This is a genomic window from Rothia sp. HMSC061C12 (assembly GCF_001815755.1).
GTDB lineage: Bacteria > Actinomycetota > Actinomycetes > Actinomycetales > Micrococcaceae > Rothia > Rothia mucilaginosa.
The window spans coordinates 79,622-137,292 of the sequence record NZ_KV821872.1 but is presented as its reverse complement, the minus strand read 5'-3'; the positions used below and the strand labels follow the sequence as shown (position 1 = coordinate 137,292).

The 57,671-nt window shown below is 57.7% G+C and carries 49 protein-coding genes and 2 tRNA genes (1 of these 51 cut by a window edge); 39 read left to right on the top strand and 12 right to left on the bottom strand.

Annotated features, from left to right (window positions below; translation table 11 throughout):
• The 6 genes from HMPREF3055_RS06780 to ilvA form a co-directional block, all read left to right on the top strand.
• Positions 1 to 1,204: the 3' portion of an NAD(P)/FAD-dependent oxidoreductase gene (locus HMPREF3055_RS06780; protein ID WP_049341518.1), read on the top strand. 182 nt of this gene lie to the left of the window's left edge; only the last 1,204 of its 1,386 coding nucleotides appear in the window; its start codon lies off the left edge, out of view; it ends in the stop codon at positions 1,202 to 1,204.
• A gap of 260 nt (positions 1,205 to 1,464) precedes the next feature.
• A tRNA-Leu gene (locus tag HMPREF3055_RS06775) sits at positions 1,465 to 1,538 on the top strand.
• Positions 1,539 to 2,143: 605 nt separating this feature from the next.
• On the top strand, positions 2,144 to 3,028 hold the full coding sequence (locus HMPREF3055_RS06770; protein WP_070738662.1) for a Cof-type HAD-IIB family hydrolase: 885 nt from the start codon (positions 2,144 to 2,146) through the stop codon (positions 3,026 to 3,028).
• Positions 3,029 to 3,225: 197 nt separating this feature from the next.
• Positions 3,226 to 4,254 (top strand): Bax inhibitor-1/YccA family protein, encoded by a 1,029-nt coding sequence (locus tag HMPREF3055_RS06765; RefSeq protein ID WP_070738660.1) that lies wholly within the window; start codon positions 3,226 to 3,228, stop codon positions 4,252 to 4,254.
• Between the two features lie 172 nt (positions 4,255 to 4,426).
• On the top strand, positions 4,427 to 5,701 hold the full coding sequence (locus HMPREF3055_RS06760) for an AI-2E family transporter (protein ID WP_070738657.1): 1,275 nt from the start codon (positions 4,427 to 4,429) through the stop codon (positions 5,699 to 5,701).
• A gap of 233 nt (positions 5,702 to 5,934) precedes the next feature.
• Positions 5,935 to 7,188 (top strand): threonine ammonia-lyase, encoded by a 1,254-nt coding sequence (gene ilvA / locus HMPREF3055_RS06755; protein ID WP_070667094.1) that lies wholly within the window; start codon positions 5,935 to 5,937, stop codon positions 7,186 to 7,188.
• Positions 7,189 to 7,359: 171 nt separating this feature from the next.
• On the opposite strand, the gene greA is transcribed toward ilvA, so the two are convergent.
• Complete coding sequence (gene greA, locus HMPREF3055_RS06750) at positions 7,360 to 7,857, bottom strand: transcription elongation factor GreA (RefSeq protein WP_049346797.1); 498 nt, start codon at positions 7,855 to 7,857, stop codon at positions 7,360 to 7,362.
• 415 nt (positions 7,858 to 8,272) lie between these two features.
• Between greA and mca the strand changes: the two genes are divergently transcribed.
• The 5 genes from mca (at position 8,273) to HMPREF3055_RS06725 (ending at position 13,298) form a co-directional block, all read left to right on the top strand.
• On the top strand, positions 8,273 to 9,244 hold the full coding sequence (gene mca, locus HMPREF3055_RS06745) for a mycothiol conjugate amidase Mca (protein WP_070738655.1): 972 nt from the start codon (positions 8,273 to 8,275) through the stop codon (positions 9,242 to 9,244).
• A 280-nt stretch (positions 9,245 to 9,524) separates the two neighbouring features.
• Entirely contained in the window at positions 9,525 to 10,334 is an 810-nt protein-coding gene (gene uppS / locus HMPREF3055_RS06740; protein WP_070738653.1) for a polyprenyl diphosphate synthase, read from the top strand.
• Positions 10,335 to 10,447: 113 nt separating this feature from the next.
• Complete coding sequence (locus HMPREF3055_RS06735; RefSeq protein WP_049346792.1) at positions 10,448 to 10,975, top strand: prepilin peptidase; 528 nt, start codon at positions 10,448 to 10,450, stop codon at positions 10,973 to 10,975.
• A gap of 127 nt (positions 10,976 to 11,102) precedes the next feature.
• A complete protein-coding gene (locus HMPREF3055_RS06730; RefSeq protein ID WP_070614673.1) occupies positions 11,103 to 11,609 on the top strand; it encodes an NUDIX hydrolase in 507 nt (168 codons plus the stop codon).
• Between the two features lie 417 nt (positions 11,610 to 12,026).
• Positions 12,027 to 13,298 carry an MFS transporter gene (locus tag HMPREF3055_RS06725; RefSeq protein ID WP_246824612.1) on the top strand — a complete coding sequence of 424 codons (1,272 nt, stop codon included), beginning with the start codon at positions 12,027 to 12,029 and terminating at the stop codon, positions 13,296 to 13,298.
• A 132-nt stretch (positions 13,299 to 13,430) separates the two neighbouring features.
• Here HMPREF3055_RS06725 and HMPREF3055_RS06720 read toward each other — a convergent pair whose 3' ends face one another.
• Both HMPREF3055_RS06720 and HMPREF3055_RS06715 read right to left on the bottom strand, forming a co-directional pair.
• The gene (locus HMPREF3055_RS06720; RefSeq protein ID WP_049338717.1) at positions 13,431 to 14,837 is read right to left on the bottom strand and encodes a class II fumarate hydratase; all 1,407 of its coding nucleotides are present in this window, start codon (positions 14,835 to 14,837) and stop codon (positions 13,431 to 13,433) included.
• Between the two features lie 224 nt (positions 14,838 to 15,061).
• Entirely contained in the window at positions 15,062 to 15,781 is a 720-nt protein-coding gene (locus tag HMPREF3055_RS06715) for a carbonic anhydrase (protein ID WP_070688354.1), read from the bottom strand.
• Between the two features lie 419 nt (positions 15,782 to 16,200).
• Here HMPREF3055_RS06715 and glpX point away from each other — a divergent pair, with 419 nt between their 5' ends.
• Positions 16,201 to 17,208 carry a class II fructose-bisphosphatase gene (gene glpX / locus HMPREF3055_RS06710; RefSeq protein ID WP_049352101.1) on the top strand — a complete coding sequence of 336 codons (1,008 nt, stop codon included), beginning with the start codon at positions 16,201 to 16,203 and terminating at the stop codon, positions 17,206 to 17,208.
• A gap of 164 nt (positions 17,209 to 17,372) precedes the next feature.
• Here the strand turns inward: glpX and HMPREF3055_RS06705 are convergent, their stop codons facing one another.
• The 3 genes from HMPREF3055_RS06705 to HMPREF3055_RS06695 form a co-directional block, all read right to left on the bottom strand.
• A complete protein-coding gene (locus HMPREF3055_RS06705; protein WP_049346785.1) occupies positions 17,373 to 18,374 on the bottom strand; it encodes a lipid II:glycine glycyltransferase FemX in 1,002 nt (333 codons plus the stop codon).
• A gap of 19 nt (positions 18,375 to 18,393) precedes the next feature.
• The gene (gene purE / locus HMPREF3055_RS06700; protein ID WP_049346784.1) at positions 18,394 to 19,032 is read right to left on the bottom strand and encodes a 5-(carboxyamino)imidazole ribonucleotide mutase; all 639 of its coding nucleotides are present in this window, start codon (positions 19,030 to 19,032) and stop codon (positions 18,394 to 18,396) included.
• Positions 19,033 to 19,131: 99 nt separating this feature from the next.
• Complete coding sequence (locus HMPREF3055_RS06695) at positions 19,132 to 20,322, bottom strand: 5-(carboxyamino)imidazole ribonucleotide synthase (RefSeq protein WP_070738651.1); 1,191 nt, start codon at positions 20,320 to 20,322, stop codon at positions 19,132 to 19,134.
• Between the two features lie 339 nt (positions 20,323 to 20,661).
• Between HMPREF3055_RS06695 and HMPREF3055_RS06690 the strand changes: the two genes are divergently transcribed.
• Positions 20,662 to 21,279 carry a GtrA family protein gene (locus tag HMPREF3055_RS06690; RefSeq protein ID WP_049350052.1) on the top strand — a complete coding sequence of 206 codons (618 nt, stop codon included), beginning with the start codon at positions 20,662 to 20,664 and terminating at the stop codon, positions 21,277 to 21,279.
• A 178-nt stretch (positions 21,280 to 21,457) separates the two neighbouring features.
• Here HMPREF3055_RS06690 and HMPREF3055_RS06685 read toward each other — a convergent pair whose 3' ends face one another.
• Positions 21,458 to 22,258, bottom strand: coding sequence for a TIGR03089 family protein (locus tag HMPREF3055_RS06685; RefSeq protein ID WP_070691461.1), 801 nt, complete (start codon positions 22,256 to 22,258; stop codon positions 21,458 to 21,460).
• Between the two features lie 655 nt (positions 22,259 to 22,913).
• Here HMPREF3055_RS06685 and HMPREF3055_RS06680 point away from each other — a divergent pair.
• The 3 genes from HMPREF3055_RS06680 to HMPREF3055_RS06670 all read left to right on the top strand — a co-directional run bounded on the left by HMPREF3055_RS06680 (position 22,914) and on the right by HMPREF3055_RS06670 (position 25,053).
• Complete coding sequence (locus HMPREF3055_RS06680; protein ID WP_049350054.1) at positions 22,914 to 23,330, top strand: WhiB family transcriptional regulator; 417 nt, start codon at positions 22,914 to 22,916, stop codon at positions 23,328 to 23,330.
• A gap of 20 nt (positions 23,331 to 23,350) precedes the next feature.
• Positions 23,351 to 23,572, top strand: a complete 222-nt coding sequence (locus tag HMPREF3055_RS06675) for a DUF3499 family protein (protein WP_049350055.1) — start codon at positions 23,351 to 23,353, stop codon at positions 23,570 to 23,572.
• Positions 23,573 to 23,718: 146 nt separating this feature from the next.
• Positions 23,719 to 25,053: a DUF1461 domain-containing protein gene (locus tag HMPREF3055_RS06670; protein WP_070738649.1), complete on the top strand. Its 1,335-nt coding sequence runs from the start codon at positions 23,719 to 23,721 to the stop codon at positions 25,051 to 25,053.
• 171 nt (positions 25,054 to 25,224) lie between these two features.
• Here HMPREF3055_RS06670 and HMPREF3055_RS06665 read toward each other — a convergent pair whose 3' ends face one another.
• On the bottom strand, positions 25,225 to 26,871 hold the full coding sequence (locus HMPREF3055_RS06665) for a dolichyl-phosphate-mannose--protein mannosyltransferase (RefSeq protein ID WP_070688350.1): 1,647 nt from the start codon (positions 26,869 to 26,871) through the stop codon (positions 25,225 to 25,227).
• Positions 26,872 to 27,056: 185 nt separating this feature from the next.
• Here HMPREF3055_RS06665 and rsmI point away from each other — a divergent pair, with 185 nt between their 5' ends.
• From rsmI to HMPREF3055_RS06630, 7 genes are all read left to right on the top strand, one after another.
• Positions 27,057 to 27,995: a 16S rRNA (cytidine(1402)-2'-O)-methyltransferase gene (gene rsmI / locus HMPREF3055_RS06660; RefSeq protein WP_070688349.1), complete on the top strand. Its 939-nt coding sequence runs from the start codon at positions 27,057 to 27,059 to the stop codon at positions 27,993 to 27,995.
• Positions 27,996 to 28,047: 52 nt separating this feature from the next.
• Positions 28,048 to 29,121 carry a TatD family hydrolase gene (locus HMPREF3055_RS06655; protein ID WP_070688348.1) on the top strand — a complete coding sequence of 358 codons (1,074 nt, stop codon included), beginning with the start codon at positions 28,048 to 28,050 and terminating at the stop codon, positions 29,119 to 29,121.
• A gap of 151 nt (positions 29,122 to 29,272) precedes the next feature.
• Entirely contained in the window at positions 29,273 to 29,536 is a 264-nt protein-coding gene (locus tag HMPREF3055_RS06650; protein WP_246824337.1) for a hypothetical protein, read from the top strand.
• 276 nt (positions 29,537 to 29,812) lie between these two features.
• On the top strand, positions 29,813 to 30,691 hold the full coding sequence (locus HMPREF3055_RS06645; RefSeq protein ID WP_246826911.1) for a glycosyltransferase family 25 protein: 879 nt from the start codon (positions 29,813 to 29,815) through the stop codon (positions 30,689 to 30,691).
• A 396-nt stretch (positions 30,692 to 31,087) separates the two neighbouring features.
• The gene (locus HMPREF3055_RS06640; protein ID WP_070738647.1) at positions 31,088 to 31,909 is read left to right on the top strand and encodes a glycosyltransferase family 25 protein; all 822 of its coding nucleotides are present in this window, start codon (positions 31,088 to 31,090) and stop codon (positions 31,907 to 31,909) included.
• Between the two features lie 45 nt (positions 31,910 to 31,954).
• Positions 31,955 to 32,827, top strand: a complete 873-nt coding sequence (gene rsmA / locus HMPREF3055_RS06635) for a 16S rRNA (adenine(1518)-N(6)/adenine(1519)-N(6))-dimethyltransferase RsmA (protein WP_049341563.1) — start codon at positions 31,955 to 31,957, stop codon at positions 32,825 to 32,827.
• 68 nt (positions 32,828 to 32,895) lie between these two features.
• The gene (locus HMPREF3055_RS06630) at positions 32,896 to 33,900 is read left to right on the top strand and encodes a GHMP family kinase ATP-binding protein (RefSeq protein ID WP_070738645.1); all 1,005 of its coding nucleotides are present in this window, start codon (positions 32,896 to 32,898) and stop codon (positions 33,898 to 33,900) included.
• An 85-nt stretch (positions 33,901 to 33,985) separates the two neighbouring features.
• On the opposite strand, the gene HMPREF3055_RS06625 is transcribed toward HMPREF3055_RS06630, so the two are convergent.
• The gene (locus HMPREF3055_RS06625; protein ID WP_070738643.1) at positions 33,986 to 35,815 is read right to left on the bottom strand and encodes an ABC-F family ATP-binding cassette domain-containing protein; all 1,830 of its coding nucleotides are present in this window, start codon (positions 35,813 to 35,815) and stop codon (positions 33,986 to 33,988) included.
• 235 nt (positions 35,816 to 36,050) lie between these two features.
• On the opposite strand from HMPREF3055_RS06625, the gene HMPREF3055_RS06620 reads away from it, so the two are divergent.
• From HMPREF3055_RS06620 to HMPREF3055_RS06610, 3 genes are all read left to right on the top strand, one after another.
• Positions 36,051 to 36,121 (top strand) — tRNA-Gln (locus HMPREF3055_RS06620).
• Between the two features lie 87 nt (positions 36,122 to 36,208).
• Positions 36,209 to 37,663 (top strand): bifunctional UDP-N-acetylglucosamine diphosphorylase/glucosamine-1-phosphate N-acetyltransferase GlmU, encoded by a 1,455-nt coding sequence (glmU, locus tag HMPREF3055_RS06615; protein ID WP_070738641.1) that lies wholly within the window; start codon positions 36,209 to 36,211, stop codon positions 37,661 to 37,663.
• Between the two features lie 20 nt (positions 37,664 to 37,683).
• Positions 37,684 to 38,664 carry a ribose-phosphate diphosphokinase gene (locus tag HMPREF3055_RS06610; protein ID WP_049346763.1) on the top strand — a complete coding sequence of 327 codons (981 nt, stop codon included), beginning with the start codon at positions 37,684 to 37,686 and terminating at the stop codon, positions 38,662 to 38,664.
• 161 nt (positions 38,665 to 38,825) lie between these two features.
• Here HMPREF3055_RS06610 and HMPREF3055_RS06605 read toward each other — a convergent pair whose 3' ends face one another.
• On the bottom strand, positions 38,826 to 39,953 hold the full coding sequence (locus HMPREF3055_RS06605; protein ID WP_070738639.1) for an arsenate reductase/protein-tyrosine-phosphatase family protein: 1,128 nt from the start codon (positions 39,951 to 39,953) through the stop codon (positions 38,826 to 38,828).
• 721 nt (positions 39,954 to 40,674) lie between these two features.
• On the opposite strand from HMPREF3055_RS06605, the gene HMPREF3055_RS06600 reads away from it, so the two are divergent.
• On the top strand, positions 40,675 to 42,483 hold the full coding sequence (locus HMPREF3055_RS06600; protein ID WP_246826915.1) for an ABC transporter ATP-binding protein: 1,809 nt from the start codon (positions 40,675 to 40,677) through the stop codon (positions 42,481 to 42,483).
• Between the two features lie 79 nt (positions 42,484 to 42,562).
• Here the strand turns inward: HMPREF3055_RS06600 and HMPREF3055_RS09430 are convergent, their stop codons facing one another.
• On the bottom strand, positions 42,563 to 42,916 hold the full coding sequence (locus HMPREF3055_RS09430; RefSeq protein WP_070738634.1) for a glycosyltransferase family 2 protein: 354 nt from the start codon (positions 42,914 to 42,916) through the stop codon (positions 42,563 to 42,565).
• 2 nt (positions 42,917 to 42,918) lie between these two features.
• The gene (locus HMPREF3055_RS06590) at positions 42,919 to 43,875 is read right to left on the bottom strand and encodes an alpha-1,2-fucosyltransferase (protein WP_070691429.1); all 957 of its coding nucleotides are present in this window, start codon (positions 43,873 to 43,875) and stop codon (positions 42,919 to 42,921) included.
• Between the two features lie 181 nt (positions 43,876 to 44,056).
• On the opposite strand from HMPREF3055_RS06590, the gene HMPREF3055_RS06585 reads away from it, so the two are divergent.
• The 12 genes from HMPREF3055_RS06585 (at position 44,057) to HMPREF3055_RS06530 (ending at position 57,639) form a co-directional block, all read left to right on the top strand.
• The gene (locus HMPREF3055_RS06585; protein ID WP_070691426.1) at positions 44,057 to 44,977 is read left to right on the top strand and encodes a glycosyltransferase family 2 protein; all 921 of its coding nucleotides are present in this window, start codon (positions 44,057 to 44,059) and stop codon (positions 44,975 to 44,977) included.
• 258 nt (positions 44,978 to 45,235) lie between these two features.
• Entirely contained in the window at positions 45,236 to 46,234 is a 999-nt protein-coding gene (locus tag HMPREF3055_RS06580; RefSeq protein ID WP_005506928.1) for a CgeB family protein, read from the top strand.
• On the top strand, positions 46,225 to 46,791 hold the full coding sequence (locus tag HMPREF3055_RS09305) for an acyltransferase (protein WP_012904026.1): 567 nt from the start codon (positions 46,225 to 46,227) through the stop codon (positions 46,789 to 46,791). Before HMPREF3055_RS06580 ends, HMPREF3055_RS09305 begins: the two co-directional genes overlap by 10 nt.
• Complete coding sequence (locus HMPREF3055_RS06570) at positions 46,784 to 47,878, top strand: RNA-binding protein (RefSeq protein ID WP_070688340.1); 1,095 nt, start codon at positions 46,784 to 46,786, stop codon at positions 47,876 to 47,878. Before HMPREF3055_RS09305 ends, HMPREF3055_RS06570 begins: the two co-directional genes overlap by 8 nt.
• Positions 47,878 to 48,606, top strand: coding sequence for an acylneuraminate cytidylyltransferase family protein (locus HMPREF3055_RS06565; protein ID WP_049346748.1), 729 nt, complete (start codon positions 47,878 to 47,880; stop codon positions 48,604 to 48,606). Before HMPREF3055_RS06570 ends, HMPREF3055_RS06565 begins: the two co-directional genes overlap by 1 nt.
• A 90-nt stretch (positions 48,607 to 48,696) precedes the next feature.
• The gene (locus tag HMPREF3055_RS06560; protein WP_005506934.1) at positions 48,697 to 50,940 is read left to right on the top strand and encodes an N-acetylneuraminate synthase family protein; all 2,244 of its coding nucleotides are present in this window, start codon (positions 48,697 to 48,699) and stop codon (positions 50,938 to 50,940) included.
• Positions 50,941 to 50,957: 17 nt separating this feature from the next.
• Positions 50,958 to 52,082, top strand: a complete 1,125-nt coding sequence (locus HMPREF3055_RS06555) for a glycosyltransferase family 4 protein (protein WP_070688339.1) — start codon at positions 50,958 to 50,960, stop codon at positions 52,080 to 52,082.
• Positions 52,082 to 53,410 (top strand): hypothetical protein, encoded by a 1,329-nt coding sequence (locus HMPREF3055_RS06550; RefSeq protein WP_246826910.1) that lies wholly within the window; start codon positions 52,082 to 52,084, stop codon positions 53,408 to 53,410. The genes HMPREF3055_RS06555 and HMPREF3055_RS06550 overlap by 1 nt, the downstream gene beginning before the upstream one ends.
• Positions 53,403 to 54,311, top strand: coding sequence for a glycosyltransferase family 2 protein (locus HMPREF3055_RS06545; RefSeq protein ID WP_070688337.1), 909 nt, complete (start codon positions 53,403 to 53,405; stop codon positions 54,309 to 54,311). Before HMPREF3055_RS06550 ends, HMPREF3055_RS06545 begins: the two co-directional genes overlap by 8 nt.
• A 4-nt stretch (positions 54,312 to 54,315) precedes the next feature.
• Entirely contained in the window at positions 54,316 to 55,359 is a 1,044-nt protein-coding gene (locus HMPREF3055_RS06540) for a glycosyltransferase family 4 protein (RefSeq protein ID WP_070688336.1), read from the top strand.
• Between the two features lie 66 nt (positions 55,360 to 55,425).
• Positions 55,426 to 56,379: a glycosyltransferase family 2 protein gene (locus tag HMPREF3055_RS06535; protein WP_049327945.1), complete on the top strand. Its 954-nt coding sequence runs from the start codon at positions 55,426 to 55,428 to the stop codon at positions 56,377 to 56,379.
• Positions 56,380 to 56,391: 12 nt separating this feature from the next.
• Positions 56,392 to 57,639, top strand: a complete 1,248-nt coding sequence (locus tag HMPREF3055_RS06530) for a glycosyltransferase (RefSeq protein WP_049346733.1) — start codon at positions 56,392 to 56,394, stop codon at positions 57,637 to 57,639.
• Positions 57,640 to 57,671: the final 32 nt, after the last annotated feature.

Genomic DNA, 57,671 nt, shown 5'->3' with positions numbered 1-57,671 from the left:
TTCCATGGAAGGCCGTAACGCAACTGTGCCGCTGCGCCAGCACCTGCGCGACACCGAGCTGATTCCCGGCCGCGTTGTCTCCATCGACCACGCAAACCGCACCGCTGTTGTTGAGCCTACCGACAACGGTGAGCCCTTCGAGCTGAAGTACGACGAGATCGTCCTCGGCGCAGGCGCTGTGACCCGTGCATTCCCGATTCCGGGTCTGGCAGAGGTTGCTATCGGTCTGAAGACCATTGAAGAGGCAGTCTCCGTTCGTAACTGGGTTCTGGACCGCATCGAGGTTGCATCCATGCTGTCCGACGCTGAGGCACGCCGCCGCGCCCTGACCTTCGTTGTTGTTGGTGGTGGCTTCGCTGGTGTTGAGACCATCTCCGAGCTCGAGGACATGGCACGCGTTGCTGTGGAGCGCAACGAGCGTCTCTCCGTTTCCGACCTGCACTTCGTCATGGTTGAGGCTGCACCGCGCATCATGCCCGAGGTTCCCGCAGACCGTGCAGAGAAGGTTGTTGCAGAGCTGCGTGCACGCGGCATCGAGATTCTGCTGAACACCTCCCTCTCCGACGCAACCGACGGCAACCTGCAGCTGATCAACATGGCTGACAAGTCCCCCGCAGGCGAGATCAAGACCGACACCCTGATTTGGACCGCAGGTGTGGCAGCATCCCCGATGCTGAAGAACACCGACTTCCCGATTGACGAGCGTGGCCGCGTTCGCGTGGGTGCAGACCTGCGCGTCACCGGCGACGACGGCGTGGTCGAGGGTGCTTGGGCTGCAGGCGACAATGCGGCTGTTCCGGATCTCTCCGGTGGCGGCGTGGGCGGCTTCTGCGTTCCCAACGCTCAGCATGCTTCCCGCCAGGCTGTTGTTCTGGCTAAGAACCTGCTGGCTGCCCGCCGCGGCGAGCCCCTGACCGACTACTACCACGAGACCATCGGTGTTGTGGCAGGTCTGGGCCTGTGGAAGGGCGTTGCAAACTTCAAGGGCAAGACCATTGGCGGCCCGCTGGCATGGATCATGCACCGCGGCTACCACGGCTCTGCAATCCCCACCACCGAGCGTACCGTTCGCGTTATGACCACCTGGGCTCTGAACCAGATCTTCGGTCGCGACACCTCCTCGATTCGCCACCAGCGCTCCCCGCGCCTGGCATTCCAGGAAGCAACCGGTACTGCACCGGCACGCCAGAAGGCAAAGCTCTAAAATAGCCTGACTTAGGGGTATGCCCCCTGAGATAGCGCACTTGAGATAAAGCAAAGGGCGGTGTGGAAGACCTTAGTCTTCTGCACCGCCTATTTTGCGCCTGGGTGCTTGCGAGCTGTCTAGCTTAGCCGCTCACCAGTGCTTTTGCGTGAGGCTTGCTACGGCGGGGTGCGGGGAACTGTTTGAAATGTGTTTCTGCTTAGGTTCGGGTGCGTTTTCGTGGAATAATAAATATTTGTGTCCCGGACTGTTCGGGATGCGCCCTCATAGTCCAATTGGCAGAGACAGAGGACTTAAAATCCTTGTGTTCTGGGTTCGAGTCCCAGTGGGGGCACGGTATAGACATGCGTAGGCGTGCGGTATAGATAGGCGGCGGCTCTTCCCGTGGGGGAGGGGCCGCCGTTTGCGTATCTGGGATTTTGTGGTGTGTTTCTTAGAGTTAAAAGGCGATGCCCCCGACCCATACTATCGGGGGCATCGTGGAGTGGTGGTGCGGTTTACCGCATTCCGCGCACTCTCTTCACCGCGGATAGAAGAGCTCGTCCTCTGCCGGAATCAGGACGGCTGGCGGTGAAGTCTGGTGAACCTGCAGGTGATTGCCTGCCTCGGTCATGTGTGGAGGCAGGAGGCGGTTCAAAGCTTACTTGCGGCGCGCGGTCACGAGCGCGTCGATGGAGAACTTGCCTGCGCCGCTGTATTTCGTGGTGTTGTTCATGCCTTCAAGCTTGACAAGTAAAGTTTTACACTTCAAGTAAGTCTAGTTTGTGGAGAAAAAGAGTGCAAAACAGGGGGTTTAGATGACGTTTTGTGACGGGGCTCCACGCCCTAAAACACCCGCGAACCGTCTTCCGGAGCTCAAAAAACGTGAGACCCTATAAAGAGACACAGCCACAGACGCACCCCTGCCTGAACGGGGGAGCAGAGTCAGAAAGGCACAGCATGCAGACTAAACCCTCCATCATTGCCGTCGATATGGACGGCACCTTCCTCACCGACTCCAAAACCTTCGACACCGAACGGTTCGCGCGCATCCTGCCCCGCCTGCAGGCGCATGGAATCCACTTCGTCGTGGCGAGCGGAAATACCCATGCCAAGCTACAGGACTATATGCGCGGTTTCGAGGACCAGGGCCTCACCTACATTGCTGAGAACGGCGCGTACCTCGCCGATGACAGCGGTCAGCTTGCCGTGCATCCCTTTGAGGAAGAGGATATCCCGCGCATTATTGAGGTAGTGCAGGGGCTGGACCAGATCGGTCTGCTGGTGTGCACCACCGAGGGTATTTACCTGCCCAAGGATCGTTGCGATCAGATTGTGCACATGATTCGCGGCTATTTTGAAGACACCGGTCAGGAGCTTCCCGAAACCCTCACCCTGGAGGACTTTGCGGCGTTCTTCTTCCCCGGCTCGGTCATGGTTGACTCTATTGAAGATTTTGAGGGTGCACCCATTAAATTCCCGCTGCTGACCCCGCCAAAGCAGACGCAGCAGCTGAGCGTCTACCTGCGCGAGGCTCTTCCGCAGACCGTCACCCCGATGGTGAGTGGCTTCGGTGCCATTGACCTGGTGCGTACCGGTGTCAATAAGGCGACCGGTCTGAAGGACCTATGCGAGCGTCTGGATGCTGATCCGGCGGGCATTCTTGCCTTCGGTGACGGTGAGAACGACATGGAGATGCTCCGCTACGCGGGCTGGGGTGTTGCTATGTCTAACGCCCCGGAGGTTGTGCGAACTGCTGCTGACGAGGTGATTGGCTCGAACGAGGAACAGGCAGTTCTGGAGTATCTGGAGCAGCTCCTTGATCGTTTGGAAGCTTCGCACTAGACGCTTCACAAAGAGACGCGCAGAAGCCTTTGCATGCGGGGCGGCGCGGGCCTGGGTGAACCTCAGGTAAACACCGCCCTGAAATATTCTGGCAAGGTCGCTAGAAGCCCATGCTGGTAACGAACAGCGCCCGTGAGCACAGAATCTATCCGATATAATTAACAGAATTAGTTTTGTACCCGTTTAAGGAGAGAAAGATGGCGGGAAACCCGCTTCTGAATTCAATGACGAAGAATGTCACTCAGGGTGACTCTCGTTTCGGTCGCTTTGGTGCGCAGTCTCAGCAGAACAACCAGCAGGCGTACGGTCAGCAGCAGGGCTACGGCCAGCAGACTTACGGTCAGTACGGTCAGCAGTCCTACGGCCAGTACGGCCAGCAGGGCTACGGTCAGAATGCTTACGGCCAGCCCCAGTATGGTCAGCAGGCGCAGTACGGCCAGCAGCCCTATGGCCAGCAGTATGGTCAGCCCCAGTACGGTCAGCAGGCACAGTACGGCCAGCCGTACGGTGAGGCTGACTACGGCGTAGCAGCCCCCACCTACTCGGAGCCCATCCCCGCCGGTGAGCGCCTGACCATGAACGATGTCTTGGTTAAGACCGGTATCAACCTGGGCCTGGTCGCTGTCGGTGCCGCTGTTGCATGGAATGCACCGGTGCTGCTGCTCCTGGGCATGGTTGGCGGTCTGGTCCTGGGTCTGGTGAACTCCTTCAAGAAGAAGGTTTCCCCGATTCTGGTCATGACCTACGCGCTCATGGAAGGTCTGCTACTCGGTGGTCTGTCCGCTGTTGTGGATATGCGCTACCCCGGCGTGGCAGTTCAGGCGGTTCTGGCAACCCTCGTGGTTGCGGGTGTGACCCTGGCTCTCTTCGCCAACGGCAAGATTCGCACCACCCCCAAGCTGAATAAGATTTTCATGATTGGTGCGCTCAGCTACCTGGGTTACGGCCTGGTGTCCATGCTGACCGCGGGTATCTTCGGTTCCTCGCTGAACAGCTTCTCTATTGGTGGTATTCCGCTGGGCCTGGTGGTTGGTCTGTTCGCTGTTGCGCTGGCAACCTACTCGCTGCTGCTGGACTTCACCACCACCTCCGAGGCTGTGGAGGCTGGCCTGCCCGAGCGTGAGTCTTGGCGCCTTGCTTTCGGCCTGACCGCTTCTCTGGTCTGGCTGTATGTTGAGATCCTGCGTGTTCTCATGTACCTGGCAAGCATCTTTAGCAACGACTAAAGCTCACTTTGAGGCGGCGGTACCGTGATGGTGCCGCCGCCTTTGCCGCTTTACTTCCCCGATGTATCGAGGCGCAGGGGAGGGGCGCAACAACATCACCACATACCGCCTCCGCTGGGGCAGCCGAAGCTGCCCCGCGCGGGCGCGACACCGATAACGAGTTGGAGACACCGTGAAAATTACACCTGTTGCAGAAGAGCATGTAGCCGAGGAGGAGCGCGGCTACCGGGTGCCTTTTGCTATGGAAGTTGCTGGTGCTTGGGCGTGGCGCATCATTATGATTGCCGGTGCCGGTTGGATCCTTTGGAAGGGCCTGGGGCACGTCTCCCTGCTGGTTATTTCTCTTCTGGTGGCTCTGCTGCTGGCGGCTCTGCTGAGCCCCGCCGTGATGCTTCTGCGTAAGAAGGGCGTTCGTGCCGGTGGCGCGGCGGCTATTGCCGAAATCGGTATGATTCTGGTGCTCGCCGGTATTATTTCGCTGACCGGTCAGCAGATTCTGCGCGGTTTTGTGTCCATGGCGGATAAGGCGATGCAGGGCTACCAGCAGCTGATTGGTTGGCTGAAGAACCTCGGCTACGAGTTCGGTGCAGACCAGCTGAACCAGCTGCTGGAACAGATGGAGAGCGCTGTAACCAATAACCCCAGCTCCGTGCTGCACGGTGTGTCTCAGGTGGGTTCGACTGCGGCTGAGGTTGCAACCGGCACCCTGCTGACCCTGTTTACCCTGGTCTTCTTCCTGATGGAGGGTGAGCGTATCTGGCTGTTCGTCACTCGCCTCTTCCCGAAGGACGCGCGTGCCGCAGTCAACGGTGCGGGTCGCGCGGGTTGGAAGTCCCTGGGTGCGTACGTGCGCGTTCAGATTCTGGTGGCGGCTATTGACGCTATCGGCATCGGTATTGGTGCCGCAATTCTGGGTGTTCCGCTGGCTATCCCGCTGGGTGTGCTGGTCTTCCTCGGCTCCTTCGTTCCGGTGATTGGTGCCCTCATTTCCGGTGCTGTGGCTGTGCTGCTGGCGCTGGTTGCTCTGGGCCCGGTGCAGGCGCTGATTATGCTCGGTATTGTTCTGCTGGTTCAGCAGCTCGAATCCCACATTCTGCAGCCGCTCATTATGGGTAAGGCTGTCTCCCTGCACCCGCTGGCGGTTATTTTCTCGGTGGCTGGTGGATCCATGATTTTTGGTGCGGTGGGTGCTCTGTTCGCTGTGCCGACTCTGGCTGTGGTCAACGCGGTGGTGCGTTACCTGGCGAACCGTGACTGGGAGAAGGAAGCACCTCGTGAGGAGGAGTTCCTCTTCCCGCACGAGGTGGCTCGCCGCGAGCAGGCTGAGGAGAAGGCCCAGGAACGGCAGGAGAGCGTCAAGAATCTGGCCTCCCGGGTGCCGAGCCGTCAGAAGGCTGAGGAGCCTGAGAACCAGGCTTCCGAGGCTTCGGACTCCTCCGAAGACTAGGGGCCTGCATCGAGCGGGAGGTTTTGGCGTAGGGCACCCCGCCACCCTCGATAACGCACCGCTAACTCGTCCCGGCGATACCGCCGGCCGCGATGCCGTCTACGGCGGTGTCTCGCCAGGGGGCTACTTGCGACCGGGTAGCCCCCTTCGCTGTACCCATCCTCTAAAATGGGATGAGCAATACATCACCATCCCGCGCCCGCGGGACAACGCACCGTCAGAATGGAAAACCCGTGAGCGTAGATCTCGACTCCCTGCCCGTGACCATTACCGATATTGAACGTGCCGCAGAGCTGCTCGAAGGCGTTATTGAACGCACCCCCGTCGCTCATTCGCGTGCGCTGAGCCAGCGCCTCGGTTCAGAGGTTTTCTTCAAGTGCGAGAACCTGCAGCGTGCCGGTTCCTTCAAGGTGCGCGGTGCGTACGTGCGTATGGCGAAGCTTTCTGAGGAGGAGAAGAAGCGCGGCGTTGTGGCTGCGAGCGCGGGTAACCACGCTCAGGGTGTGGCTCTGGCTGCTGACCGTCTGGGCATTAAGGCCCGTATTTATATGCCGCTGGGTGCGGCGCTGCCGAAGATTACCGCGACCCGCGATCACGGCGCTGAGGTTGAGCTGCACGGCGTGACCGTGGATGAGGCTCTGGCGGAGGCGAAGCGCTACGCCGAAGAGACCGGCGCGGTGTTCGTGCACCCCTTCGACAATGAAGACATTATTGCCGGCCAGGGCACTATCGGTCTGGAAATCCTGGAGCAGGTTCCGGACGTTGACACCGTGATTGTGGGTGTTGGCGGCGGCGGTCTGCTTGCTGGTCTGTCCGCTGCTATCCGCGCGAAGGAGCAGAAGCTCGGTAAGAAGATCAAGATTATTGGTGTTCAGGCGGAGCACGCGGCGGCGTACCCGCTGTCGCTGGCTGCGGATGCTCTGGTGCCGCTAAAGAAGGTTTCCACCATCGCTGATGGTATTGCGGTGGGTCGCCCCGGCCAGATGCCTTTCTCCATCATTAAGGAGCTGGTAGACGATGTGGCGACCGTGAGCGAAGACGATATCGCTCGCGCCCTGATCTTCCTGATGGAACGTAACAAGCTTGTGGTGGAGCCTGCCGGTTCGGTACCCGTGGCGGCGCTGATGAACGGCAAGCTGAAGGAAGAGTACGGCGACCTGGGTACGGTCGTGTGCGTGCTCTCCGGCGGCAATATTGACCCGATGCTGATGCTGAAGGTGATTCAGCGCGGTCTGTCTGCGGCTGGCCGCTACATGACCGTGAAGATGATGCTTTCTGACCGCCCGGGTGAGCTGGCGACCATCTCCCGCATCATCTCTGAGAACGACGCGAACGTGACCGGTGTGGACCACACCCGCGTGGGTGGCTCGCTCTCCATGGGTGACGTGTCGATTACGATCGATATGGAGACCAAGGGTGTGGAGCACTGCCGCCAGGTTATTTCTGCCCTGGAGGATGCGGGTTTCAAGCCCATCATCGTCTACTAAGCCGATATATTTATTAGCCGACGAACTATAGTGTTGCCTCGAATCGGAAGGGTGGAGGCAACCAGATAGGCGCAAGCAGGCAGACAAAAAACAGTGCGGGGTGCTGACCGTTATAGTCAGCACCCCGCACTGTTTGTTTTAAATCTAGCGCTGTCTCTTAGCTCTAACTTCTTAGCCCAGGTAGGGGGTTGCGGAGATAATCTTGGCGCTCAGTTCCTTACCGTTCGGAGCGGTGTAGGTGACCTCGTCACCCTGCTTAGCGCCCATAATTGCGGCACCCAGGGGGGACTTCTCAGAGAAGACCTTCAGGTCGCTACCTGCAGGCAGAGTGTCCTCAATTTCGCGGGAGCCGAGCAGGAACTTCAGGGTGCGGCCAGCAACCTCAGCTTCGATAACCATGCCGTGTTCTACCACGCCGTCGTCAGCGGGAGTATCGCCGATGTGCGCGGTTTCCAGCAGGTGCTTGAGCTGCTTGATGCGTGCCTCGTTCTTAGCCTGCTCGTCACGTGCAGCGTGGTAGCCGCCGTTCTCGCGGAGGTCACCCTCATCGCGTGCCTGCGCGATGCGGTCAACAATTTCCTGGCGGTACGGGCCGGAGAGGTACTCCAGCTCCTGGGTGAGGCGGTCGAAGGCGTCCTGAGTGAGCCAGGCACCGGTGTTTTCAGCCATGCGTGTCCTTTGCTTATGCGCCGGCGTTGCCGGTGCGAAACGAATAAACCCGCTACCGTGCGCCAAAGAAAAGGCAAGGAGGCGGTAACGGAATGAATCAACAGACCTATTCTAGAGCACCGGAGGATTTTCGGCTGTTACGCCGGTCGTATCTTCCCCTCTGAGCGCATCTTCGTTGGTACGCACGCCGGTAGCTGAACGCTCCGCCAGTATCTGCCTGTTTCTTGCCCGTGAATCTGCTGGTAGGGCGGGGTGTTTCAGGATGTCACACGGCGTCATCTGCGCTAGTGCACCGGCGCTATCCTTGGGTATCATACGAGAAGCTACAACCGTAAAATTTCTGCCGTGTAGCGCTCGCATTTGCGAGTCACAGACACATCATCGACCCCTGGCGCATCATCTAAAGGAGACCACCGTGAGCGAAGCCATTGAACAGCTGAAGGCAAACCTGCCGACTCACCCTCCCGTGGACTCCCTCAAACCGCTGGAGGAGGACTACACCGGTCTGCGCATCCTCGCGGTGCACGCCCACCCGGACGACGAGTCCTCCAAGGGCGCCGGTACCGCCTCGGCGTATATTGCCCGTGGTGCCCGCTTCATGGTGGCGACGATGACCGGCGGCGAGCGCGGTGACATCCTGAATGAGGAGATCGCTAAGAGCCCGCGTGCGCACCGTGACCTGCCGGGTCTGCGCCGCGCTGAGATGGCGGCTGCCCGCGAGATTATGGGTATTGAACACCGCTGGATTGGCTTCTTCGACTCTGGTCTGCCCGAGGGCGACCCCATGCCGCCTCTGCCCTTCGGTAGCTTCGGTACCATGCCCCTGGACCGTGCCGCCGCGCCGCTCGTGCGTCTGGTGCGTGAGTACCGCCCGCACATCATCATCACCTATGACGAGATTGGCGGCTACCCGCACCCTGACCACATCATGACCCACAAGGTTGCCGTGGAAGCATTCGAGAAGGCAGGCGACCCCGAGGCGTACGTGGGTGAGGGTGAGCCCTGGACCCCGCTGAAGCTCTACTACGACCGCGCATTCAACCCCGAACGCACCCTCGCCCTGCACGAGCATCTGCTCGATACGCACGGTGAGAGCCTGCTGAGCGGCTGGATTGAGAACATCGCGCACCGCGCTTCCTCGGGGGAGGCGCCTCGCCACGAGACTACGACCCGCATCCTGGTTCACGAGCACTTTGAGCAGCGCGATCAGGCTTTGCGCGCGCACGCCTCGCAGGTGGACCCGAACGGCGTGTTCTTCGCCGTTCCCAGTGAGAAGCTGAAGGATATTTGGCCCTGGGAGGACTACACGCTGGCCGCCTCGCACGCTGAGGTTCAGCTGCCCGAATCTAGCCTGGACGAGGGCCTGAGCGACTACTACGTTATCTAGGCTGGGGTGCATCGCCCCGCGCGTTACAATGATGCCCTTCACCCACGATATGAGTCGTAGGTGAAGGGCATCATCCATTCTTAGGCGCGCGATGCGTGCAGCCCCTGTGCACAACCCCGAACGCCGCCACCAGATGCCACAAATTTTGAGCCGATTCTCAGCCCAACCGTGATGCCGATTGCCGCGAAGGTACGGCGCGGCGGCGTAGAATAAGAGCTTGGACTCTTTCGTTATGAGCCCGCTGAATTATCTGCCACGACAGCCGAATGAGGTATGAGCTATGAGCGCCAACGCCCTGCCCGTGATTACTGTGCACGGCCACGCCAGCAACCCCGGCACTGTCACTGAGCCTACCGTCTATGAGCAGGCTCTGGCGCGCTCGCTGAGCCCCGAATCCCTGCCGGCACATATTGGAGTGCTGGTGGACGGTAACCGCCGCTGGGCGGCTCAGCGCGGCTTGAGCACCCGTGAGGGCCACGCCGCCGGTGCGGAGCGGATTATTGATTTTTTGGCGTGGTGCACTGAGCTGTCGATTCCGCAGGTGAGCCTGTACATGCTCTCCACTGAGAACCTGAAGCGTCCGGAGAAGGAGCTGACCGGTCTGGTTGCTGTGATTGATGCGTTCCTGGTGCGTCTGGTGGGGTCTGCCTGCGGCCCGGTGCGCGCCATCGGCAATATTGACCTGATTCCTCGCCAGCTACACGAGCGCCTGGACTGGGCGATTGAGCAGACGGCGCACCTGCCCGGCGTTCGCGTGAACATTGCGGTCGGCTACGGCGGTCGCCAGGAGATTGTGGACGCAGTCCGTTCGGTTCTGCGTGAGGCCGCCGCTGAGGGTGCCTCCTTGGAGTCGCTTGCTGAACAGCTGAGCGTTGAGAACATTTCTTCGCACCTGTACACCGCCGATATGCCCGACCCGGACCTGCTGATTCGCACTTCGGGTGAGCAGCGCCTGTCCGGTTTTATGACCTGGCAGAGCGCGTATTCTGAGTTTTATTTCTGCCGTGCCCTGTGGCCGGATTTCACGCGCGTTGATTTTCTGCGTGCCCTGCGGGATTACACGAACCGTTCCCGCCGCTTCGGCTCTTAGAAGCTTCCTAGAGGCTATGGGTCTAGCGCCGTCGGATTGTGTTTCTCGGCTGGTAGCCTCCGGTAGTACAGGTTCCAACGTTACAGCCTCCAGCATTACAGAATGGACGTTCTATGCTCGCTGAGCTTTCCCGCCTCTACAACGCAGGCGGCGCCTCCACGATTGCCGCTCTGGTGCTCGGTAGCTACCTGCTGTATTTTTTGTGGTGTGCCCTGCGGCTGTGGCGTATTGACGTGCGGGAGCACCGCCTGCCGCACCGCATCCTGATTCCTTTGGCTATTGCCACCTATACGGCGCTGCCGGTGTCTTTGCTTTTTGCCGGTCGCCCCGCCGATATTTGGCGTGTGATTGGTGCCGGTCTGGTGCTGTGGTTCTGCTACCTGCTTCTGCGTATCCTGTCTTTTGGCGCGCTGGGCCGCGGGGATGTGAAGCTTGCCGGTATTCTGGGCGGCGTGCTCGGGTACCTGTCCTGGGCGAATCTGGGCTGGGCGTCGCTGGTGACGTTCCTTGCCGGTGGTCTGGTGTCTTTGGCTCTGGTGCTGTTTACGAAGGCGCGCGGTAGCACCCGCATTGCCTTCGGTCCGTTTATGCTTCTGGGTGCGCTGGTGGCGTTGGCGGCTCCGGCGTATTCTCTGTGGTAGATTCCGAAGTAGGGTAACCGTCCGGCTAAGTGGCGGGCTCGTTCTTCGTGCGGCTCGCGACTGTTCGCTCTGCTCTCTAGCACCTATTTCTCGGCGGAACTGCCGGGGCTTTTGAAAGGTTAATGTTATGCCTACTCCTCCCTATATCCGTAAGCTGCGTGAGCAGATTGGATCGGATTACCTGTGGCTGTCCGGTGCGACGGCTGTGGTGTACCGTGAGCAGGATTCTAAGGTGCTACTGGTGCGCCGTAGCGATAACGGGGCGTGGACCCCGATCACGGGCATTGTGGACCCGGGGGAGAGCCCTGCACTGACCTGCCTGCGTGAGGCGCAGGAGGAAGCGAACGTGCAGATTGAGGTGCTGGAGCTGGCGCAGGTGAAGGCTGACCCGCCGATGCAGTTCGGTAATGGTGACCGCTGCCAGTTCTTGGATCATACGTTCTTGTGCCGCTGGGTTTCTGGTGAGGCGAAGGTGAATGATGAGGAGTCTTCGCAGGTGCGTTGGGTGGATGTGTCTGACCCGGCGGAGCGTGCGTTGCTTTCGGAGCGGATGCTGGACCGTATTGATGCGGCGCTGAACTATGACGGCCACTGCCGTTTTGGTTTGGAGTCGGTGCCGCCGGAAGAGCTCTAGACCGGTTACTGGGGATGAGTAAAAGCCGCCGAATGAGGCACATAGATACAGAAGGAGGGGCGACCCGCCGTCATGGCGAGTCGCCCCTCCCAGTATTTTTATGACAGTTTGTTACATGTTATTGGGTGGTTCTTCCTGTTTTTCTGTGGGAGTGGGGGACTGGAAGCCTAAAGGTTGCCGTGGTTTTATTTTGTTTTTGTCTTATTTACCTTAAGTTGCGTCTGTGTATCGAGTTATGAGTGGTTTGCATGAGATGCTTTATATATGACACGGGTTACATTGGGAGTGACGGCCCCGTATTAGTCAGTAACCCGAGAAAGATTCGTTCACGTGATGTTCTGGTGAGCGTAGTCGCTTTCCTTTTACTCTGCCTATAAATCTTTAAGGCATGCCATTTTTCTGTGAACTAGGCTCATTGTGTTCATCGCAATTCTTGGGCGCTATTTTGATGCGTCCTGGAAGGAGCAAAGCATGACAACACATAAAATACCCTGGAGAATCTACGTAGCCCTTATTGGCTCTCTGGTAGGTACAGGAATATATTCCTTCGCCCTACCCATCGCGATTCTCGCTAGTACAGGCGAAATTGGGTTGGCTGGCGTAATGGCGGTAGCCATGCAAATCCCCAATATCGCCTTGGCATATCCACTAGCAACCCTATCTGATAGTCTGCCTCGAAAACCTATGATTGTGATTGCCGGGGCAGTAAACATCCTCAGCATCCTTACCTTGGCGTTGATGATTGAGCAGCATATGCTGTCATGGTTCACCATCGCCGCACTAGGATTTGTGAGCGGTGTCTTCTCCGAACTGGCTGCTGCCTCAGAAGCAGGATATATTCCGCAGCTTCTCGGACGAGAAAACCTTCTTTCGTACAATGCACGTCGTGAAATTTGCGAGGGAATATCCGCAATCATTGCACCCCCTACAGCAGGATTTATTGTTCTTGTCGCGGGTGCAACGGTCGGTCTTATCGTCCCGGTGCTCCTTTTCGGAGCGGCAACTATTTCATACGCAACGTTGCCATCCGTAGAGATGGAAACTAAAACTGAGCAACGCGAAACCGCACAACATGGGTTTATTCACCGCATGTTTGACGGTATCCAATACATGTTCTCCGGCGCCCCACAGAGACTTATCCTTGTCTACACGTTCTTCTTAGCGGCAGCTACGGCATCGTATTCACTTATCATTATTTACCGTCTGTATGAGGAACTCACTTTTGAAGCCTCAGTGGTAGGCATGATTATGGCCTGCAGCGGTATCGGTGGTATCGTCGCGGCGCTCATCATCGATCGTTTCCTCTCTTTCGAGAACACGCGAGGAATGCTACTGGTCGCTAACGTCGTATCCCTGCTCGGAATACCGCTCGTCACCGTCAGCAATAACCCTGTAGTGCTCGGAGCCTTGCTCTTCATCCTGGACGTAGGATGGGCATCAGCTTTCATCTTCTCCAACAATCTGCGTGACTGCATTACACCGAATGAGCTACTGGGGCGTGCCAGCTCCCTTGACGGTGCCGTGTTTGGGTTAGGAACGCTGTACTCCATGGGTGCGGTAGCACTGATGCTCGATCATCTCGGCTCCTTCAACGCTGCGCTTGTCGTCAGTATCCCGGCTGTACTCTGCCTCATCTACACGCTGGTCCACTATAAACAATTCAAAGTGTTCAATATCGTTGAACAATAGTGAGAACCCGCTACCCACTTAATGACGGGGCGGAGAACATATACAGAAGGAGGGGCGACCCGCCGTCGTGGCGAGTCGCCCCTCCCTCTATGGTTAAGCCGCGAACCTCAGAGGAGGTTCAGGCGGGTGAGATTAGAAGTTGCCCAGCATCTTGGTGACGTCCAGAGCTGCATCCAGCTGCTCCTCAGTCACTTCGCCGCGCTCCACATAACCCAGAGCCACAACTGCCTCGCGGACAGTCACCTTGTGAGCCACCGAGTACTTAGCGATCTTTGCAGCAGCCTCGTAACCAATCAGCTTGTTCAGCGGGGTCACGGTCGACGGCGAAGCCTCAGCCAGGAATCGGCAACGGTCAACATTAGCGGTCAGACCGTCAATCATCTTCTCAGCCGAAACACGAGAAACATTAGCGAGCAGGCGGATCGACTGCAGCAGGTTAGCAGCCATCACCGGGATACCCACGTTCAGCTCAAACGCGCCGTTAGTGGAAGACAGAGCAATGGTTGCGTCGTTACCGATGACCTGAGCGGCAACCATGATGGTAGCCTCACAAATCACGGGGTTGACCTTACCGGGCATGATCGAGGAGCCGGGCTGCAGATCGGGGATGTGCAGCTCGCCCAGGCCGGTGTTCGGACCCGAACCCATCCAGCGGATGTCGTTGCTGATCTTCATCAGGCCGTACGCCAGGGTGCGCAACTGACCGGAAACCTCAATCAGGCCGTCACGGTTAGCCTGAGCCTCGAAGTGGTTACGAGCCTCGGTCAGGGGCAGGCCGGTCTCCTCAGCGAGCAGCTCAATCACGCGAGCCGAGAAGCCGTCCGGGGTGTTAATGCCGGTACCCACAGCGGTACCGCCCAGGGGAACCTCAGCCACGCGGGGCAGGGAAGCGTTCACACGCTCAATGCCGTAACGCACGGTTGCGGCGTAGCCGGAGAACTCCTGGCCCAGGGTGATGGGGGTTGCGTCCATCAGGTGGGTACGGCCCGACTTCACAACGTCCTTGAACTCTGCGGACTTGCGCTCCAGGGACTCAGCGAGCACCTCCAGAGCGGGAATCAGGTCCTTCACCAGAGCCTCGGTCACAGCAACGTGCACGGAGGTGGGGAAGACGTCGTTGGAGGACTGGGAAGCGTTCACGTGGTCGTTGGGGTGAACCTCAATGCCCTTGGACTCCAGGGAACGGGTTGCCAGGGTTGCCAGAACCTCGTTCGCGTTCATGTTCGAGGAGGTACCGGAACCGGTCTGGAAGACGTCAATGGGGAAGTGGGCGTCGTACTTACCGGTTGCTACCAGATCCGCTGCGTCGCGGATAGCCTGGGCGCGCTCAGCGTCGAGCACCTTGAGTTCCTCATTGGCGGTCGCGGCTGCCTTCTTCACGAGGGCAAGCGCACGAATATGGGCGGATTCGAGGGTCTGACCCGAAATCGGGAAGTTCTCGACTGCGCGCTGGGTCTGTGCACGGTAGAGTGCATCAGCCGGAACGCGAACTTCGCCCATGGTGTCATGTTCAATGCGGTATTCAATGTTTTCAGCCATATCTCTAGGATAGGCGTTCAAAGTGGCTTACGTCGCCTCGAAAAGGTGTCAAAAGAGGAAAAACGCTCATAAATTTTGAGGCGTGAGAAGGCGCGTAAAAACCCCGCCCCGGTAGATGTGCGAACATGCTACCGTGGCGGGGGTATCCCATAGAAAAATCTGTTGTTAAGTGCGAGCATGTGGGTTCTCGCGCTAAGGCTCGTAATGAGCGGAGAAGAGGAAACCTAGTCCAGGTTCTCCGCAACCACAACGCGCGGGGGAGTCTTCACGACCACCGGAAGCGCCTGAGTCGGCGGGTTCTGCGAGTCGTTCTTCTCCTCCGGCAGGGTCAGATCCTGCGAACTGAACACCAGCTCCGCCTTACCCTCCTTCAGATGGTAGAAGACACCAATCACGGCGACCTTACCCTCAACCACCGCATCCGAAATGATGTGGGACTGCTCAATAATGCGGATGGCGGTCTGGCGGGTGTGCTCACGCACCATGTCGTTGACGACCGGGTTCTCCGGCAGCTTCGGGGACATCACCGAGGGCAGGATGTGCTGCACCAGGTTACGGATGAAGCCGTGCGGCATCTCACCGGACTCCAGGGACTTGCTGGCCGCAGTCACAGCACCGCAGGAGTCGTGACCGAGAACCATCACGATAGGGGTCTCAAACTCATCAACCGCGTACTCCAACGAACCGAGCGCCGCGTTCTCCAGCACATGACCGGCGGTACGCACCACGAACGCATCGCCCAGGCCCAGATCAAAAATAATCTCTGCCGCGAGGCGAGAGTCACCGCAACCGAAAATCGAGGCGAACGGGAACTGACCCGATGCCAGGTCGGTACGGCGAATCGTGTCCTGGTTGGGGTGCTCGTTGCTACCCTCAACAAAACGGCGGTTACCGTCCTTCAGACGCTTCCATGCTTCTGCGGGAGTCGGTTGGATGCCAGCCATGTGATGCTCCTTAGCGGACAAATACAGATAACGCGTGCCGTCGGAGCCAGCGAATCTGCGAACGAGTATGTGGGGCTTCAGGCGCTCGCACTGAAGCTCAGCTCCTTGCCCCGGGAGCCTCCCGGAGAAAGAACCTACCTCAAATATGCCTTAAATATGCGAAAAATAGCTAGTTTGGCGCGCCTTTACAACACCCAAAATCAGCGCCTCAGAGCGTATGAAGTGTCGAAGAGAGACGCAGCCCTCACCAATTTGCCGCATCTGCTCACCTTAAAGTCAACACGCACGCAAACTCGTTCAGAACAAGAAAAACGAAGCCTGCGCGCGCTATCCTGAAAGGAGCACTACTGCGTCGGCGACTTCGTGCTGGAAAGAACCAGCCAGCCGACGGTGTATTCAGAAATCTCGAAGGTGAGTCTATGACTACGAACAACAACCACGGCGATCGCAACCTCGCAATGGAACTGGTCCGCGCGACTGAAGCTGCAGCAATTGCTGCAGGCCCCTGGGTCGGCGCAGGCGAAAAGAACCTCGCAGATGGTGCAGCCGTAGACGCAATGCGTTACCGCCTCTCCACCGTCAGCTTCAACGGCACCGTCGTCATCGGTGAAGGCGAGAAGGACAAGGCTCCCATGCTGTACAACGGCGAAAACGTCGGCGACGGCTCCGGTCCCTCCCTCGACGTGGCGGTTGACCCCATCGACGGTACCCGCCTGACCGCACTCGGCATGGACAACGCCCTCTCCGTGATTGCTGTGGCAGACGGTGGCACCATGTTCGACCCCTCCGCAGTGTTCTACATGGAGAAGCTGGTCACCGGCCCCGACGCCGCAGAGTTCGTGGACCTGCGCCTGCCCGTCAAGCAGAACCTGCACCTGGTCGCTAAGGCTAAGGGCAAGAAGGTCAGCGAGCTGACCGTATGCGTGCTGGACCGTCCCCGCCACGCCAAGCTGATTCAGGAAATCCGCGAGGCAGGTGCTCGTACCCGCATCATCCTCGACGGTGACGTTGCAGGTGCTATCGCAGCCTGCCGTGAGAACACTGGTGTGGACCTGATGCTCGGCACCGGCGGCACTCCCGAAGGCGTTGTCGCAGCCTGCGCTATCAAGGCAACCGGTGGCGTCATCCAGGGCCGCCTGGCACCGACCGATGACGCAGAGCGCGAAAAGGCACTGGAAGCCGGCCACGATTTGGACCGTGTGCTGACCACCAACGACCTGGTCACCAGCGATAACTGCTTCTTCGCCGCAACCGGTATCACCGACGGCAAGTTGCTGCGCGGCGTTCGCTACGGCAAGAACACCGTGACCACCCAGTCGCTGGTCATGCGTTCCTCCTCCGGTACCGTCCGTACCGTCGAGGCTGAGCACCGCCTCTCCCGCCTGCGCGAAATCCTCGCACAGACCAACAGCCCCGAAGATCAGTAATCTTCGCCCCCGCAAGGGCTGAGGAGCCGCGCTAAGACTCCTCGAACATTGCACATACATACGCGCAGGAGCCGCCCCCACCGAAGAACTCGGTGGGGGCGGCTCCCTCATGTATTTAGCTTTTAGTTCTCAGAGTGCTCCCGGTAAGGGCGCGTCTGAACCCGTTAGCGAGAGCGGAAAGACTGAACCTTCGCCTTCGCCTTCGCCACAGCATCACGAACAGCCGGACGAGCCTTGTACGCCAGCGTGTAGGCGCGGTAGCCCAGCGAGGTTACCGGAACATCCCAGGTACCCGGGTACTCCACAGACTCGCCGCCAAAGGACTTCTTGAACTTCGTGAAACCAGCCCACTCGTGATCCGGCTGATCCTCCGGCGCAATACCGAAGAGGTCAACGTACTTCAGACCCTTGCGCTTAGCGTCCAGGATAAAGTTCGTCACCACCACAACACCTGCACTAAGGTTGCGGTGCTCAAAAGAAGCCGCAGCGTGCGCGTAGGTGCGGGTGTCATCCGAATCGTACACAAACGCCGCCGCAATCGGGGTGCTCTCACCGTTCTCATCGGTCAGCTTCGCAATGTACAGGGACGCCGCACCGGCGGGCATCAGCACACGAGCAACCTGCATCAGGTACTCATCCTGCTGACGGTTAAAACCGTTACGGTCCGCGGTTTCCTCGAGGAAGCCGAAGAGAATCGTCATATCCGAGGGATTGGTCGACACCTCAACGGTCACGCCCTTTTTGTGGAGATTACGATGACGATTACGGTAACTGGAGCTCATTCCCTTGAGGATTTCGTCCTCAGTGCCCGAAAGATCAATAATCTGAGTGTGCGAAGGCTGCACCTGGCGAGGAGCCAGAACCGCACCGCGACGAGCCAAGAAAGCAGCCGCATCCTGATCGCCCCAAATAGCGGATTCAGTAGGCTCAATGCGCACAAACAGGCAACGAAGCTTCGCGGCCTCTTCCTTCAACGACGCGAGAGCCTCATCAAAAGCCACAGCGCTGGAGGCGACCGGTCCGTACGGGCTGTACAGGTAGCGGCCGGTAGCGCCGCCCTCAACGGTTGCAAGGTACGACCAGCCGTTACCGCTCTTACGAATTACGGTGTGACCATTAGATTCCTGAAAACGTGCCCAAATATCGGACTGAAGAATATTGCTCATCCTTCTAGTGTATCCGAGCTTAGGGAACGTAAGCCTGGGGCTCCGACGACGCTTCGGGAGCGGAAGCGGGGCGGGGTGCGGAGGAGCTTTCCTCCGCCTCGCGCTCAGCGGCTGCCTTAGCCTTTGCATCAGCAACGCGGGTGCGCAGAGCCGCGCCCTTGTCCATGGCGCTCTGGCGCAGATCCTGAGAGAACTGACGCAAATCAGCATGAACCTGCTGAGCGAATGCGTCAGTACCCGAACCCAGAATACGCAGAGCCAGCAGACCCGCATTGCGAGCACCGTTAATGGAGACGGTAGCTACCGGAACACCGGCGGGCATCTGAACAATCGACAGCAGTGAGTCCATGCCCTCGAGGTTCTTCAGACGTACCGGAACACCAATCACGGGCAGAGCGGTCACGGAAGCGAGCATACCGGGCAGGTGAGCGGCGCCGCCAGCACCAGCAATAATCACGCGGATACCGCGGCTGTGAGCCTTCTTGCCGTACTCAATCATGTCCTCGGGCATGCGGTGTGCAGAAACAACATCAGCCTCGTAAGGGATGCCGAACTCGTCCAGAACCTCGGCTGCGGCCTCCATGACCGACCAATCCGAATCCGAACCCATCACAATGCCAACAATAGGCTGGGAAGAATCATAGGGAGACTGAGACATAATCCTCATATCCTTTCAGGATGCGGTGGCGAACCACCATCAATAGGGTGCGTCGGATACGCAGGATGCTCTCACCCCACGCACCGGCTAAAAATAGGGCTACAGGGGGCGGCCGTCACGCAAAATGGAGGCGGCATTCGCGGCGCTATGGCGCAGCGCCTCAAGCTCAGCCACCGTGCCGGTAATGTTCACGTGACCAATCTTGCGGCCCGGACGGGTTTCCTTGCCGTAGAAGTGAATCTTTGCGCGCGGCTCAGCCGAAAGCGCCAGCGGGTAGACGCCGAAAATGTCTTCGTTCTCGCCGCCCAGGTAGTTCTTCATCACGGCAACGCCCTCCAGCACGGAGGTGTCACCCAGCGGCAAATCCAGCACGGCACGCAGGTGCTGCTCGAACTGGCTGGTCACCGAGCCGTCCTGAGTCCAGTGGCCGGTGTTGTGCGGGCGCATCGCCAGCTCGTTGATGTAGAAGCCGGCGGGGGAGCCTGGAACCTCGAAAAGCTCAGCCGCCATTACACCGGTCACGCCCAGCTCGGAGGCAATGGTCACCGCAGCGGCTGCGGCAGCCTCAGCGATCTCGGGGTCCAGGTCCTGTGCGGGTGCAATAACCTCATCACAGATGGAGTTCACCTGAATGGTCTCAACGACCGGCCAGGGGCGCACTTCGCCGCTTTCACGGCGAGCCACCAGCGCGGAGAGTTCACGGGTAAAGGGAACCTTCTCCTCGGCAAGCAGGGCGGAGAAATCGGTGCGGGAAGGCAACTGCTCGAACCACGCAGTACTGCGCTCGCGAGCCTCCTCGGGGGAATCCAGAACGAGTACGCCCTTGCCGTCGTAGCCGCCGCGCGGGGTCTTCAGCACCACGGGCCAGCCAATTTCATCGCCGAAGGCGAGCAGCTCGTCCAGGGTAGAAACCTTAGCCCAGCGGGGGTTCGGCAGGCCCAGACGCTCAATAGCGGCGCGCATCAGGAGCTTGTCCTGAGCGTACTGGAGAGCTTCGGGACGGGGCTGAACATTCACGCCCTCCGCCATGAGGGTGCGCAGAAATTCGGTGGGCACATGCTCATGGTCGAAAGTGATGACATCCTTGCCGCGAGCAAATTCGCGGAGGGTGTCCAGATCTTTGTAGTCCCCGACGGGGGCGGTACGTACCGCTGCCACGGCGCCAACGGTGGGCGCCTCCGCGAGAATCTGCAGGTTCAGGCCAAGGTTAGTTGCTACGGGAGCCATCATGCGGGCCAGTTGGCCTCCGCCGATGACGCCAATTACGGGTCCAGTCACAGGGTAAGTCACATCACCTAAGTGTACCGGGTTCGGAGGGCCTGTGGGAGCAAGACCACATTAAGGTCACAGAATGGGTTTAACTGGGCGGTAGAGCCCAATATTTGGGCGTAAAAGCCGGAAGAAATCGTAAAAACCTGCCTTCTGCCCAGTCAACGTGAGATGAAAGGGAATGTCTCGTTAGCTGGGAGGTCTGTGGAAAAACTCTCAAAGGTACAAACAACCAACCGGGACTGTAATAACATATAAGAGCTTGTAAAAGAGGCTGACGCACTCCATAGTGGCGGCATGAATGACACCCACCGTAACAGTGCCAGCTCTTTCCCCTGAACTCCTCTAGATAGGCCCCGCATGAGCGCACAGACTAAACCGACCATGACCGAACGCCTGAAATCCCTCTGGGACAGCTACGGTATTGAGGTGCTCAAATTCGGTACCGTGGGCGGTGCCGCCTTCATCGTCAACTCTGTAACGGTGTGGGTGCTGATGATGACCATCATGTCGGAGTCCCACACCAAGGCGAAGGTCGTTGCAAGTATTGTCGCAACCATCTTCTCTTGGCTCATGAACCGCCTGTGGACCTTCCGCGACTCCCGCTCCGAAAACTGGAAGCGTGAAGCGGTCGAATTCGGACTGGTCAACCTGCTCGGTATTCTCGTCGAAGCAGGCTGTGTGGCATTCAGTACCTACGTGCTGAACCTGCGCACCCCCGAGGCATCCTTCATCTCCGGTACGATTATCGGTACCATTCTGGGCACCATTCTTCGCTACTTCCTCTACCGCTTCTGGGTGTACGGTTCGCACCGCCAGAAGGTTGAAGAGGGCGAAGGCACCGACCACGAGGAGCTCGGCCGCATGTTTGATGAAGCCGCCGCCATTCTTGATGGCGAAGAACCTGCAGCACGTAAGGCAACCTCTGAAGCAACTGCACCTGAGGCACAGTCGAAGCCGGGCTCGCAGAACTCCTAAGCTCCTCGGGTTGAGCTCCTCTGACCGTAGAAGCAGCTTAGTTAGAACGTGGTATAACGATTCATCCCCCGACACGAACGGTGTCGGGGGATGAATCGTTTAAAGACCTATATGTTTGTTCGCGCTCCGTGTGATTGGTAGCCTTCCACGCGATTTTTCAGGCAACAGGAGAGGGGCGCTATGCGCGGGAAATCTCCACCGCACGCTCGGCAACCATCAAAGACGCCAGCTGCCCATTCTGCCAGTTGACGCTCGGGTCAGCCACAAACACCGCATGGCCCGAGACCAAAATAGCTAGCACCTCCAGCAGGGCGCTCAGGGTCGCCTCCGAGGCATCAAAACCGTAGTCGGGGCTCAACTCCAAAGCGAGCGCACGCTGCCCCGAAGGTAGCGTATAGCCCGCCGTACGATATGCCTGTGCCTGCGTGAGAGCCTGCTCGTAGGCTTCCGCATAGCTGAAACCCTCAATGATTTCTGCTGAATCATCGGGAAGCAGACCCGAGTACTGGTCGCCAAAGCTACGCACCAGAGCGCAGTAATCGAGCACCTCCTCGGCGTGCGGAGCCAGCGACTGCAGATCGCCGGTGTAGGAAAGCGCCAGCGGTGCACGGTCAACCGCCAGAAGGTACGCGGGGTTATTCGTATAGCCCGCCTCCTGCTCGGTGCAGACCGCGGCAACCAGCGGCTCATCCTGATCGAGGAGAGCGCCCACGCGCAGTGCCGCCAGTCCCAGAACAATAGTGCGCCAGTGCAGAGGTGCTTGGAGGTCAAAACCCTCGCCGGACTCCAGCTCGCATTCTTCAACCAGCAGGTTTGCGCTCTTATCAATCCAGTTCATGAGAACCCTGCCGGAGAGCTCAATGCGCTCGCCTGCCGCCGAATACCAGATGAGGGCGGGGGTCTGCTGGCTGCTGAGCTTCTCAAAGAAACGGTTCAGAGTTGTAGGCACGGATGCGCCGGTGGGGGAGAGAGTAACCATGGGTTTCACTCTACCGCACCGGGGGTGGAGAGGTCAGGGAGAATGTGCGCGGTGCTAAAAGATGCAAAGGTAAAGTAAAAACGCCTAAGGGTGCCCTAAAAACCTAATGGTTCAAAATGCTTGACAGCCCTAAAGCCTCATTTTGGTAATGTGGCATAAAAATAAGTTGGAAATGTAAATGCTTCGCAATGCCTCGGAAAAATATTCAGAAACTGCATAGTGATAAAGATAAGTTTTCCTTATCTAATTATTAGAATTTTTCCCCGAGCTCGAGATGGGATGGGTGGGGGTGGTCGCCGTAACCCCTTATATTTGCAGTCAGGATGCGGAATTTGCAGGCAGTGGAAACTAGTCCTGGAGAAGGGGAAACTTAGGGTGCCCCTTAGATGTGAGCGAGGGCAAGTGGTGCGTGCGAAAATGTATAAAGGTCAAATTTACATTAAATATGACGCTCCTAACACATACATCTAAATATTGTTTAAGTCTAGTTTGACGAAACGGCGTGTCGCACGTCTAATAGATATATAAGCGTGTTTGCTCTGGAAGGGACCGTAGAGGCCAAAGCAAACCATGCCACACCATACACACTAAGATTCCGTCCACGACGGATCCGCAGACTCATTAAGCTCACAATGAGAACACGGAAGGAAAACCCATGGGCTCCTACATTGCATCGGACCGCTCCATCGCGGCCGCGCGCGCATCAGGCGCTCAGCACCGTAGCATGAATCCCACTCAATCTCTCGAAAAAGCCGCCGACGCCTTTCTCTCAGACGCTGAACGAAACATGCCTGCCTGCACCGACGTATGGACCGCAGCGGCAGGACTCTACGGAACCGAAGGCGAAGACGGAGAACTCGCCTGGCAAGCTGAAGCACTCTGCGCCCAGACCGATCCCGAAGCCTTCTTCCCCGAGAAGGGCGGCTCCACCCGAGACGCCAAAAGGGTATGCGGTGTATGCCCCGTGCGCGAAGAATGTCTACAATATGCAATGGACAATGACGAGCGCTTCGGAATCTGGGGCGGTCTGTCAGAACGTGAACGCCGCCGACTGCGCAAGCAGGCGAGCTAAGCCAGGAAGGTACCACCCACATGCAGACCGCACGACTGTGCTCCCGCCAAACCTGCCAGCGAGAGGCGACTGTTACTCTCCACTACTCCTATGCAGACTCCACGGCAATCATTGACGCACTCTCTGAATTCCGCGAACCCCACGCCTACGACCTCTGCGACGAACACGCCGCACGGCTGACGGCACCGCAGGGTTGGCGAGTGGTCTACAAGGTACCCGTTCAGGACACCACCGAATCCTAGAGTTCGAACCCAAGAATTAAACACCCGAATGCAAAGAACCTTCCGCGAATTCATGCGGAAGGTTCTTTGCGTATGAGAAACTGGCAGATAGTACAGACACCCGCAACTCACTCAAACACCGATCACTCGAAAAGAACGCGAGATCCATGACCAAAGAAACACACCGAGGAATGTGGGGCGCACTGCGCCCGGCCATCCGCCGCACCAGTGCCGAAGAACTACTCCACGCCCGCCGCACCGAAACTAAAACCAGCGAACCGGCACCGCACACCGGAGCCTTCGGACGCATCGCAGCAGACGTACCCACCGTCGCCGAAGAACCCGACCTGCCCACCGGGAACGTACCCGTCGTCCCCGCACGCAGCAAACTACGCGAACAGGGAGTCGGCACCCGCGTACGCACCCGCACCAACGTCTCCACCGGCTTCGTGCCCCTCGTACGCGACTCGCAGAGCACCCCCAAAAACCCGACGCTCAGCGACCTCAACCGCGAAACCATGCAGAGGGCAGCCGAAGCAGAAGCAGCTGCAGCAGCAGAAGCCGAAAATGCGGCTGAAGCAGAAACCGTCGCTACCGCGGAGGCGGCAAACGCCTCCACCGCCGGACGCAAGTACCGCACCGAAACCACCCGCACCGGTCACACCCACGCGGTCGCGGACCCCAACGCGCCGCTGTCTTCCCTGGCAGCCTCGCCCGAAGCTGCAGAACGCGCCGCAGCCCGCGAAGACGCTGTGGAAGACACCCCGCGCTTCCTCAAGCTCCGCGCAACCCTTATCGCGCTCACCGTACCGCTGACCGTACTCATGATCGCGATCCGCGCTGTAGCCTCCGCGCCCTTCCTCTGGCTCGAATACCACCGCCCCGGATTCCCCGAAGACAGCTACGGCTACTACCTCGTCGAGAGGATGCGCCTGGGCTCCTACGGCGTGGACTACATCAACAACTTCGCGCCGCGCGAATACCTTGCCCGCGTCACCACCGGTGCCGACAACACCCTCGCCTTCACCGAAGCAGAAGTGAACCACATGCACGACGTGAAATGGGTACTGCTCATCGCCACCGTAGCTGTTGCCGCACTCTTCCTGCTGACGCTCTTTAGCAGCATCTCCCTGCGTGAACGCGCCCCCGGAACCATCCGCCGCAGCCTCTTCTGTGGCGCGTGGATTACCCTGGGACTCATCGCGGTGCTCGGCGTTGTGGGCGTCTTCGGTTGGGAATGGCTGTTTACCACCTTCCACCAGGTGTTCTTCCCGCAGGGCAACTGGGAATTCTCCGTACGAAGCTCCCTGATCCGCCTCTACCCGCCGCAATTCTGGATCGACGCGGCAATCGCCGTAGCAGTCCTCGTAGCCGCGCAAATCACGCTCCTGCTCGTGACCACCTGGCCCACCAAATACCGCAAGCTCAAGGCAGAACGCCGCCGCCAGGAACGCCAGGAACTGCGTGTCAAGCTCGCCTCCGCACGAGTCGGCGACAACTAAAAATCATCAGCCACTTCACCGTGCAAACCAGCGCGGAAAGGGCACAACAAAGGGGGCTGGGCTCTACCACACGGTAGAACCCAGCCCCCTTCGCTATACCCAAGCTCGCATTGCTCGCGTCTGAACCCACGTCTAAGACCAGGTCTAAAACCCCAGCCTAAAAACCTGAGCCTAAATCCAGGACTTAAACCACATATGCGAATACCACTGCTCATACGGAATTACCTGAGCAGTCCACAACGGCATAAAGTATGCACTCAACACCAGCACACCCACAAGGTAAATCGCCACCAGCGTCACGCCCAAACGGGCACGCAACACCGAACCGCGAGCACCCGACAGCGCCAGACCCAAAACACCCGCCAACAGCAGAATCAGGAACGGCTCAAAGGACAGAGCGTAGAAGTAGAACATCGTGCGATTCGGGTACATAAACCACGGGAAATAGCCCGCACCGAACACAACCAGCAGCGCACCAAAACGCCAATCACGCTTCAGCACCAAAACCAGAAGCGCCACAATAATCGCCGGAATAAAAGCCCACCAAATCGCCGGGTTACCGATATTCAAAATAGCCTCGGAACAGGACTTCACGGTACAACCCGAAGAACCCAACTTCGGCGACTCATAGTAGTACGAGGTCGGGCGACCCAAAACCAGCCACTGCCACGCCTGCGAAGAATACGTATGCGGGCTACTCAAACCAGAATGGAACTTAAACGCCGAGACATGGTACTCCCACAAGGAACGCAAATCCTCAGGAAGCCACATGACACCCTTGCCCGGGTTCTCAACCGCCCAGCGGCGGAAATACGCATTCGACGACTGGAACCAGCCCGCCCAAGTGCTCAAATACACCAGCAGACCCACACCAATCATCTGGAAGAATGCGGGGATGCCGTCACGCACCAGTGCCGTCAAACCCCACTTGTTCAGACCCACAATACGGCGAGCATTAATATCCCAGAACACCGTCAGCAGACCCATCGCCGCAATAAAGAACAGCGAATTCCACTTCACACCCACCGCGGCACCGGCACACACACCGGCAGCGAAACGCCACAGGCGCAGACCCATGCTCGGGCCCCACGGCATCGGCGGAAGCACACCGCCATTCTGGCGTGCCGCCTCCGCAATATGGCGCGCCAACACGCGCCGCGCCTGAATACGGTCAAGCACCAGACACGCAAAAGTCGCCAAAATCCAGAACATCTGGAAAATATCCAGCAAAGCCAAACGAGACTCCACCAGCATCAGACCATCCACAGCAGCCAGCAGCGCCGCAATAGTCGCCACCGTCATCGAACGGAACAGCAACCAGCCAACATAGGCAATCAACGCCACCGACAGGGTGCCAATCACCGCAGCAGAAACACGCCAACCAAAGGGATTATTATCACCAAAAATTGCCATGCCCGCGGCAATCATCCACTTACCCAACGGAGGATGCACCACATACTCCGGCGAATCCGTCAACAGACCCGACGGGTGACCCGCCGCAAAGGAAGCATTAGCGTCCTTCGACCAGCTCAACTCATAGCCATAATGCACATACGAGTAGGCATCCTTGGCGTAGTACGTCTCATCAAAAACAATGGCATTCGGATGCGCCAAATTATAAAAACGCAGAATACCGGCAACCAGCACAATCAATGCGGGCGCCAACCAACCCCAACGCGGGGCACGAATATAGGCAACAGCGAGCGCATCCAGCAGAGAATCGAGGCCGTAACGACCGCGTTCAGACGAAGAACGGGTCGAATCAGCCGAACCAGCCGGAGCGGCAGATGCGGGAGAAAGTAGCTTAGGTATCTTCACCCCATCAATCCTAAAGGGTCAGAACGCACGATGCACCATTTCAGCCCGTGAACGGCATATATGACGCATCCGGAAGCCCACCCACACCAGCCACCTATTACCCGCCACCCCACCCGGCACCGGATTGAGCGCGGGCGTTACACTTAGTGGGTACACGAAGACCAGACACAGACACGAGGCCTGCCATGACCGCACCCGCAGAATACACCGAAGAAACCACCGACCCCTCAGAAACGGTCGAGGCACCCCAGGCTGACACCGCTGACGTCGCTGTCACCTCCGAAGAAGGCGGCGTGCTCATCCTCGGCGGCACCCCCATCGGCAACCTCGCTGACGCCTCCGATCGACTGCGCTCAGCCCTCGCCACCGCAGACCTCATCGCCGTTGAAGACACCCGCAAGCTACGCACCCTCGCCTCCGGGCTTGGCGTGCGCACCCGCGGTCGCGTCATCGTCAACCACGACCACAACGAAACCGAACGTAGCGAAACCATCGTGCAGGCGGTACAGGACGGCCAGCGCGTGCTGTTGCTCTCGGATGCGGGCATGCCCACCATCTCCGACCCCGGCTACGTTGCCGCCGCAGCCGTCGCGGAAGCCGACCTGCCCGTCACCGTGGTGCCCGGTCCCTCCGCCGCGTTGACCGCGCTCGCGCTCTCCGGCCTGCCCACCGGACGATTTACCTTTGAGGGTTTCCTCGCCCGCAAGGGCTCCGAGCGTTCGCGCCGCCTCGCCTCGCTGGCGGGGGAGGAACGCACCATGATTTTCTACGAATCTCCGCACCGCACTGCCTCAACCCTGGCAGACTTCGTGCAGACCTTCGGCGCCAACCGCCGCGGAACGGTCAGCCGTGAGCTAACTAAGCTTCACGAAGAGGTTCGACGCGGTACCCTGGCTGAGCTTGCCGAATGGGCTGAGTCTGAACGCGTCCGAGGCGAAATCGTCATTATCGTTGAGGGTGCGCAAGCCCCCGAAACCCCCGAAGCGCAGGACGTAGTGCAGCTGGTCCTCGACCGCGTGGCTGGCGGCGAGCGCCTCAAGAGCGCCTGCGCTGCGGTCGCCGCCGAGACCGGTACCTCCAAGCGTGATTTGTACGAGGCGGCACTGGCTGCCCGCTCCGAATAACCCAGAAACACTCCCCAGCTTTACCCCGCAGTTTTATCCCAAGGATTTATCAATGTGTCAGAGCCATCCCGGTCCTGAAATCACCCAGGAGTACCTGAACTCCCTCGCCGCCCTGGCGAACTACACCCTGCCCACCCCCGCGGCACTCCAGGCAACCGCCCTGCCTAACGGCTGGGAGCCGGTGCCCGGTGAAGTACCCGCACCCTATAAGGCGGAACTCTACACCGGCATCAGCGACGCCGAAGGCGGAGAAGGAACCCGCCGCCGCTCCACCACCGGCGAGAACGGTCGCAGCCGCAATCTGGTCTTCCCGCCCGCCCCCGAACCGCTGCCGTACCCCATCGTGGATAACCACACCCACATGGACCTGCTCGACGGCGAAGTAGAAATCAGCGCCCGCGATGCACTCGATGCCGGTGAGAAGCTCGGCATCGCCGCCATCGTGCAGGTCGGATGCGATATCCCCTCCTCCCTATACGCGGTCGCCGCCGCGCAGGCTGATGAGCGCGTCCTCGCCGCTATTGCGATTCACCCCAACACCGCTCCTGAGCTGGCTGCAGCCGGTCAGCTGGAGGCGGCGCTCGCCACTCTCGACGAGCTTGCCACCGCCGACCGTGTGCGCGCTATTGGCGAGACCGGCCTGGACTATTTCCGCACCGGTGAGGAAGGTATGGAGGCGCAGCACTACAGCTTCCGTGAGCATATTCGCATTGCGAAGAAGTACAACCTGGCGCTGCAGATTCACGACCGTGACGCGCACGAGGACGTTGTGCGGATCCTGGATGAAGAGGGTGCGCCGGAACGTACCGTGTTCCACTGCTATTCGGGTGGCCCGGAGCTTGCGGCGATCTGCAATGAGCGCGGCTGGTATATGAGCTTTGCCGGCACGGTGACTTTCAAGAACTCGAAGGGTATTCAGGAGTCGTTGGCGATGGCTCGCCCGGAGCTGATTCTGGCTGAGACGGATGCACCGTTCTTGACCCCGCATCCGTTCCGTGGCCGCCCGAATGCGTCCTACATGACGAACTACACGGTGCGTTTTATGGCGGCTCATCGCGGTGAGGAACTGGAGGCGCTCTGCCGCCGTATCCGTGAGAATTCGGAGCAGGTTTACGGTCAGTGGTAGGCGCGTACAGCCTGTAGCGGATAGCTACTCTGGGCTGCCTCATGGGTAAGCCGTACGGTACCTGGCCCCTGATTTGCACCGGCTTGTACCTGATTTCCGATCGGGTGCTGAGCTGTTGCTCAAGCAGTTCGAGAGTAAGGTTCCGGGTACTGTGGCTGATGATTACAAGCTGTACCAGCAGTGGGGTGTGGATGTGCGTTTTGTGCAGCCTGGCCTGTGCGGCTGGGAGGGTAGCAGCGTCATCCTGGAATCTGGTAAGAGCCACCTGGAGATGCTGGCTGAGAATCAGAAAGGTTCGAGCGCCCTGGATCGAGTGCGTATTGCGTTGGCTCCGAAGATGCGTTTGGTGAATGCAAAGAATACTCTGGACGCCACCATTGATGAGGTGAAGCAGCGTCTGGGCAAGGCGAAATAAGTAAGCCTCTTTGAGAAAGCCTTTCTTCGTCATATATGTATGGCGGGGAGGGGCTTTTTGTAGTTATTTTCAGCTTTAGCGCGTGAGGTATCGTGTAACGTGCGAGACATAACAGGGGGCTGCACGCCAATTGTTGGGTACTATCTTCACATGAGTGATAGGGTATTTTTATACATACAATTCATCACTCACTGACTAGGCATTTTGTTATCGTGCGCGCATATTTTCGGCGTGCTTTGTGTTTGTCGGTGCCAAGTCAATACTCGGCACTCATGCATGGCTTCTGTCGTTTCAGATCAGGACCGTATGGGTGCGCCAAGCAAAGGGAAATTCATGGCAAAAATTCTGAAATACGTTCTGGGACTGGACGGCGCTAACCGGTTTGATTCTTTCTTCTCGGTGGGGGCACCCGCTCAAGGTTTTCAGCGTTATTCTGCGGTGGATAACCGTGATAACCACGTCACTGATGCACAATTCGACAGCAAACTGTTCCTGGCTCGTTACGGTAAAGAGCCGAGGCCTGCCGAAAAGGGTTGCGCTTTGAGCCACTACCACATGTGGAAGGACTTCCTCGCTTCAGATGCCGACTGGGCTTTGCTGGCAGAAGACGATGTCCTCATTTCCCCTGACCTGCAGCCTGTAGTGGAGAGGATTATTGAAAAGTATCCTCACGTGCAGATGGTTAACCTGGGCGATATCTACGCTTCTGAAGCTGGCAAGCTCAACCCGCAGGTTGATTACCCCCGTCTTTCGTTGCTCTCTCCTTTTGTGTACGGCAAGTACCGTATGGGTAGTGCCTATGGTTCAAAGCCTCTGTACGGTGCTGCCTTGTATCTTCTTTCGCGTTCTGGAGCTGAACGACTCGTAGAATGTTATGGCGAGACGGTTCCCGGCGTTGTTGCTGATGATTATTCTCTCTACCGAGAATGGGGAGTAGACGTATATTTGGTGCAGCCCGGCCTGTGCGGTTGGGAAGGCACCAGCCTCATTCAAACTTCTGGCGTTCGTCACTTGGAAAGTCTCAAGAGCACGCAGCATGGCACCGGTTTTATCGACCGGGTGCGCATCGCCCTGGCGCCGAAGAAGCGTATTGCGAACGCGAAGAATATTCTGGATGCCACTCTCGAAGATGTGAAGCAGCGTTTAGGACGGTAACCCAGAGACGGATTGGGCTACTACTATCGCATAAAAATGTGAATACGTGGGTCTTCTGCCCTGTCATTTATCCCCTCCCTATCGTGTATATGCGGTAGGGAGGGGATTGTTTTTGCTGTGCACCGGTACACGCGTGCCGTACCGCGTTTTAACCTGCGGACACCTGAGATTGGTGCATGGTGAATGATAGAATTCTTTCTACATTGCACAGTAGTGTGCGTATTTATCACACGCTCAATATTCAGACTTCATGCCATTTACGCATTACGCACTGATTTTTAAGATGGATGACCCCTTCTGTCGTGCAGGTGGTCTGTTGTTCTGAAAACTCATCATTAACCTTTGAGATCTTCTATCGCTTAGGTTTTCTGGATGAGCTATTGAAAGGAAAAAAATATGGCAAAGATTCTGAAGTATGTTCTGGGCCTGGATGGCGCGAACCGTTTCGATTCGTTCTATTCTGCGGGTGCGCCGGCGCAGGGCTTTATTCGTTATTCTGCGGTGGATAACCGCGATAATCACGTCGCTGATGAAGAATTTGACGTTGAGTTTTTCCGTAGCCGTTGGCATCGTGACCCTAGCCCCGCGGAGAAGGGTTGCATGCTCAGCCATGTGAACATGTGGCGTGACTTTGTTGCAAGTGACGCCGATTGGGCGCTGATTGCCGAAGACGACATCCTTCTTTCTCCGGATGCTGAGGCGGTGGTGAACGCAATCATCACGAAGTACCCGCAGGTGCAGCTGGTGAACCTTAGCGATTCTTTTGCGAATGAAGCCGGCAAGCTGAACCCGCAGGTGGAATACATCCGCCTGTCTCTGCTGTCTCCTTTTGTGCACGGTAAGTACCGTATGGGTAAGCCGTACGGTACCTGGCCCCTGATTTGCACCGGCTTGTATTTGATTTCCCGTTCGGGCGCTGAGCTGCTGCTCAAGCAGTTTGAGGACAAGGTGCCGGGTACTGTGGCTGATGATTACAAGCTGTACCAGCAGTGGGGTGTGGATGTGCGTTTTGTGCAGCCGGGCCTGTGCGGCTGGGAGGGCAGTAGCGTCATCCTGGAGTCCGGCAAGCGTCATCTGGATAAGGTGAATAGCCTCCAGCACGGTACTGGTCCTCTGGATCGAGTGCGTATTGCTTTGGCTCCGAAGAAGCGTATTACAAACGCTAAGAACGCCCTGGAAGCCACTCTTGATGAGGTAAAGCAGCGTTTCTCGCGGTAACCTAAACTGTAACCTCCCCACCATCCACCTATGTGAAGGAACGCTGTGAACGATCTGCCCCTGCTCGGCCCTGCTGAGATTCGCGAGCTTGCCGAGATGCTCGGTATTCGTCCTACGAAGACTCTTGGGCAGAACTTTGTGATTGACCCCAATACGATTCGTCGTATTGTCAACGCGGCAGAGATTTCACCGGAGGAGACGGTGCTGGAGGTCGGCCCGGGCCTGGGTTCGCTGACTCTCGGTATCCTGGACGCTGCGAAGGACATGGTGGCGGTGGAGATTGACCCGCCGCTGGCTCAGCAGCTTCCGCACACGATTGAGAAGTTCCGCCCCGAGAAGGCGGACGATATTGACGTGGTGCTCATGGATGCTCTGAAGGTCACCGAGCTGCCGCGCACTCCGGATGCTCTGGTAGCGAACCTGCCCTATAACGTGGCGGTTCCGGTGCTGTTGCACCTGTTTGCGCAGTTCCCGAGCATTCGTCACGCCCTGGTGATGGTTCAGGATGAGGTCGCCGATCGCCTGTCCGCAACCCCGGGTTCGAAGATTTACGGTGTGCCCTCGGTGAAGGCCAATTGGTATGCCGAGGTGTATAAGGCGGGCGTGATTGGCAAGAACGTGTTCTGGCCTGCGCCGAAGATTAACTCGGGCCTGGTGGGTTTCCGCATGCGCGAGGAGCCTCTTTCTACCGTTGACCGTGACCTGGTGTTCACGATTGTGGATGCCGCTTTCGCTCAGCGCCGTAAGACTCTGCGCGCTGCGCTGAGCTCCTGGGCGGGTTCGGGTGCGCGTGCGGAGCAGATTCTGGTGGCTGCCGGTATCGCTCCGACGGAACGCGGTGAGAAGCTGGATATTCACGGCTTTATCCGCATTGCGGAGGCTTCGCTGACTATTCCGGCTGAGCCCGTAGCGGAGTAGCTTCTTCCCGCTCTAAATTTTTCACTGACGTTCTCACGCGAGTTCCCGCGCGAAAGGTGTATGCGCTGATGAGTACCCAGGTCGCTATTTCGGTTGATGCTCCCGGTAAGGTCAATCTGTACCTCGCCGTGGGGGATGTCCGCCCGGACGGCTACCACCCGTTGACTACGCTTTTTGCGGCGGTCTCTCTAACGGAGACCATCACGGTCTCTGAGGGGCAGACACCGGGGCTGAGCCTGAGCATGGATATTGTGCCCGGCTCCCTGGTGGATCAGCAGATGCAGGCGGGGCAGTTCGACCCTGCCGCTGTGCCGATGGATGAGCGGAATCTTGTGTACCGTGCCGCCGAGCTAATCCTTGCGGAACACGGTATTGAATCTGCCCCGGCGCTGCACCTGCATATTGCGAAGGCTGTGCCCGTGGCAGGCGGCATGGCTGGCGGCTCAGCGGACGCGGCTGCCGCCCTCATTGCTACGGACCGCTACCTGCACACAACCGGCCGCACCGATGCGCTCCTGACCCAGATGGATTATGAGCGTCTCGCCGCGCAGCTGGGCGCCGATATTCCCTTTAGCGTGCGCGCCGCGCTCGGGCAGACCCTCGCCCTGGGGCAGGGGACCGGTACCGAGCTGCAGAACGTTGCGGCGCCTCGGGAACCTCTGCACCTGGTAATCGTTGCCGCGCAGTTTGGCCTCTCAACCCCCAGCGTATTCAAGCAGCTGGATGCGGGCCGTGCCTCGGGGCTGTACCCTGCCTCCGGTGAGCTGGTGGAACCCGTAGAGCTTCTGGAAGCTCTGAACTCTTATGACGGTTCGGAGGCGGCGCTCGCCTCCTTGGCACCGCTGCTACGCAACGACCTGCAGACACCCGCACTTTCGTGCGCCCCGCAGCTGGAGCAGACTCTGAACCTGCGCGAGAGCGAGGGCGTGTACGCCTCCCTGGTATCTGGTTCCGGTCCGACGGTGCTTCTGCTGACTTCTTCGCAGGCCCGGGCGGAGGCTCTTGCCTCTACTCTTCGCGCTGCGGGCAACCACGCCGTGAGCGCGGTCAGTGCGGTTCTGAATCACCCTTAGTTGCCGCTGTAGCTGAGCGCTGAATATATGAAGAATGCCGGTTCTAGATTCAATCTAGAACCGGCATTCCTTATCTCAGTAGACCTTAGCCCAGCAATTCGGAGAGTTCGAGCCAGCGCATTTCTAGCTCGTCAATCTCATCCTGAAGTGCCTGCTGCTGCTCGCCGAGCGCCGCCAAACCGGCGTAGTCCGAGGCGTCGTGCGTGCTCATCTGCTCGGAGAGCTTCTCCTGCTCTGCTGCGAGCTTGGCGAGGCGGCGCTCAATCGCGCCGGATTCCTTCTGCGCCGCACGCAGCTCGGCACCGGAGACCTTCGGGGTATCCGGCTCAGCAGAAGCCTGCGCCGAGGAGGCGGCACGCGCTTGCGCGCTACCGGCGGCAGAACCGCCAGCACCGGCTGCCGAGAGCGCCAAATACTCGTCCACACCGCCGGGCAGGTGACGGAACGAACCGTCAATCACGGCGTACTGCTGATCGGTCACACGTTCCATGAGGTAACGGTCGTGGCTGACCACCAGCAGGGTGCCCGGCCAGGTGTCCAGCAGGTCCTCCATCGCGGCGAGCATATCGGTGTCCAGGTCGTTGGACGGCTCGTCGAGAATCAGCACGTTCGGTTCATCCAGCAGAATCAGCATGAGCTGCAGGCGACGCTTCTGACCACCCGACAGGTCCTTGACCGGAGTAGACAGCTGCGCGCTCGTAAAGCCCAGACGCTCCAGCATCTGCGAGGGGGACAGTTCCTTACCATCGGCAATGTAGCTACGCTTCTTGCGGCCAATCACATCCGAGACGCGGTCGTTAGCAACCTCGTTGAGTTCATCGAGCTGCTGGGTCAGGGTCGCAATCTTCACAGTCTTACCGTGCTTGACACGGCCTTCGGTCGGCTTCAAATCACCGGTCACCAGGGAGAGCAGAGTGGACTTACCCGCGCCGTTCACGCCTAGGATTCCGGTGCGCTCGCCGGGGGCAATACGCCAGGTGACCTTCTTCAGCACCGGGCGCTTGCCGCCGGGCATCGAGGGATCGTCGTAGACGACGGAAACGTTTTCGAGGTCGACCACGTCCTTGCCGAGGCGGGAGACCGCCATCTTCTTCAGCTCCACGGTGTCACGCACCGGCGGGACGTCCGCAATGAGGGCGTTGGCGGCATCAATGCGGAACTTCGGCTTAGAGGTACGCGCGGGCGCACCGCGGCGCAGCCAAGCGAGCTCCTTGCGCATCAGGTTCTGACGCTTCGCCTCCGCTGCGGCTGCCTGACGGTCACGCTCCACACGCTGCAGGATGTACGCCGCGTAGCCGCCCTCGAAGGGCTCGACGATGCGGTCGTGCACTTCCCAGGTGTCGGTACAGATTTCGTCGAGGAACCAGCGGTCGTGGGTGACGACCATGAGTCCGCCAGCATTCTTGGACCAGCGGGACTTCAGGTGGTTAGCGAGCCAGGTGATGGCTTCAACATCCAGGTGGTTGGTGGGCTCGTCGAGCATGAGCACGTCCCATTCCTGCGCGAGCAGGGAGGCGAGCGCTACGCGTCGACGCTGACCGCCAGAGAGCGAAGAGACGGGTGCATCCCAGGGCAGATCGGAGACCAGGCCCGAGATGACATCGCGGATACGGGACTGCGAGGCCCACTCGTATTCGGGGGTGTCGCCCACAATCGCGTAGCCAACCGTGTGGTCGTCGTCGAGGACATCGGACTGGTCAAGGTAACCGATGCGGGTGCCGCCGCGCACGGTAACGCGGCCGGAGTCCGGGTCGAGCCGGCCGGCAAGGATCTTCATGAGGGTGGACTTGCCGTCGCCGTTGCGACCGACAATGCCGATGCGGTCGCCTTCGTTCAGGCCGATCGTGATGCCTTCAAAGATGGTTCGGGTAGGGAATTCGAGGTGCAGCGATTCGCCGCCAAGTAGATGTGCCACGCCTTCTAGGGTACAGGGTGAGTGTTCAGTTCAAGTAGCGCTCCAAGCTTTGATGAGGGGCTACTTGGCGGTGCTGAGAAAAGCTGTGGGGATTGCGGGGCGCGCGGCTAAGTTGAGCACAGATATTTGATAAACTGAGGAAAGCATTTCCTGCATTGCGCTGTTCTGTGCCCAAAATGGCGGTCAATGACGATGAGGACCCGCTAGCGGGGGCTTGTCGTGAATGTAAGGATAATCCGCCATGGTGTAATGGCAGCACAGCGGCCTTTGGAGCCGTTTGTCTAGGTTCGAGTCCTAGTGGCGGAGCGTAAGCACTCAACGGCACCGTTGATAGAGAGTTAGCGGTCAGCGCTCACTCCTCACTCTTACAACCTCGTCTAAGGAGTCTTCCCAGTGAACACTGAACTGGCACCCTCTGCAGTGATCGTTCTCGCTGCAGGCGCTGGTACGCGCATGAAGTCCGCTACCCCCAAGGTCATGCACGGCATTGGTGGTCGATCCATGGTTGAGCACGCTATCGCTGCTGCACGCGATTTGAACCCTGAGCGCCTCGCTGTTGTGGTACGCCACCAGCGCGATAAGGTCGCTGAGCATGTGCTTGCGTTTGACCCTGAGGTAACCATCGTTGATCAGGATGAGATTCCGGGTACTGGTCGTGCGGTTGAGGTCGGTCTGAATGCCTTGGATGCGCAGGCACCCGTCTCCGGCACCGTTCTGGTGACCTACGGTGACGTTCCTCTGCTGCGCCCCGAAACCCTGCGCGAACTGATTGCCTTCCACGAGGATGACAAGAACTCCGTAACCGTCCTGACCACCCACATTGATGAGCCCGGCGCCTACGGTCGTATTGTCCGTAACCAGGCTGGCGAAGTGACCGCTATTGTTGAGGCGAAGGACGCGTCCCCCGAAGAGCTCGAAATTACCGAGATTAACTCCGGTATTTACGCTTTTGACGCCGCTGTTCTGCGTGAGGCACTGCTCGAGGTGACCACCAACAACGCACAGGGTGAGAAGTACATTACCGACGTTCTGTCCATTGCTCGTTCTATGGGCTACCGTACCTCCGCTCTGGCTATTGAGGACCGCTGGGAGGTTGAGGGTGCTAACGACCGCGTGCAGCTGGCTCAGCTGGGTCGTATGCTCAACAACCGCATCCTTGAGGCTCACATGCGTAACGGCGTGACCATTGTTGATCCTGAGAACACTTGGGTTGACGTCACCGTCACCATTGAGAACGACGTAACTCTGCTGCCCGGTGTGCAGCTGCACGGTTCTACCACCGTTGCTACCGGCGCTACCATTGGCCCGGACTCCACCCTGACTGACGTGACCGTCGAGGCTGACGCTACCGTAATCCGCGCGCACGGTCATGGCGCTGTCATTGGCGAAGGTGCAACTGTTGGCCCCTTCGCATACCTGCGCCCCGGTACTACCCTGGGCAAGGACGCTAAGCTTGGCACCTTCTGTGAGGCTAAGAACTCGCAGATTGGCGATGGCGCAAAGATTCCGCACCTGTCCTACGTCGGTGACGCCACCATCGGTGAGGGCGCGAACATTGGTGCTGGATCTATTTTCGCGAACTACAACGGTCTGGTGAAGAACCGCTCCGTTATCGGCGCGCACGCCCGTATGGGTTCTGCGGGCATTTACGTTGCACCTGTTACCGTCGGTGACGGTGCCTACTCCGGCGCGGGCGCGCTGATCCGTAAGGATGTTCCTGCTGGCGCCCTCGCCTACTCTGAGACTTCCCAGCGCACCATCGATGGCTGGGTTCTGAAGAACCGTGCCGGTCCCGAACCCGCCGAGGCCGCTAAGGCTGCTGGCGCGCAGGAACCGGCAGAATCCTAATTCGAGGAAAGAACAACACCATGAGTAGCGAGATTACCAACCCCGGTGAGCGCAAGCTTGTAGTGGTCTCCGGTCGAGCACACCCCAAGCTTGCCGAGGAGATCGCACAGGCTCTTGACCACGACCTGCTGCCCACCTCCGCATACACCTTCGCCAATGGCGAGACCTACGTTCGCTTTGAGGAGTCGGTGCGCGGTGCGGACGCTTTCGTGATTCAGTCGCACCCGGCACCCATCAACGAGTGGCTCATGGAGCAGATCATTATGATCGATGCGCTTAAGCGTGCATCCGCTCGTTCCATTACCGTGGTGTCTCCTTTCTACCCCTACGCTCGTCAGGACAAGAAGCACAAGGGTCGCGAGCCTATCTCGGCACGTCTGATTTCGGACCTGTACAAGACCGCTGGTGCTGACCGCCTGATGTGCGTGGATCTGCACACTTCGCAGATTCAGGGCTTCTTCGACGGTCCGTTGGATCACCTGTTCGCGATTCCGGTTCTGGCTAAGCACATCCGCGACCGCGTGGACGACCTGTCCAACGTGACCGTTGTGTCCCCGGATACCGGTCGTGTCCGTGTGGCTGAGCACTGGGCTGACCTGCTGGACGGCGCGCCCCTGGCATTCGTGCACAAGACCCGCGACATCAACGTCCCCAACCAGGCTGTTTCTAAGACTGTTGTGGGTGACATTGAGGGTCGTACCTGTGTGCTGATTGACGACATGATTGATACCGGCGGCACCATTGCTGGCGCTGTGAAGGTCCTCATGGACAAGGGCGCGAAGGAAGTTATCATCGCGGCAACCCACCCGGTTCTTTCTGACCCGGCTGCTGAGCGTCTGTCCCAGTGCGGTGCTGTGGAGGTCGTCGTGACCAACACCCTGCCCGTGCCGGAAGAGAAGCAGTTCGATAACCTGACTATTCTCTCCATCGCTCCGTTGATTGCTCGCGCTATCCGCGAGGTCTTCGACGAGGGCTCTGTGACCGAGATTTTCGATCACTAAGCTTCTAAAGCCTAACGAAAGTCCCCCGCTGACTACTGTCGGCGGGGGACTTTCTGCTATTGAGGCTAAGTTATAGAGGCTAAAGCTAACCCGGCTGGAGCAGATATCTGTTCCAGCCGGGTTAGTGCTGTATTTAGTGTCGTGTGCTTAGCGGTGTGCGCTTAGCGGTGTGCCTGTGCGAGCCAGGGCAGAATGATGCGCAGGGACTGCTCCACCTCGTCCACTGCGACCTTAGCTGCTGCGGGGCCGCGGCGGTAGGGGTCTTCCAGCTTGTCGCTATCGAGCGGGCGAGCACCGTGCGAGTAGAGGTAAGAGAGCGGCTCGGCGCGGCGTGCGTCCTCGCGGATTCGTGCAACCTGCTTGAGTAGCTTGATCTTGGCGTGGTGCTGGGGCCACTCGCGCACAATCCAGTCGGCGTGTACCTTCTCAGCGACCAGGATGATGGTGGCGTTCTCGATAATCTGGCCGTTGAGCTGGCGGGAGGCGAAACCTTCGGGGTTGTAGCCGCGCTCAATAAGTTCGTTGGCTACATGCTCGTAGACGCCGTGGCCGACGAGTGCACCGGTGCCCGCGCTGGCGAAAATCCACTTGTCTTCTAGACCGTATTCTGCGGCAAGGTGCTTGGAGATCACCTCACCGGATGCGCTGCGGGCAATGTTGCCGGTGCACACGAAGAGTGCTTCGAAGGGGCCGTCCTTGCGGGCGCTGTCGGTACGGTTGAGAGTCTTGGGGGAGAACTTGAAGAGCGGGGTGCGTTCGCTGCGGGGCGTAGTAGCCGGGCGGGAAGCCTGCGCGTTCTGGCTGTTGGCTTCTTCGGGGTTGGCGAGCTCTTCGGCATCAACGGTGGGCGCGTTGTGCTGACCCACACGGATAATGCTGGGGCCGGTCGGTTTACTGTCTACGTCGAGGATGTCACCTGGGGCTGCCTCGATATCGGTGTGGGTGAGGGGCTGCGCGGAGACGGTTGCAGTGCCGTCGGCGCTGAGCTCTTCCTCGGGAGTGACTTCCTGCTGAGGGGTCTGCGTAGCGGTGTATACCTCGTAGTCGTCTACTGCTTCGAGGAGAGATCCGTCAGGGATGGTGGTGGTACGACCGGCTACCCCGTGGCGGTTCTTACCCGCCAGTTCGGGGTTGCTCTTAATGAGGGAGCGGACTCCATCAGCAATATTTGCGGAGGGAGAGGCGGCGGTTGCCGGTTGCTCCTCGGCAGTTTCTGCGGAGTTGGTTTTGTCCTCGGAGGAGGCCCACGCGTACTTGTCCTTGAGGGACTTAATGTTGAAGATGCCCATCAAAAAGCCTTTTCTAATAGACGTACCCAACAGTGAACAGGGAAGCCGGAAGTGCTGGGTTTGCTGAATGAATAGTATCTATCATACCGAGTTACTTGCACCTTCAACGGTTCCTTCTCCTGCGTGTGGCGAATACCCTACAGGTGTACGTAAAGTTGACATCTCTCCCAGTTTTTTCCACGAAAGATGACCTAAAGTACAGAAAACCCTCTAAAGCTGAGGAAAGCCTGCGTGCTAAAATTATGCCTAGACTCTACTCATCACTCCTCAATTACATGGGCCCGTCTGCAATTTGTGACGGGTCGAGAAAGGCATCATGAACCTTCTCGCAGCGAAACCTCGGTTCTATCCGCAAACACTAGATTCGTCTTTTGGTAAAAGATGCTGAGATTTAACGGGTTTCTTTACAGCTTGTTACATTTCTCTTCTCTATGCGACGATAGTAAGGGAGGCACGGAGATCGTATCCCTCTATGGCGGGTAGTAGAAGTTAAACAGGCTCGCGGCACCAGAAACGATGTTTATGGTGCAGAATGTTGAATTTTGGAATATCTATTTCAAACTTGTTTATTGTTGAAGGCTTAACTTTGTGTCTAATAGTAAAATTTGGATTAAAACTCTGAATTTACTACAGATAATTGTAATGCTTCTTCTCTCACTCAATTCATTTATTCTATTGCGGATTGTTATCTGCAGAAGGTGCAGGTTTTATTGTGAAGACTATGTACTCTAAGATCCGACTTTTCTTCCCAGGTAAGAAATTTAGGCTCCTCATCGTCAATATCATTGGCCTTTTCCTTGTATCGCTGTTGGAGATGCTTGGTGTTGCGCTGGTGCTTCCCCTGGTGAACCTTGCTATGGGAGCTCCCCGTGAGGGTTTCATCTTGGAAGTTTCTAATTTCTTTGGCAACCCAGATACTCCGACCTTGATTATTATCTTCGGTTTGACTCTTGTTGCTGCGTTTGTACTTAAAGGCGTTTTTTCGCTGGTTGTCCGTCGCTGGAGTCTTAGCTTTCTTGCAACCCAGCAGAGCGCGGTGTCGGTAGCCCTCTTGAATCGGTACACTCGTGAGCCTTATCTGGATCATCGCAAGCGTGGCATAGCCCCAATTTATAACGCGGTGAATGACGTTACTGCCCAAGCATATGGCGCCTATGTTGGTGGTGTCTTAGGACTTATCGGTGAATTGCTGTCAATTCTAATGCTTATGGTCATGTTGCTGGTTATTATGCCTGTTCCAGCGTTGCTGGCAATGGTTTATTTCGGGCTGACGTCCTTCGTTCTGCAGAGCGTTCTTAAGCGTAAGAACCGCGAACAGGGTGTTATCGCCCTGAATGCGACTAGGGGTGCATGGTCTGCCATGGTTGAGTCGGTAGACAGCTTCCGTGAGATTCGTCTGTACGATGCGACCGATCGTTACATGTATCGTTACCAGGAAAAGCGTCTGGATTCGGTAGGCGCTTCTATGCGTAGTGCTTTCCTTGCGGAATTTCCTAAGTACACCTTGGAAATCATCTTCATTATTGGTATTGCTGCTCTCATGGCCTTTATGAGCGCTACGCAAGGTGCTGATAGCACTGGCTATTTGCTTCTCTTCGCTGGTGCCTGCATTCGTATTTTGCCTAACTACACCCGTATGGTTGCCTCTCTTGGTGGCATCCGCGCTGGTGAGCATGCTAGCAATGAACTCGTGAAGGAGATCGAGCAGCTCTCACCTGAAGCCCGAATGTTTAACCTGGCTTCTAAGCCTGTCGTTCCGGAAGGCCATGAGTACATCAATAAAACTATTGAACCGATTAACATTCAGGTTGATAATTTGAGCTTCCAGTACCCGGATGGTGATAAGCCGGTTCTTAATAACATTACGCTGGATATCCCAATGGGCTCTTCAATTGCTTTCGTAGGCGGCTCAGGATCGGGTAAGACGACTCTAATTGACCTTATCTTGGGTCTTATCGCTCCGACCCATGGACAAGTGCTCAAGAATGGTGAGCCGATCCAGAAGGATTTGCGTTCTTGGCATCAGCGTATTGGATATGTGCCTCAGGATGTTTTTATTGCAGACTGCACTGTACTTGAAGCAGTTGCTTTTGGCCTTGAGCCCAATGAGATTGATGTAGAGCGTGTTAAGTACTGTCTTGAGGTTGCTGCACTGACTGAGGTAGTAGAATCATTGGAAAATGGTTTAGACACTAAACTTGGGTACAATGCGACCCGTCTTTCAGGCGGCCAGAAGCAGCGTATGGGCATAGCCCGTGCCCTCTACCGGAATCCGAGTGTGTTGATTCTTGATGAAGCTACTAGTGCCCTGGATAACGAGACTGAGTACAAGATTACAAAGACCATTGAACGAATCTCGAAGGATATCACCGTGATTATTGTTGCCCACCGTCTGTCAACGGTCCGCAATGTTGATCAGCTGGTTTACCTTTCCAATGGCCGAATTGCTAATCAAGGAACCTTCGCTGAGGTGCAGCGAGCAAACGCAGAGTTCGCTAACCTGGTGAAGCTGGGCCAGTTGCCGGATTAGTCTCATAGCTTGCATATCTAAAGTAGAAGGGGCTCTCGTCATGAACGAGAGCCCCTTCTGTTGGTTTTATATTGTATTTTTACCGTCTGGAAAGGTCCTTAATAACGTGCACAGGTAGAATCTTGCCGAGCTCGAGCAGTATCTCATCGGTCCCATCTGAAGAGCCATTATCAGCTGCTAAGATATGGTCCACACCTTGATCGAGCAGATGTCGGATTGTCTGCTCGACGATATCTGCTTCGTTCTTCACCATGGTTATGCCCCAGATAAAGGGGCCGGAGGGGAGAACCGTGTGGGTAAATGTTTTGTTAAGCGAAGCGTAACGTTCTTTAAACTCAGCACTCTCACGAAGTGCAATGGCTTCGCGTTTATTATCATGATTTATCTTTAGCAGGAAAAGCTGGTGCTTGAGGGATTTAAGAATGTTAATCACAGCTACTCACCCGTAATCCAGTTTTTACCTTCGGGGTGATGCACTGCAACCCAATGAGTGCGGTGCATCTTTGGGCGGCGCTGATAGATATGGGCATCTTTAGGAAGAAGTTGATGAATATCAGGGGAAAGGACAATCTTCTGAGTCAACAACTCACCGATGTAAGCACCCCAATAGCCGAAGGTCGTATTGGTTAGAATTAGGTAAGGTGCGCTGGCCACAAGCGCCAGGTCATCGAACATGCCGGAACCCTGCTTTTCGAAAATGCATGGCGCAACCGAATTTAGATGTGAGAGATTTTCCTCACACCACTGAAGATCGTCCGATACAAAAATAATCTTTGAAGGAGTAACGGTCTCCTGAAGCTTCTTCAGCGCTTCCTCCACATAGGTCACCGTATCAATTCCGAAAACCTCATTAATTTGAGGCACAGAATAGTAATCGCCACGGCGAATGTTAATAACGAGAGAATTTTCATCCACTACGTTCTGCATTCTTGCAAGGCGCTTGCTAAAGGATTCTGAAGAAAGAAGGTATTCGCGAATAAAAAAGTGCAAATCTTCTTCGCTGATATCATTCTCAATATCCGTCGGGAAGTAGCCGCTACGGCGGGTAAAGAACGTATACTCTGACGAAGAAGCCGTAATGGAGGCAAGCTTCGGGAACTCCTCGGTCCATGCCTCCATTCCGGGACCATAAAGCAAAGATGCTTTGTCAGTACCGTGATGGCGCAGAGTAGCCGCGCGGGCCCATAGATACAGCCAATTACCTCCCCGGGAGATAGGGTAGGAAAGGAGAATAAATTTTTCGCCGCGGCGTAGCAGGTTAATATATTTCGCCAGATACTTATGGCGAATAGAGTTGTAAGCCGTATTGACAGCACGTTTGAAAGCGGGTTGCTGAACAGTGTATACGGCGACCCTTTCTGATTCAGTGATGGCTTGGGTATCAGAATCCATGAGAAAGTCCCCTTTCGGATGTGTAAGACAGTGAGTTGATAGTGGGTGAGCATTTATCGACTGCATAGGTAATTGAAAAGTGCAGCTAAAAAAGTAGTGAAGTTGTATAATCCTAGAGACGATAGCGCCCACATTTACGGTGGTTTCTATCATCCCTCTCACTCAAGAAAGATTGTAATACATGACCTTCCATCCCCGCGTATCTGCGGTTATTCCTTTCTACGGCGAGCCGGAGCCGGTTCTTGCCATTATTGACACTCTGCGTGCTCAGCAGGGTATTGACCCCGCCGATATTGAAATCGTCGTCTCGGATGACGTTTCGCCCACCCCCTTCCCCGAGGTTGAGGGTGTGACCGTGGTTCGCCGCCCTGTGAATGGTGGTTTCGGTAAAGCTGTGAACTCCGGTGTTGCTGCCGCGACCGGTGAATGGGTTTTCATCCTCAACAGCGACCTGGAACTGGATAACACCTTTGTCTCGCGCATGCTCGCAGCCGTGGAACGCCACGGCGAGGTGCTGGCTAGCCCGCAGATTATTGGCCACGACGGCAAGCAGCAGTGGGTCGCACGCAAGTTCCCCACCGCAGCGCATGTGGCGTGGGAATGGTTCACCCTGCTGGCTCGTTTCAAGCCGACTAACTGGTGGCACCGCGGTGTCGGCCACGATGTTGAGGCATGCACCGGCACCTCGGACGCGAAGGTCGACTGGGTTATGGGTGCGTGCATGGTCGTTCCTCGCGCGACCTTCAACCGCATCGGCGGCATGGATGAGCGTTTCTACATGAACAGCGAAGAGGTGGACTTCCAGTACCGCCTCTCGAATGCTGGTGTGGACCGCTACCTGATTCCTTCGGTAACTGTCACCCACGAGGGAGGCGGATCTTCGCCCTCCGAGCGCCGTGTACAGTGGCTAACCACTGCTCGTTTTATTTATGCCGATAAGTGGGGCTGGGAGAAGAAGCTTGCTACGGCTCTGCGCGCTACCAGCTACGCAAACTTCCTGGTGAACTCCGTGCGTGCTCTGCGCAATAAAGACGTGGACGCTCGTGGCTTCCTCGCCACCGAGCTGGAGCGTATCGCCAAGGCAGAGCGCCGCGAGAACTAGGCGCGAAACGTGCGGAATCTACAGCGGCAGTTCCGCAAGATTTTTAGCCCTCTTCGTCAGAAGGTGCATATAGAACGTAGGAGGCGACACAGTGCATTCGAGTGTGTCGTCTCCTGCTTTCGTTGTAAAATTTCAGTAGGTATGTTTTGCCTCAAGTTGCAGGTGAAACTTTCCGTTCCTCTTCACTCCAACACATAGCACCGCACGGTTCTACCCTGCGGGTTCTCATAGCAAACGCCGACAGGATTCAATCCTCATATGACTCAGCCCAAACTTCTACTGCTCTCACCCGCATTCCACGGGTACTGGAAGGCAATTCAAGCATCCCTGGAAGTGCACGGATACGAAGTGCGCACCCACATCTACGATGCGCCGGGTACTCTGCCCGAGCGTATCCTCAACAAGCTTGCTCACGAGCTGCCCGAGAAGTACCGCCCCGAAAGCTTCGCTGCTCAGGCTACTCGTAAGGCGATTGACGCTTTCAACGAATTCCGCCCCGATATTGTGCTGGTCATTAAGGGCGATATGCTCTCCCGCGAATGGTGGGACCTGCTGGAGACCTCCGGCGTTCGCTACGGCACCTGGCTCTACGACGAAATGCGCCGTATGAGCTACACCGAAGAGGACCTGCACCACCTGGGCTCGCTGGCAAGCTACAGCCCGCTGGACGCGCAGCACCTGCGTGAGCAGGGCTTCGAGGTGCTCGACATGCCCAACGCCTACGACACTCACTGCCCGGTTGTCCCCATGCGCGAGGACTCCATCAACTTTGTGGGCGCTAAGTACCCCAACCGTGAGGAGACCCTGCAGGCGCTCGTCGCAGCCGGTCTGCCGGTGCGTGCTTACGGTCGTGCTTGGTCGCGTCACCCCTATGACATTCTGCGCACTAAGCAGTTCAAGGATTCCGGCGTGCCCGCAGGCCGCGATATTGACCGCTCTGAGGCGTACGGCATTATGGCATCCTCCCCGGCAACGCTGAACATCCACAATAACCAGGATGGTTTCACCATGCGCACCTTTGAGGCTCCCGGCGTGGGCGCCCTGCAGGTGATTGACCGCGCTGATGTGGATCGCTACTACATTCCTGGCGAAGAGGTCCTGGTCTACGAGAGCATTGATGAGCTCATCGAGATTTGTACCCGTATTTTCCGTGAGCCGAAGTGGGCTCGTCAGATTCGTGAAGCCGGTCAGAAGCGTACTCTGGCTGAGCACACCTTCGATCAGCGTGTAAAGATTTTGGAGCAGCTATGGGCCTAAACCTTTCTAAGATTGTGACCAAGATGCCGAGCGTGCGTTGGCACATGGCAGACCTGCTGGGCAAGACCCTGTACTCGCGGGCGTTCGGCTCTTTCGGTTCGGGGACTGTTCTTGTCCGCCCCCTGCGTATGGTCGGTGTAGAGAACATCTACCTTGGTGACCAAATCGCAATTTACGAGGATGCCTGGATCGCTTCTGAAGCCGGAGGTATTCTGCGTATCGGTTCTGGGACCTATGTCGGTCACCGTAGCCATATTCACGCTCTGTCGAATGTGACTATTGGTAAGGATTGTGTCTTTGCCGATAACGTGATGGTCAATTCTGGCGAGCACCCTCTGGACTCTCTGCATGATGTGCAGCCCGGTGGCGACATCGTGATTGGTGATCGCGTTTTCCTCGGTCAGAATGTGTCTGTACTCGGTGGTGTCACCATCGGAGACGGTGCTGTGATTGGTGCTGGAGCTGTGGTCACCCGCGATATTCCGGCTAATGCCGTGGCTGTGGGTATCCCGGCTACCGTTATTCGAGTCCGTTCTGGGGAGAAGCAGGATGCTTAAATACCCTCTAGATTTGGATGCTTGGCAGGCATGGCAGAGGCGTCAGAAGAAGCTGAAGTGGGCTAAGTACAAGCTGAATTCACTTCTTGCCTCCGCGCGTTCTCGGACCGTTGCGGAGGAGCCCGTACACGGCCTTCTGTACACTCGCGGTACTAAGCCTCAGGTGCTGATCGTTATGGATTCGTTCTCTCCGACGAACCGCAACGCAATCTTGGAGCCTCTCAAGCACCTGGATGCTGTCGATGTTGCCCTGTGGGTTCCTGAGGACGCTAGCGAGTACCTGGACGGGCAGTACGCCAGCGAGCGCTACTCACGCAAGGACTGGTCTGAGCAGGAGATCTCCGGCGATGAGCTGATGCGCCTCCTGCCTGATATTCGCATTGTGCTTTCTGCCGCACAGTTCCTTGGACGCGGTGCGGCCGCCTACGAGTACGCTCGCGCGATTGGCGCTGAGTACTGGATGGTTCAGCATGGCCTGCTGGTGCCTCAGGCGCCGCCGCTACCGGTCGGATGCACCCTGCTGGCTTTCAGCGAAGCTGATGCGGAATTCTGGGCATCGGGTCGCCGCGACGTCACCACTCACGCGGTGGGTTCGCAGCTGCTCTACCTCGCGGCGCAGAAGGCTGCCGGTGCTGAGGTACAGAAGCAGAACGACCTGGAACCGATCTTCCTGGGACAGATGCACGGTGCGGAACTGCCGCGCGCATCCTTCGCGTACGCTTCGCACTCCTTCTTGAAGAAGTTTGGTGGAACCTACCGCCCGCATCCGAGCGAGAAGGACAAGCTGTCGGTGCTGACCCACAAGCTGTGGGAGAAGGAAGGCATCCGCATTGACCGCTCCGGCACCCCGCTGAACGAGGTACCGAACCCGGTGGTGTCCATCTTCTCTACCGGTGTTCTGGAGGCTGCAATCCGCGGTATCCCGGCGTGGGTTTACCACCCGGCACCGCCGGCATGGCTCGTGGAATTCTGGGACCGCTACGGCATGAACCAGTGGGGTCAGGAACCGACCCCGGCACCGGTTCAGCCGAAGAAGGAACCGGCACAGCGTATCGCTGAACTAATGATTGAAACTTTGGAGGCATAATGCGTATTCTCTGCGTCATCCCCGTGCGCGGTGGCTCAAAGGGCATTCCGCGTAAGAACCTGCGCCCCATCGCGGGTAAGCCGCTCGTCGCATGGACCATCGAGCAGGCACTGGCTGCTAAGGAAGAAGTAGCCGGCGAGCACGAGCTGCGTGTTGTCGTCTCCACCGACGATGCTGAGCTGGCTGATATCGCCCGCGAGTATGGTGCTGAGGTGCCGTTCATTCGCCCGGCACACCTGGCTGAAGACACCACCGCAACCGAGCCGGTCATCGAGCACGCTATCGAGTTTTACACCGAAAACGGTTGGGAACCCGAGGCTGTCATGCTGCTGCAGGCAACCAGCCCGGTGCGTCTGCCCGGTACTCTGGCTCGTGCGGTCCGCCAGTTCGCGGAGAACGGTAAGGACTCCATGGTCGGTGTGATTCCGATTGGTCCGTTCATCTGGACTTGGCACGCTGACGGTGAGCCCACCGCGGCGTTCGAGATTATGGCTCGCCCGCGCCGCCAGGAGCTGACCAAGGAAACCTTCCGCTACCGTGAGAACGGTTCGATGTACATCACCAAGACCCACGTGTACATGGACCACCACAACCGCCTGGCGGGCTACCCCGGCGGTACCATTGACTTGTTCATGCTGGACGAGGTCGAGGGCGTCGACATCGACGCACCGATTGACTTCTCCGTGGCAGAGCACCAGCTCACTCAGATCCTGTCCGAAGGCAAGTAACCTTCACCCGCGGCAGTACCTCTTCTGCCGCTTCCGGCTTGACCAGCACTCAGGCATTCAACTAAACGCTCAAACGAAAAGGTCAAAATCGTGATTATTGAACGCAATATTGCCCCCTACGTGGTCTTCGCTGAAGACCCGATTCTCAACGCACTGCAGAAGATTTCTGCTAACGGCCAGCGCATCATCTTCCTGGTGAACGAGTCCGGTATCCTGCGCGGTTCGCTCTCTGACGGCGACTTCCGTCGTTGGCTGATTGCTAACCCGACCGCATCCCTGGAGACCAGCGCCCTGGACGCTGCAAACACCAACCCGCAGACCGCACCGGCTGATGCTGATCCCGAGACCCTGCGCGCATACTTCGCGAAGGGTATCAACCACGTGCCGCTGACCGACGAGCGCGGTCACCTCGTGGCACTGGCAATGGATGAGCAGGACGTCCTGCGCATCGGTAAGCACACCATCAGCGAGGATTCCCCCTCCTTCATCATTGCTGAGATTGGTAACAACCACCAGGGTAGCGTTGACTTCGCTAAGGAACTGGTGGACCTGGCTGTTGAGTCCGGCGCGGATGCTGTGAAGTTCCAGCTGCGCGACATGGACGCCCTGTACCGCCAGCGCGGCGCAGCAACCGCAGGTGAGGACCTGGGCGTTCAGTACACCCTGGACCTGCTGTCCCGCTTCTCCCTGACCGTTGACCAGATGTACGAGGTCTTCGACCACGTCAAGCAGCACGACATGGACATCATGTGCACCCCCTGGGACGCACCCTCCGTTCAGGCGCTGGTTGACTACGGTATCCAGGGCATGAAGATTGCTTCTGCTGACCTGACCAACCACGAACTGCTGCGCGACGTGGCTTCCCGCGGCCTGCCCATGCTGGTTTCCACCGGTATGAGCCGTGAAGAGGAAATCCGCGAGTCCGTGGCTCTGCTGCGTAACGCTGGCGCATCCTACGCTCTGCTGCAGTGCCAGTCCGCGTACCCGGCACCCTTCAAGGACGTCAACCTGGCGTACATGGACCGCCTGGCTGAGATTGGTCAGTGCCTGGTCGGTTACTCCGGCCATGAGCGTGGCTACCACGTGCCGATTGCTGCTGTTGCTCGCGGCGCGAAGATCATTGAGAAGCACTTCACCACCGACAAGACCCTTGAGGGTAACGACCACACCGTCTCCCTGCTGCCTGAGGAGTTCAAGGCAATGGTTCAGCAGATCCGTGAGGTTGAGACCGCTATTGGTTCTGCTGCTCCTCGTGAGGTGTCCACCGGTGAGCTGATGAACCGCGTGAACCTGGCTAAGTCCCTGGTTGCTACCCGCCACATTGCTAAGGGCGAGGTCGTGACCGAGGCTGACGTTGCTGTGAAGTCCCCCGGCCGCGGTCTGCAGCCGAACTACCTGCCGCAGCTGCTGGGCCGCACCATGCAGCGCGACGTTGAAGAAGGCTCGTTCTTCTTCGAGGGCGACCTGAAGGACGATCTGGTGACCCGCCGCGACTTCAAGTTCGACCGCCCCTGGGGTCTGCCGGTTCGTTACCACGACTACAAGCCGCTGATTGAAGAGGCAAAGCCGGACTTCCTGGAGTTCCACTTCTCCTACAAGGACCTCGAGATCAACATCGACGACGTCTTTGACTCCAAGCTGGACATGGGTTTCACCACCCACCTGCCCGACCTGTTCGCAGGCGACTTCCTGGTGGACCTCGCGTCCAAGGACCCCGAGGTGTGGGAGCGCTCCATCGCTGAAGTTCAGCGCACCATTGACATCACCCGTGACCTGACCCGCTACTTCACCGTAGACGAGGACCCGGTCATGGTCGTGACCATGGGTGGCTTCACCAAGGACAAGCACATCCCCGCATCCGCACGTGCTGAGAAGTACGAGCGTATCGGTGAGGCGCTGAAGCGTCTGGACGCATCCGGCGTTCGCCTGGCGGCTCAGACTCTGCCCCCGTACCCCTGGCTGATGGGTGGTCAGCAGTACCACAACCTGTTCCTGGATCCGAAGGACACTGCAGAGTTCTCGCGTGCGTTCGACACCGCGCTCTGTCTGGACATCTCCCACACCATGCTTGCTTGCAACTTCCTGAACATTCCGCTGTCGGAGGCTGTTGAGCAGCTGGCACCGCTGTCCATCCACCTGCACCTGGTGGACGGCACCGGCGTTGACGGTGAGGGCGTTCAGGTCGGCGAAGGCGATGTCGACTGGGCATCCCTGGGCAAGCAGCTGCGTGAGCTGGCACCGAAGGCATCCTTCATTCCCGAAATCTGGCAGGGCCACATCAACAACGGTGAAGGCTTCTTCACCGCACTGGACCGCCTCGAGAAGTGGCTGTAGAAAGTAGACACTCACTCATGAATTCAAACGGATTTCCCACTGCCCTGTGGGTCGTTCCGGTTCCCGAGTTTGGTGGAGTAGCTCGGCACGTTGTCGATATGGCACGTGCCGGGCTCCCCGGCTTTAACCTGGTGGTTCTCGCACCCGAGGGTAAGCTCACGAGCCGTCTTGAGGAACTGGGCGTCACCGTCATCAAGGCTGAGTTCGGTCCTGACTACGGTTTTAAGACTTCTTTTGCTTCTTTGCAGAAGGCTGTTGAGCAGCTCCGCCCGGATATTGTCCACAGCCACCTGGCGTATGCAGACGTTGTCGCAACCGCTGTGGTCAACGCACTACGCATCCGTAGCGTCATCAAGCGCGGCACCTGCGTGCCGAAGCTTCTGACCACTGAGCACGGTATTGCCGGTAATGACTCGGTGTACCACGGTAGCTCCTGGCGTTCTAAGCTCATGGAGACCGTGCACCGTGTGCGCCTGTGGGGTACCGATCAGGCGATTGCTGTTTCTCGTTCTACCGCTGATCAGATGCGTGCCAAGTGGGGCGCTCGTGGCGTGGAGCTGGTGTACAACGGCGTGGATATCCCCGAGGTGCATGCAGCTGTTGAGCAGCAACGTGTTCCCGCAGAGGGAGGTCCGCGTATTCTCTCGCTGTCCCGCCTGTCTCCTGAGAAGGGCATCGACGTGCTGCTGGATGCTTTTGCACAGCTTCGTGCTGATTACCCGCAGGCTCATCTTGAGATTGCGGGCTCTGGCGATTTGGCGTCCGAGTTGCAGGCTCAGGCTCAGCGTCTGAACCTGGGTGATTCGGTGACCTTCAGCGGCTTCGTTAACCCGATTGAGGCGATGGGTCGTAGTGACATGATTGTTCAGCTGTCGGTGTGGGAGAACTGCTCCTACACTCTGCTGGACGCTAAGGCTGCTGGCCTGAAGACGGTCGCTACCGCTGTGGGTGGTAACCCGGAGATCCTGGGTGCTGACGAGCTGGTGGACCGCCAGAGTGCAACCCTGACTCAGGATGTTCTGCAGGTCATGCGCCAGCAGCTGCAGAAGGGTGAGACTGAGCCTTTCACCTGGATTTCGAACGAGCAGATGGCTGCTCAGACGGTTGATATTTACACTCGTGTACTTCGAGGAGGCCGATGATGAGCCAGACTTCGCAGGTTTACGCGCATCTGAACGAACCCACCGAGAAGCCAGAGGTTTCGCGTTTCTCTGAAACTGTGTCTCGCGGTAGTAATTACGTCCGCCATCAGACCAGCCAGATTCGTATGCCTGAGTTCATCCTGGCGTTCCTCTTGCTTTTTGGTGACCCAGTACCGGGTGTTGGTTTGCCCTTTAACCAGGTAATCATTCTTTTGCTGGCGCTGTACGGTCTGACCCGTAAGCCAACTTTTGACGTGAGTCATTTTTCGGGTCTGCGCGCAATTATGTTTATTGCAATGGGTTACCTCGCAATTGTCTCGTTCTACGGTGTACATTCCGAGGACGCATCGGATTGGACTCGACGTTTGCTCCGTCTTGTGGCTGCAACCGTGTTGATTTGGGCTATTGCAGCCGGACGTCTGCATATTCGCTCTATTGTTCTGGGATACTCATCGGCGATTCTTTTTAACGCTGTAGGGTATTTTGCAGGTTTTGCCCCGGCAACTGGTTATGTTGGCTATCTGACCGGCTGGCTGGGTGACAAAAACTTCTCGGGTCTGGTGTACTGTCTGTTTGGTCTGTTAATTCTGAGCTTTGCCCGTAACAAAATTGAAGTTATCGGCACTATTGTTGTTTTCTCCGGGCTGCTATGGGCTACGGGTTCTCGTACCTCTATCGCGGCGTATGCAGCGGGTCTGATTTGGATCGTTATTGCTCACCGTATGAAGACTTTTGGCCGCATTGCCTTGGGTGTGGCCCTGTACTGGTTAATTGATATCTTGACTAGTGACTACGCGCAGTCTGGTGCCTTCGCAGATCGTACCGGTACCGATGCGCTTCGTTCACTGATCGACCAGGCATCTGAGATTAAGGTTCAGGCAACTGGCTTCTTCGGCCAGGGCTTGGGCGAAGCGTATGTATATCTGGCACATACTGGTTCGAAGACCTGGTTCTTCCACAATTCGTACTGGTCTGCGCTTGTGGAGGGCGGCTGGCCGTGGATGATTCTGGTCGTTGCCATTACCTTGCTCTTTATCGTGAATGTGTTTAGCGGCCAGAAGACTCTGCCGGCTAAATTCTATGTTGTACAGGGCGTTGGCGTTGCCATCATGATTTGTGCATCGCGTCTGGGCGAGGTGTTCTACACCTGGCCGTGGGCTGTTGCCTGTGGTTTGGCTCTGCGCGTGTTGCTGCTTGAACGCGAACAGCGTCTTGGCACCGGCCATGATGAAGCGAATATCGAAGGCTTCGACGAGCGAATTGAAATTCGTGAGGCGGAAGAGAAGTCGCAGCACGCTGCGCCGATGTGGAAGGAAGAAAATGTCTAAGACTGATCGAGCTCCTGAAGTTAGCGTCATTATTTGTGCGCTGAACGCTGCATTGACTCTTCCTCGCCAGCTTAAGGCCCTGGAGAACCAGGAAACTGAGCTTCCGTACGAAGTGATTTTGGTAGACAACGGTTCAGAGGACGACACCCGCGCCGTTATGGAAGCGTGGGCTCAGGAACCCCGAGAGGATAAGTTCACGGTCAAGGTCGTGGACGCCTCCGCAACTCCAGGTATTCCCGCGGCCCGTAACGCCGGTGCACGTGCCGCATCGGGTAGAGTCTTAGCATTCTGCGATGCTGATGATGAAGTATCTCCTCAGTGGGTTCAGGCGTTTTCAGAGGTGCAGGATAAGGAACTGGCAGGTGGCTGGATTCGCGCTTTTGACGCTAATGGCAGCCCTCGCCCCGATGCCTTTGGCAAAGGTCTGATTGCAACTCCTTATCTGCCGCACGTGGGCAACTGTAACTGTGCTATTACCCGTGCACGCTTTTTTGAAATTGGCGGCTACGATGAGTCCCTTCCCCGCTACGGCTACGAGGATGTGGATATTTCGTGGCGTCATCAGGAAGCCGACGGTGTGATGCGCTTTATCCCTGAAGCAGAGATTCGTTTTACTCTCTCGGAGGGGAAGAGCTCTATCCGTAAGAAGTACGAGCTGGGTGTGGGACGTGTGCTGATGGCCCGTCGTTTCCCGAAGTATGATTCTGCAACGTATTCGTTGAAGTCTACTGTGACTGGCAGCGTTCAGCAGCTGTTGAATATCCTGCGTCAGGCTGTGACCCAACGTAAAGTTGCTCGTCGAGATGTTGCCAACTGGGTTGCATCGCTGGGACGTATCCGCGGAAGTATCAAATACTCCGGTAAGAATTATGTGCCCGCACGCAAGCTGGTGAAGGAGTAGAAGGATGGAGAAAGAACTCTACATCGCCACCAATAACGGTGACATGGGCGGAGGCGAGGTCATGCTTCTGAACATCGCCCGCGCGGCCCGTAGCCTTGGCTACAAGGTCACCATTGTGGGCCCTTCCGAGCCGAAGCAGCTTGTAGAAGCCGCTGCGGATGAGGGGTTCCCCCGCATTGTCTTGCCGGCTAAGAACCGCGCACAGTACATGGTGGCTCTGCGTAGCTGGCACGCTCGCCACAAGGACGTTCTGCTGTGGTGTAACGGTCTGGTTCCCGCAGCGGCAACGGGCGGTCGCAAGAACCGCATCGTGCACCTGCACCAGCTTCCTGCCGGCGTGAACGCGAAGCTCGTACCCTTTGCTCGCCATAAGGCGTCCGTCACCCTGGTCCCGAGCCGCTATGTGGCTCGCGCCTGCCCCGGCAGCGAGCTGTTTGCGAACTGGGTCAGCGGCGTATCCACCGAGCTTGATCACCGTGTGGGGGAGCGCAGACTTCGCGTCGGTTACCTGGGGCGTTTGACTCCCTCTAAGGGCATTGCGACCCTGTGCCAGGCGATGAGTTCCTTGAACTCTAACGGCATTGAATACGACCTGGTGATTGGCGGCGAGCCTGTCTTCGCATCTGACGAAGAACGAGCTGAGGTTGAGGAGGCGCTAGCTCGTGTCGCCACCTTCAGCACTCGTTTGGGCTGGACTACCCCGGACCGTCTTTTCGGTGACATCGACATGCTCGTTGTACCTTCGATTGCCCCCGAGTCCTTTGGTCTGGTGGTCGCTGAAGCGATGAGCGCACGCGTCCCTGTGATCGTCAGTGATGCTGGTGCTCTGTCGGAGGTACTGGGCGGTGCATCGTACCCGTACGTTGTGCCTGCTGACCAGCCGGTAGCTCTTGCCCAGGCTATTAAGAGCCTGGGTACTGAGCTTCGAGAAGATACGGATGCGCTGGCGGAGCGAACCTCCGAGCTGTTCTGGCGTTGGCAGGAGAATTACTCGCCTGAAGCAGGTAAGGTCCGTGTTGGTGAGATTCTGGAACGTTTTATCCGCTAAGGTGCTTCTAAACGTATAGGCCATTCCCAACGGATATCCTCTCGCTCAAACCCCCGAAGGAAAATTATGACGACTACTCACCGCTACAAGGCTGCGGTTATCATTCCCTCTCGCGGTGGTGCAGATATTCTGCACTACCCGCTGGATGCGCTTGCCGCTCAGACTGAGAAGGACTTCCAGGTTATCGTGGTCCTCGACGGCGATATTGACAACAGTGAAGCTGTGCTTGACCGCTACATTGCAGAAGGCAAGCTGAACTTGACCAAGATTGTTTTCGAGGAGAACCGCGGCCGCGTGGCTGCGTTGAACGCTGGTCACCGTGCGGCTGATGCGGACATCCTTATCCGCTGCGATGATGATCTGGAACCCGATCCCAACTACGTTGCGAACCACCTCAAGTACCATGAGGCTCCTGGTGAGCACGGCGTAATCGGTATCTACTTGAACCAGTTCCCGGACACTCCCTACTCTCGTGTGTACGGTAACTACCGCGACCAGAAGTTCCGTGAAGCTGCGTACCAAGTTGCGCCTGAGAAGCGCTGGATTTACTGGGCGGGTAATGTGTCTATGTCGAAGAAGCTCTTCGACGAGATTGGTGGCTATGACCCCGCGTACCGTCTCTACGGTTGGGAAGACGTAGACATGGGTTATGAGGTTGCTCAGCACGGTGGCGAAATCCATATTGCCCCTGAGCTGGCGACTAAGCACTACGTGGCTGCTACCACCACTGCAGTGCGTGCCCTGCGTGCCCTGCACTCGGGTTCTGCCCGCACCATCTTCGTGCGTAAGCACGGCGATGCGGCGCACCCCGCCCCGAACCCGACGGGTGCATGGGGCTTGCTGGTCAAGGCCCTTGCTCGTTTCACCACGGAGAAGACCATCAAGGCTCTGGGGGATGCGAGCGATAAGATTCTGCTCAAGCTGCCCGCTAAGGCGGCTGAGAAGCTTGTGGCTTTGCAGGTTGAGGCTGCATCTTACGCCGGTATTCACTATCCTGAGCGAGCTCAGAAAGTTTTCTAGGAGGAAAAGAAAATGTCACTCACTCAGCTCTTGACCTCCGCTCCGTTTACCGGGCCGAAGAACCCCGACGCGGTGCTCGCGGATATCCCGAAGAGCCTCAAGAAGCTTGGCCGCCTGGCGCGCCGTTACGTGCCGCTGGTCAAGCCTGAGGCTACTGAAGAGATTGCGATTGCTCACGACTACCTGACTCAGCGCGGCGGCGCGGAGCGTGTTGTCCTGGCAATGCACCGTGCGTTCCCGGATGCACCGATTTACACGACTCTGTACGACCCGGAGGGTACCTTCCCTGAGTTCAAAGACGCGAAGATCATTACCAGCCCGCTGAATAAGATTGGTTATTTGCGTCGTAACCACCGTATGGCGTTGCCGATTTTGCCGTTTGCTTCTTCTTTCTTGAAGGTACCGGCTGAACGCGCTGTGGTGTCGACGACCGGTTGGGCACACGGTTTCAACTTTGCCGGTCGTAAGTTCATTTACTGCCATTCGCCGGCGCGTTGGCTGTACCTGAGCGATCAGTACCTGGGTGAGAAGAGCACCGGCCCCGTGCCGCTGCTGCTGAAGACTCTGCGTCCTGCACTGATGTTGTGGGATCACTGGGCGGCTCACCGCTCGGCGGTGTATGTGGCGAACGCGAGCGTGATTAAGAAGCGCATCGAGAACGTGTACGGCAAGAAGGACGTTCCGATTTTCTTCCCGCCGCACTCGGTAGACACCACCGCACCGGTTGAGCCTATTCCGGGCCTGGAAGAGTTCACCGAATCGGACGATTATTTCCTGATTGTTTCTCGCCTGCTGCCCTACAAGAATGTTGATAAGGCTGTTGAAGCCTGCAATGAGTTGGGTAAGAAGCTACTGGTGATTGGCCGCGGTCCGGAGAAGGAACGTCTGGAAGCGCTTGCGGGCCCGACTATTCGTATTGCTTCGGGTGTTTCGGATGCGCAGCTTCGTTACGCGTACCGTCATTGCCTGGCGCTGCTGGCTATCTCGTATGAGGACTTCGGCATTACCCCGCTAGAAGCGGGTGCTAGCGGCAAGGCCGTGATTGCCTACCGTGCGGGCGGCTTCCTGGATACCATTCAGGAAGGCAAGACCGGCATGTTCATCAACCAGCCGACCGTGGAGCAGCTGGTGGAAGCCCTCAAAGCTTTCAACCCGGATGACTGGGACGCCGACTACATCCGTGAGCACGTTGACGGTTTCTCGGAGGCTCGTTTTATCAGCCGCTTGAAGACCTACGTGCAGGCTTTGCCCGAAGACTAAAAGAGCTCGGCCCATAGAAGAAGGCGGGGCGG

Coding starts and splice junctions, on each gene's coding strand:
- HMPREF3055_RS06770 (WP_070738662.1), top strand. CDS start 2,144: ATGCAGACTAAACCCTCCATCATTGCCGTCGATATGGACGGCACCTTC.
- HMPREF3055_RS06765 (WP_070738660.1), top strand. CDS start 3,226: ATGGCGGGAAACCCGCTTCTGAATTCAATGACGAAGAATGTCACTCAG.
- greA (WP_049346797.1), bottom strand. CDS start 7,857: ATGGCTGAAAACACCGGTGCCTGGCTCACTCAGGACGCCTTCGACCGC.
- uppS (WP_070738653.1), top strand. CDS start 9,525: ATGAGCGCCAACGCCCTGCCCGTGATTACTGTGCACGGCCACGCCAGC.
- HMPREF3055_RS06735 (WP_049346792.1), top strand. CDS start 10,448: ATGCTCGCTGAGCTTTCCCGCCTCTACAACGCAGGCGGCGCCTCCACG.
- HMPREF3055_RS06730 (WP_070614673.1), top strand. CDS start 11,103: ATGCCTACTCCTCCCTATATCCGTAAGCTGCGTGAGCAGATTGGATCG.
- HMPREF3055_RS06720 (WP_049338717.1), bottom strand. CDS start 14,837: ATGGCTGAAAACATTGAATACCGCATTGAACATGACACCATGGGCGAA.
- HMPREF3055_RS06715 (WP_070688354.1), bottom strand. CDS start 15,781: ATGGCTGGCATCCAACCGACTCCCGCAGAAGCATGGAAGCGTCTGAAG.
- glpX (WP_049352101.1), top strand. CDS start 16,201: ATGACTACGAACAACAACCACGGCGATCGCAACCTCGCAATGGAACTG.
- HMPREF3055_RS06705 (WP_049346785.1), bottom strand. CDS start 18,374: ATGAGCAATATTCTTCAGTCCGATATTTGGGCACGTTTTCAGGAATCT.
- purE (WP_049346784.1), bottom strand. CDS start 19,032: ATGTCTCAGTCTCCCTATGATTCTTCCCAGCCTATTGTTGGCATTGTG.
- HMPREF3055_RS06690 (WP_049350052.1), top strand. CDS start 20,662: ATGAGCGCACAGACTAAACCGACCATGACCGAACGCCTGAAATCCCTC.
- HMPREF3055_RS06685 (WP_070691461.1), bottom strand. CDS start 22,258: ATGGTTACTCTCTCCCCCACCGGCGCATCCGTGCCTACAACTCTGAAC.
- HMPREF3055_RS06680 (WP_049350054.1), top strand. CDS start 22,914: ATGGGCTCCTACATTGCATCGGACCGCTCCATCGCGGCCGCGCGCGCA.
- HMPREF3055_RS06675 (WP_049350055.1), top strand. CDS start 23,351: ATGCAGACCGCACGACTGTGCTCCCGCCAAACCTGCCAGCGAGAGGCG.
- HMPREF3055_RS06670 (WP_070738649.1), top strand. CDS start 23,719: ATGACCAAAGAAACACACCGAGGAATGTGGGGCGCACTGCGCCCGGCC.
- rsmI (WP_070688349.1), top strand. CDS start 27,057: ATGACCGCACCCGCAGAATACACCGAAGAAACCACCGACCCCTCAGAA.
- HMPREF3055_RS06655 (WP_070688348.1), top strand. CDS start 28,048: ATGTGTCAGAGCCATCCCGGTCCTGAAATCACCCAGGAGTACCTGAAC.
- HMPREF3055_RS06645 (WP_246826911.1), top strand. CDS start 29,813: ATGGCTTCTGTCGTTTCAGATCAGGACCGTATGGGTGCGCCAAGCAAA.
- HMPREF3055_RS06640 (WP_070738647.1), top strand. CDS start 31,088: ATGGCAAAGATTCTGAAGTATGTTCTGGGCCTGGATGGCGCGAACCGT.
- HMPREF3055_RS06630 (WP_070738645.1), top strand. CDS start 32,896: ATGAGTACCCAGGTCGCTATTTCGGTTGATGCTCCCGGTAAGGTCAAT.
- HMPREF3055_RS06610 (WP_049346763.1), top strand. CDS start 37,684: ATGAGTAGCGAGATTACCAACCCCGGTGAGCGCAAGCTTGTAGTGGTC.
- HMPREF3055_RS06605 (WP_070738639.1), bottom strand. CDS start 39,953: ATGGGCATCTTCAACATTAAGTCCCTCAAGGACAAGTACGCGTGGGCC.
- HMPREF3055_RS06600 (WP_246826915.1), top strand. CDS start 40,675: ATGTACTCTAAGATCCGACTTTTCTTCCCAGGTAAGAAATTTAGGCTC.
- HMPREF3055_RS06590 (WP_070691429.1), bottom strand. CDS start 43,875: ATGGATTCTGATACCCAAGCCATCACTGAATCAGAAAGGGTCGCCGTA.
- HMPREF3055_RS06585 (WP_070691426.1), top strand. CDS start 44,057: ATGACCTTCCATCCCCGCGTATCTGCGGTTATTCCTTTCTACGGCGAG.
- HMPREF3055_RS06580 (WP_005506928.1), top strand. CDS start 45,236: ATGACTCAGCCCAAACTTCTACTGCTCTCACCCGCATTCCACGGGTAC.
- HMPREF3055_RS09305 (WP_012904026.1), top strand. CDS start 46,225: ATGGGCCTAAACCTTTCTAAGATTGTGACCAAGATGCCGAGCGTGCGT.
- HMPREF3055_RS06570 (WP_070688340.1), top strand. CDS start 46,784: ATGCTTAAATACCCTCTAGATTTGGATGCTTGGCAGGCATGGCAGAGG.
- HMPREF3055_RS06565 (WP_049346748.1), top strand. CDS start 47,878: ATGCGTATTCTCTGCGTCATCCCCGTGCGCGGTGGCTCAAAGGGCATT.
- HMPREF3055_RS06555 (WP_070688339.1), top strand. CDS start 50,958: ATGAATTCAAACGGATTTCCCACTGCCCTGTGGGTCGTTCCGGTTCCC.
- HMPREF3055_RS06550 (WP_246826910.1), top strand. CDS start 52,082: ATGAGCCAGACTTCGCAGGTTTACGCGCATCTGAACGAACCCACCGAG.
- HMPREF3055_RS06545 (WP_070688337.1), top strand. CDS start 53,403: ATGTCTAAGACTGATCGAGCTCCTGAAGTTAGCGTCATTATTTGTGCG.
- HMPREF3055_RS06540 (WP_070688336.1), top strand. CDS start 54,316: ATGGAGAAAGAACTCTACATCGCCACCAATAACGGTGACATGGGCGGA.
- HMPREF3055_RS06535 (WP_049327945.1), top strand. CDS start 55,426: ATGACGACTACTCACCGCTACAAGGCTGCGGTTATCATTCCCTCTCGC.
- HMPREF3055_RS06530 (WP_049346733.1), top strand. CDS start 56,392: ATGTCACTCACTCAGCTCTTGACCTCCGCTCCGTTTACCGGGCCGAAG.